General features: G+C 67.5%; 54 protein-coding genes and 1 riboswitch (2 of these 55 cut by a window edge). Of the genes, 21 read left to right on the plus strand and 33 right to left on the minus strand.

Translation table 11 applies throughout. The features are described from left to right. On the plus strand, positions 1–394 hold the final stretch of the coding sequence (locus ABIC90_RS04620) for a pirin family protein (RefSeq protein ID WP_354352869.1). Its footprint begins 674 nt before the window's first position; the window shows 394 of its 1,068 coding nt (coding positions 675–1,068); its start codon lies off the left edge, out of view; its stop codon occupies positions 392–394. A 115-nt stretch (positions 395–509) separates the two neighbouring features. On the opposite strand, the gene ABIC90_RS04625 is transcribed toward ABIC90_RS04620, so the two are convergent. The 3 genes from ABIC90_RS04625 to ABIC90_RS04635 form a co-directional block, all read right to left on the minus strand. Next, positions 510–800: a YciI family protein gene (locus ABIC90_RS04625; RefSeq protein ID WP_354352870.1), complete on the minus strand. Its 291-nt coding sequence runs from the start codon at positions 798–800 to the stop codon at positions 510–512. Between the two features lie 112 nt (positions 801–912). Beyond that, on the minus strand, positions 913–1,929 hold the full coding sequence (locus tag ABIC90_RS04630) for a Bug family tripartite tricarboxylate transporter substrate binding protein (RefSeq protein ID WP_354352871.1): 1,017 nt from the start codon (positions 1,927–1,929) through the stop codon (positions 913–915). 74 nt (positions 1,930–2,003) lie between these two features. Continuing rightward, on the minus strand, positions 2,004–3,095 hold the full coding sequence (locus ABIC90_RS04635) for a tartrate dehydrogenase (RefSeq protein WP_354352872.1): 1,092 nt from the start codon (positions 3,093–3,095) through the stop codon (positions 2,004–2,006). A gap of 113 nt (positions 3,096–3,208) precedes the next feature. On the opposite strand from ABIC90_RS04635, the gene ABIC90_RS04640 reads away from it, so the two are divergent. The 4 genes from ABIC90_RS04640 (at position 3,209) to ABIC90_RS04655 (ending at position 5,906) form a co-directional block, all read left to right on the plus strand. Then, positions 3,209–4,147 (plus strand): LysR family transcriptional regulator, encoded by a 939-nt coding sequence (locus ABIC90_RS04640; RefSeq protein WP_354352873.1) that lies wholly within the window; start codon positions 3,209–3,211, stop codon positions 4,145–4,147. A 144-nt stretch (positions 4,148–4,291) separates the two neighbouring features. Next, the gene (locus ABIC90_RS04645) at positions 4,292–4,600 is read left to right on the plus strand and encodes a putative quinol monooxygenase (protein WP_354352874.1); all 309 of its coding nucleotides are present in this window, start codon (positions 4,292–4,294) and stop codon (positions 4,598–4,600) included. 88 nt (positions 4,601–4,688) lie between these two features. Next, positions 4,689–5,294, plus strand: coding sequence for a hypothetical protein (locus ABIC90_RS04650; RefSeq protein ID WP_354352875.1), 606 nt, complete (start codon positions 4,689–4,691; stop codon positions 5,292–5,294). Between the two features lie 15 nt (positions 5,295–5,309). Then, entirely contained in the window at positions 5,310–5,906 is a 597-nt protein-coding gene (locus ABIC90_RS04655) for a hypothetical protein (protein WP_354352876.1), read from the plus strand. 65 nt (positions 5,907–5,971) lie between these two features. Here the strand turns inward: ABIC90_RS04655 and gap are convergent, their stop codons facing one another. Then, positions 5,972–6,973 carry a type I glyceraldehyde-3-phosphate dehydrogenase gene (gene gap, locus ABIC90_RS04660; protein WP_354352877.1) on the minus strand — a complete coding sequence of 334 codons (1,002 nt, stop codon included), beginning with the start codon at positions 6,971–6,973 and terminating at the stop codon, positions 5,972–5,974. 60 nt (positions 6,974–7,033) lie between these two features. Then, on the minus strand, positions 7,034–9,136 hold the full coding sequence (locus ABIC90_RS04665) for a transketolase family protein (protein ID WP_354352878.1): 2,103 nt from the start codon (positions 9,134–9,136) through the stop codon (positions 7,034–7,036). Between the two features lie 146 nt (positions 9,137–9,282). On the opposite strand from ABIC90_RS04665, the gene speD reads away from it, so the two are divergent. The 3 genes from speD to ABIC90_RS04680 all read left to right on the plus strand — a co-directional run bounded on the left by speD (position 9,283) and on the right by ABIC90_RS04680 (position 11,910). Continuing rightward, complete coding sequence (speD, locus tag ABIC90_RS04670; RefSeq protein ID WP_354352879.1) at positions 9,283–9,657, plus strand: adenosylmethionine decarboxylase; 375 nt, start codon at positions 9,283–9,285, stop codon at positions 9,655–9,657. 145 nt (positions 9,658–9,802) lie between these two features. Continuing rightward, positions 9,803–10,516: a nucleotidyltransferase family protein gene (locus tag ABIC90_RS04675; RefSeq protein WP_354353136.1), complete on the plus strand. Its 714-nt coding sequence runs from the start codon at positions 9,803–9,805 to the stop codon at positions 10,514–10,516. Further along, positions 10,513–11,910: an aminopeptidase P N-terminal domain-containing protein gene (locus tag ABIC90_RS04680; RefSeq protein ID WP_354352880.1), complete on the plus strand. Its 1,398-nt coding sequence runs from the start codon at positions 10,513–10,515 to the stop codon at positions 11,908–11,910. The genes ABIC90_RS04675 and ABIC90_RS04680 overlap by 4 nt, the downstream gene beginning before the upstream one ends. Before the next feature lie 52 nt (positions 11,911–11,962). On the opposite strand, the gene ABIC90_RS04685 is transcribed toward ABIC90_RS04680, so the two are convergent. From ABIC90_RS04685 to ABIC90_RS04735, 11 genes are all read right to left on the minus strand, one after another. After that, a complete protein-coding gene (locus ABIC90_RS04685) occupies positions 11,963–12,547 on the minus strand; it encodes a zeta toxin family protein (RefSeq protein WP_354352881.1) in 585 nt (194 codons plus the stop codon). Positions 12,548–12,561: 14 nt separating this feature from the next. Beyond that, positions 12,562–12,927: a TA system antitoxin ParD family protein gene (locus tag ABIC90_RS04690; RefSeq protein WP_354352882.1), complete on the minus strand. Its 366-nt coding sequence runs from the start codon at positions 12,925–12,927 to the stop codon at positions 12,562–12,564. A gap of 59 nt (positions 12,928–12,986) precedes the next feature. Then, the gene (locus tag ABIC90_RS04695) at positions 12,987–14,339 is read right to left on the minus strand and encodes an esterase-like activity of phytase family protein (protein WP_354352883.1); all 1,353 of its coding nucleotides are present in this window, start codon (positions 14,337–14,339) and stop codon (positions 12,987–12,989) included. Between the two features lie 203 nt (positions 14,340–14,542). Further along, the gene (locus tag ABIC90_RS04700) at positions 14,543–15,019 is read right to left on the minus strand and encodes a DUF2269 family protein (protein ID WP_354352884.1); all 477 of its coding nucleotides are present in this window, start codon (positions 15,017–15,019) and stop codon (positions 14,543–14,545) included. Then, entirely contained in the window at positions 15,016–15,393 is a 378-nt protein-coding gene (locus tag ABIC90_RS04705) for a DoxX-like family protein (RefSeq protein ID WP_354352885.1), read from the minus strand. Before ABIC90_RS04705 ends, ABIC90_RS04700 begins: the two co-directional genes overlap by 4 nt. Continuing rightward, positions 15,390–16,508: a saccharopine dehydrogenase family protein gene (locus ABIC90_RS04710; protein WP_354352886.1), complete on the minus strand. Its 1,119-nt coding sequence runs from the start codon at positions 16,506–16,508 to the stop codon at positions 15,390–15,392. The genes ABIC90_RS04705 and ABIC90_RS04710 overlap by 4 nt, the downstream gene beginning before the upstream one ends. Next, positions 16,505–18,151, minus strand: a complete 1,647-nt coding sequence (locus tag ABIC90_RS04715; RefSeq protein ID WP_354352887.1) for an FAD-dependent oxidoreductase — start codon at positions 18,149–18,151, stop codon at positions 16,505–16,507. Before ABIC90_RS04715 ends, ABIC90_RS04710 begins: the two co-directional genes overlap by 4 nt. Before the next feature lie 117 nt (positions 18,152–18,268). Continuing rightward, positions 18,269–19,810: a polyamine aminopropyltransferase gene (locus ABIC90_RS04720; protein ID WP_354352888.1), complete on the minus strand. Its 1,542-nt coding sequence runs from the start codon at positions 19,808–19,810 to the stop codon at positions 18,269–18,271. 14 nt (positions 19,811–19,824) lie between these two features. Beyond that, the gene (locus ABIC90_RS04725) at positions 19,825–20,043 is read right to left on the minus strand and encodes a DUF350 domain-containing protein (protein ID WP_354352889.1); all 219 of its coding nucleotides are present in this window, start codon (positions 20,041–20,043) and stop codon (positions 19,825–19,827) included. 45 nt (positions 20,044–20,088) lie between these two features. Beyond that, the gene (locus ABIC90_RS04730; RefSeq protein WP_354352890.1) at positions 20,089–21,576 is read right to left on the minus strand and encodes a DUF4178 domain-containing protein; all 1,488 of its coding nucleotides are present in this window, start codon (positions 21,574–21,576) and stop codon (positions 20,089–20,091) included. 133 nt (positions 21,577–21,709) lie between these two features. Beyond that, entirely contained in the window at positions 21,710–22,762 is a 1,053-nt protein-coding gene (locus ABIC90_RS04735; RefSeq protein ID WP_354352891.1) for an SPFH domain-containing protein, read from the minus strand. Between the two features lie 176 nt (positions 22,763–22,938). Here ABIC90_RS04735 and ABIC90_RS04740 point away from each other — a divergent pair, with 176 nt between their 5' ends. The 4 genes from ABIC90_RS04740 (at position 22,939) to ABIC90_RS04755 (ending at position 26,581) form a co-directional block, all read left to right on the plus strand. Continuing rightward, complete coding sequence (locus ABIC90_RS04740) at positions 22,939–25,287, plus strand: NADP-dependent malic enzyme (protein ID WP_354352892.1); 2,349 nt, start codon at positions 22,939–22,941, stop codon at positions 25,285–25,287. Positions 25,288–25,467: 180 nt separating this feature from the next. Continuing rightward, on the plus strand, positions 25,468–25,881 hold the full coding sequence (locus ABIC90_RS04745) for a ribonuclease domain-containing protein (RefSeq protein WP_354352893.1): 414 nt from the start codon (positions 25,468–25,470) through the stop codon (positions 25,879–25,881). Positions 25,882–25,931: 50 nt separating this feature from the next. Next, the gene (locus ABIC90_RS04750) at positions 25,932–26,357 is read left to right on the plus strand and encodes a barstar family protein (protein WP_086011111.1); all 426 of its coding nucleotides are present in this window, start codon (positions 25,932–25,934) and stop codon (positions 26,355–26,357) included. A 77-nt stretch (positions 26,358–26,434) separates the two neighbouring features. Continuing rightward, the gene (locus ABIC90_RS04755) at positions 26,435–26,581 is read left to right on the plus strand and encodes a hypothetical protein (protein WP_354352894.1); all 147 of its coding nucleotides are present in this window, start codon (positions 26,435–26,437) and stop codon (positions 26,579–26,581) included. A gap of 53 nt (positions 26,582–26,634) precedes the next feature. Here the strand turns inward: ABIC90_RS04755 and rsmA are convergent, their stop codons facing one another. From rsmA to ABIC90_RS04770, 3 genes are read right to left on the minus strand one after another with little or no spacing between them, the layout of a single operon-like run. Continuing rightward, positions 26,635–27,396, minus strand: a complete 762-nt coding sequence (gene rsmA / locus ABIC90_RS04760; protein ID WP_354352896.1) for a 16S rRNA (adenine(1518)-N(6)/adenine(1519)-N(6))-dimethyltransferase RsmA — start codon at positions 27,394–27,396, stop codon at positions 26,635–26,637. A 4-nt stretch (positions 27,397–27,400) separates the two neighbouring features. Further along, positions 27,401–28,813, minus strand: coding sequence for a peptidylprolyl isomerase (locus ABIC90_RS04765; protein WP_354352897.1), 1,413 nt, complete (start codon positions 28,811–28,813; stop codon positions 27,401–27,403). Positions 28,814–28,834: 21 nt separating this feature from the next. Continuing rightward, positions 28,835–31,414: an LPS-assembly protein LptD gene (locus ABIC90_RS04770; RefSeq protein WP_354352898.1), complete on the minus strand. Its 2,580-nt coding sequence runs from the start codon at positions 31,412–31,414 to the stop codon at positions 28,835–28,837. A gap of 240 nt (positions 31,415–31,654) precedes the next feature. On the opposite strand from ABIC90_RS04770, the gene ABIC90_RS04775 reads away from it, so the two are divergent. The 5 genes from ABIC90_RS04775 (at position 31,655) to ABIC90_RS04795 (ending at position 36,805) form a co-directional block, all read left to right on the plus strand. Next, complete coding sequence (locus ABIC90_RS04775; protein ID WP_354352899.1) at positions 31,655–32,752, plus strand: aminoglycoside phosphotransferase family protein; 1,098 nt, start codon at positions 31,655–31,657, stop codon at positions 32,750–32,752. 8 nt (positions 32,753–32,760) lie between these two features. After that, positions 32,761–33,507 (plus strand): 16S rRNA (uracil(1498)-N(3))-methyltransferase, encoded by a 747-nt coding sequence (locus tag ABIC90_RS04780; protein WP_354352900.1) that lies wholly within the window; start codon positions 32,761–32,763, stop codon positions 33,505–33,507. Between the two features lie 98 nt (positions 33,508–33,605). Next, on the plus strand, positions 33,606–34,961 hold the full coding sequence (locus tag ABIC90_RS04785; protein WP_354352902.1) for a M20/M25/M40 family metallo-hydrolase: 1,356 nt from the start codon (positions 33,606–33,608) through the stop codon (positions 34,959–34,961). 101 nt (positions 34,962–35,062) lie between these two features. Then, positions 35,063–35,524 carry a YidB family protein gene (locus tag ABIC90_RS04790; RefSeq protein WP_354352903.1) on the plus strand — a complete coding sequence of 154 codons (462 nt, stop codon included), beginning with the start codon at positions 35,063–35,065 and terminating at the stop codon, positions 35,522–35,524. 102 nt (positions 35,525–35,626) lie between these two features. Continuing rightward, positions 35,627–36,805, plus strand: a complete 1,179-nt coding sequence (locus ABIC90_RS04795) for an MFS transporter (protein WP_354352904.1) — start codon at positions 35,627–35,629, stop codon at positions 36,803–36,805. 13 nt (positions 36,806–36,818) lie between these two features. Here ABIC90_RS04795 and ABIC90_RS04800 read toward each other — a convergent pair whose 3' ends face one another. Both ABIC90_RS04800 and ABIC90_RS04805 read right to left on the minus strand, forming a co-directional pair. Continuing rightward, positions 36,819–37,673 carry an alpha/beta hydrolase gene (locus ABIC90_RS04800; RefSeq protein WP_354352905.1) on the minus strand — a complete coding sequence of 285 codons (855 nt, stop codon included), beginning with the start codon at positions 37,671–37,673 and terminating at the stop codon, positions 36,819–36,821. A gap of 99 nt (positions 37,674–37,772) precedes the next feature. After that, positions 37,773–39,284, minus strand: a complete 1,512-nt coding sequence (locus ABIC90_RS04805) for a M20 family metallopeptidase (protein WP_354352906.1) — start codon at positions 39,282–39,284, stop codon at positions 37,773–37,775. A 90-nt stretch (positions 39,285–39,374) separates the two neighbouring features. Here ABIC90_RS04805 and ABIC90_RS04810 point away from each other — a divergent pair, with 90 nt between their 5' ends. After that, positions 39,375–40,178 carry a DUF72 domain-containing protein gene (locus ABIC90_RS04810; protein WP_354352907.1) on the plus strand — a complete coding sequence of 268 codons (804 nt, stop codon included), beginning with the start codon at positions 39,375–39,377 and terminating at the stop codon, positions 40,176–40,178. On the opposite strand, the gene ABIC90_RS04815 is transcribed toward ABIC90_RS04810, so the two are convergent. Next, complete coding sequence (locus ABIC90_RS04815; protein ID WP_354352908.1) at positions 40,175–40,699, minus strand: bactofilin family protein; 525 nt, start codon at positions 40,697–40,699, stop codon at positions 40,175–40,177. The two genes, ABIC90_RS04810 and ABIC90_RS04815, sit on opposite strands and share 4 nt — an antisense overlap. A 135-nt stretch (positions 40,700–40,834) precedes the next feature. On the opposite strand from ABIC90_RS04815, the gene ABIC90_RS04820 reads away from it, so the two are divergent. Beyond that, positions 40,835–41,752, plus strand: a complete 918-nt coding sequence (locus ABIC90_RS04820; protein WP_354352909.1) for an ion transporter — start codon at positions 40,835–40,837, stop codon at positions 41,750–41,752. Here the strand turns inward: ABIC90_RS04820 and ABIC90_RS04825 are convergent. The 4 genes from ABIC90_RS04825 to ABIC90_RS04840 all read right to left on the minus strand — a co-directional run bounded on the left by ABIC90_RS04825 (position 41,697) and on the right by ABIC90_RS04840 (position 44,738). Further along, positions 41,697–42,284 carry an IMPACT family protein gene (locus ABIC90_RS04825; protein ID WP_354352910.1) on the minus strand — a complete coding sequence of 196 codons (588 nt, stop codon included), beginning with the start codon at positions 42,282–42,284 and terminating at the stop codon, positions 41,697–41,699. The genes ABIC90_RS04820 and ABIC90_RS04825 overlap by 56 nt on opposite strands. Positions 42,285–42,306: 22 nt before the next feature. Further along, a complete protein-coding gene (gene metW / locus ABIC90_RS04830; protein ID WP_354352911.1) occupies positions 42,307–42,894 on the minus strand; it encodes a methionine biosynthesis protein MetW in 588 nt (195 codons plus the stop codon). Continuing rightward, a complete protein-coding gene (metX, locus tag ABIC90_RS04835) occupies positions 42,891–44,048 on the minus strand; it encodes a homoserine O-succinyltransferase MetX (protein WP_354352912.1) in 1,158 nt (385 codons plus the stop codon). Before metX ends, metW begins: the two co-directional genes overlap by 4 nt. A gap of 126 nt (positions 44,049–44,174) precedes the next feature. Further along, complete coding sequence (locus ABIC90_RS04840) at positions 44,175–44,738, minus strand: TMEM165/GDT1 family protein (RefSeq protein WP_354352913.1); 564 nt, start codon at positions 44,736–44,738, stop codon at positions 44,175–44,177. Positions 44,739–44,747: 9 nt separating this feature from the next. Next, positions 44,748–44,934, minus strand: a riboswitch (yybP-ykoY riboswitch). A gap of 261 nt (positions 44,935–45,195) precedes the next feature. On the opposite strand from ABIC90_RS04840, the gene ABIC90_RS04845 reads away from it, so the two are divergent. After that, complete coding sequence (locus ABIC90_RS04845) at positions 45,196–45,813, plus strand: RNA recognition motif domain-containing protein (RefSeq protein WP_354352914.1); 618 nt, start codon at positions 45,196–45,198, stop codon at positions 45,811–45,813. A 75-nt stretch (positions 45,814–45,888) separates the two neighbouring features. On the opposite strand, the gene ABIC90_RS04850 is transcribed toward ABIC90_RS04845, so the two are convergent. The 4 genes from ABIC90_RS04850 to ABIC90_RS04865 are packed head-to-tail and all read right to left on the minus strand — an operon-like array spanning position 45,889 to position 48,900. Next, positions 45,889–46,677 carry an SDR family oxidoreductase gene (locus ABIC90_RS04850; protein WP_354352915.1) on the minus strand — a complete coding sequence of 263 codons (789 nt, stop codon included), beginning with the start codon at positions 46,675–46,677 and terminating at the stop codon, positions 45,889–45,891. A gap of 23 nt (positions 46,678–46,700) precedes the next feature. Continuing rightward, complete coding sequence (gene lptC, locus ABIC90_RS04855; RefSeq protein ID WP_354352916.1) at positions 46,701–47,354, minus strand: LPS export ABC transporter periplasmic protein LptC; 654 nt, start codon at positions 47,352–47,354, stop codon at positions 46,701–46,703. Further along, positions 47,351–47,899, minus strand: a complete 549-nt coding sequence (locus tag ABIC90_RS04860; protein WP_354352917.1) for a KdsC family phosphatase — start codon at positions 47,897–47,899, stop codon at positions 47,351–47,353. The genes lptC and ABIC90_RS04860 overlap by 4 nt, the downstream gene beginning before the upstream one ends. Beyond that, the gene (locus ABIC90_RS04865) at positions 47,899–48,900 is read right to left on the minus strand and encodes a KpsF/GutQ family sugar-phosphate isomerase (RefSeq protein WP_354352918.1); all 1,002 of its coding nucleotides are present in this window, start codon (positions 48,898–48,900) and stop codon (positions 47,899–47,901) included. The genes ABIC90_RS04860 and ABIC90_RS04865 overlap by 1 nt, the downstream gene beginning before the upstream one ends. Positions 48,901–49,056: 156 nt before the next feature. Between ABIC90_RS04865 and ABIC90_RS04870 the strand changes: the two genes are divergently transcribed. Further along, positions 49,057–51,048 (plus strand): monovalent cation:proton antiporter-2 (CPA2) family protein, encoded by a 1,992-nt coding sequence (locus tag ABIC90_RS04870; RefSeq protein WP_354352919.1) that lies wholly within the window; start codon positions 49,057–49,059, stop codon positions 51,046–51,048. A 31-nt stretch (positions 51,049–51,079) separates the two neighbouring features. Here ABIC90_RS04870 and ABIC90_RS04875 read toward each other — a convergent pair whose 3' ends face one another. The 3 genes from ABIC90_RS04875 to mnmE all read right to left on the minus strand — a co-directional run. Then, positions 51,080–52,015, minus strand: a complete 936-nt coding sequence (locus tag ABIC90_RS04875) for a zinc-ribbon domain-containing protein (RefSeq protein WP_354352920.1) — start codon at positions 52,013–52,015, stop codon at positions 51,080–51,082. A 92-nt stretch (positions 52,016–52,107) separates the two neighbouring features. Next, a complete protein-coding gene (locus tag ABIC90_RS04880) occupies positions 52,108–52,569 on the minus strand; it encodes a Crp/Fnr family transcriptional regulator (protein ID WP_354352921.1) in 462 nt (153 codons plus the stop codon). A gap of 101 nt (positions 52,570–52,670) precedes the next feature. After that, a protein-coding gene (gene mnmE, locus ABIC90_RS04885; RefSeq protein WP_354352922.1) for a tRNA uridine-5-carboxymethylaminomethyl(34) synthesis GTPase MnmE crosses the window boundary here: on the minus strand, positions 52,671–54,021 show its 3' portion. 59 nt of this gene lie beyond the right edge of the window; only the last 1,351 of its 1,410 coding nucleotides appear in the window; its start codon lies off the right edge, out of view; it ends in the stop codon at positions 52,671–52,673.

Raw genomic sequence — 54,021 nt, forward strand, 5'->3', positions numbered from 1 at the left:
GCCCGGCGCGCAATGGACGCTGCCCGCCGCCACGGGCGAAGGCACGCGGCGGATGCTGTACTTCTTCAAGGGTGCGGTGGCGCACATCGGCGGCGAGCGCATCGAAGGTCCGGTGGCGGTCGAGTTGCACGCGGACCTGGCCGTGGCGCTCGCCAACGGCGACGAAGAGAGCGAGTTCCTCGTGCTGCAGGGCCGCCCGATCGCCGAGCCGGTAGCGCAGTACGGCCCCTTCGTGATGAACACGCAGGCCGAGATCAGCCAGACGATGGCCGACTACCGCCGCACGCAGTTCGGCGGCTGGCCTTGGGACGATGCGGCGCCGGTGCATGACGCCCAGGCTGCGCGGTTTGCGCGCCATCCGGGTGGGCGCGAGGAAGCCCCGGCAGCGAAATAAGAGCGGGTCTTTTTCGCGAAACACCGAGGAACCGGCTTTGCCGGGCCTCCGGTGTTGCCCCCGGTAGGGGGTTGGAGAAGCGACACGAAGTGCGCGCAGCCTGGGGGCGAGCCGATCAGAACGTCTTCAGTACTTCGATGCTCGGGGCGGTCATGCTGGGCACGAACTCCGTCACGTCGACGCGCGCCACGCCGCCCTGCACGAACGGGTCGCGCGCCAGCACCGCCTCCAGCGCCTCGCGGTCGCCCGATCGCGCGAAGATCACGCCGCCCGTGCGCGGCACCTGCCGGCCCGAGGCCACGAACAGGCCGCTCTCGTAGTGCTTCTTGAGCCAGACCATGTGCGGGTCCATCAGCGCATCGACTTCTGCCAGGGGGCGGGTGTAGGTGAGGGTGACGATGAACATGGGCAGCGCGGCTGTAAGTGAATGCTGAGACCCCGATCCTATGGCCTCCACGGGGCAGTCACCGCACCAGTGTGTGCGCGCGCGTAACGGTGCCGCTCTCGCCCTGGTCGCCCTAGTCGACCGAGACGCCGCCTTCTTTCACCAACTTCGCGAACTTGTCCGTTTCCTCGCGGATCTGTCGCGCCATGTCTTCCTGCGAGCCGCCCAGCGGCTCGGCGCCGATGGCCTGCATGCGCTGCGCGAAGTCGGGCGACTTGATGATCTTGACCATCTCGGCGTTGAGCCGCGCCAGCACGTCCTTGGGCGTCGCGGCCGGCGCGAGCACACCGAACCAGGTACCGATGTCGAAACCCTTGAGCCCCGCCTCCTGCAGCGTGGGCACATCGGGCAGCACCGACGAGCGGCGCGCCGTGGTCACGGCCAGCGCGCGCAGCTTGCCGCTCTTGATGTGCTGCAGCACCGGCGTGATGGTGTCGAAGGACATCGCCACCTGGCCGCCGAGCAGGTCGGTGGTGAGCGGGCCGCTGCCCTTGTAGGGCACATGCAGCAGCGTGGTGCCGGTGCTGGCCTGGAACTGCGTGCCGATCAGGTGCTGCGCGGTGCCGTTGCCGTTGGAGCCGTAGGCCAGCTTCTCGGGCGCGGCCTTGGCGAGCGCGACCAGCTCGGCGACGTTTCTTGCGGGGGTGTTGCCGGCATTGACCACCAGCACGTTGGGCACCATGGCCACGACGGTGATGGGTGCCAGGTCTTTCTGGAAGTCGTAGGGCAGCTTCTTGTAGACGCTGGTGGCGATGGTGTGGTGCACCGCGCCCATCAGGAGCGTGTAGCCGTCGGGCTTGGCCTTGGTCACGTAGTCGGCGCCCAGCGTGGCGCCGGCGCCGGGCTTGCTCTCGACGATCACGGTCTGGCCGAGGGACTGCGAAAGCTTTTCGGCCAGCGCGCGCGCGAGCACGTCGGTGGTGCCGCCCGCGGGGAAGGGCACGACCAGGCTGATCGGGCGCGTGGGCCATGTGGCCGGTTGCGCGAAGGCGAGTCCCGCGGCAACAAGGCCCAGCACCAACGCGCTGGCCCGCAGCGCCGTGCGGCGGCGCGCGCCCCGGGTGACCTCGGTATGAGTGAAAGCTGTCATGGTCTTGTCTCCGGCTCGTTGTGGTGGTGATGCCCGCGCGCATCGAGGCGCGCTGTGACTGCCCTGCGAAAAAATCAGGCTGCGAGGCGCTGCCGCACGCCGGCGATGTGCTCGCACACGGCGCGCGTCACCTGTTCGGTGGTCGCACTACCGCCGAGGTCTCGGGTGTGCAGCGACGGGTTGGCGGTGACGTGTTCCACCGCCTCCATCACCCGGCGCGCGGCTTCGGCCTCGCCCAGGTGTTCGAGCAGCATCACCACCGACCAGAAGGTGCCGACCGGATTGGCCAGGCCCTTGCCCATGATGTCGAAGGCCGAGCCGTGGATGGGTTCGAACATGGAGGGATAGCGGCGCTCCGGATCGATGTTGCCGGTGGGCGCGATGCCCAGGCTGCCGGCCAGCGCGGCCGCGAGGTCGCTGAGGATGTCGGCATGCAGGTTGGTCGCGACGATGGTGTCCAGCGAGGCGGGCCGGTTGACCATGCGCGCGGTGCAGGCGTCGACCAGTTCCTTGTCCCAGGTCACGTCGGGAAACTCCTTGGAGATCTGCAGCGCGATCTCGTCCCACATCACCATCGCGTGCCGCTGCGCATTGCTCTTGGTGACCACGGTGAGCAGCTTGCGCGGCCGCGAGCGGGCCAGCTTGAAGGCGAACCGCATGATGCGTTCGACGCCCGCGCGGGTCATCATGCTCACGTCGGTCGCGGCCTCGATCGGATGGCCCTGGTGCACGCGGCCGCCGACGCCGGCGTACTCGCCTTCGGAGTTCTCGCGCACGATCACCCAGTCGAGCTGGCCCGGTGCGCAACGCTTGAGCGGACCGTCGATGCCCGGCAGGATGCGCGTGGGCCGCACGTTGGCGTACTGGTCGAAGCCCTGGCAGATCTTCAGGCGCAGGCCCCAGAGCGTGATGTGGTCGGGAATGTGCGGATCACCCGCGGAGCCGAAGAGGATGGCGTCTTTTCCGCGGAGGGCCTCCAGGCCGTCGGCCGGCATCATCTCGCCGTGCGCGCGGTACCAGTCGCCGCCCCAGCCGAAATCTTCGAACGCGAAGTGCAACGCGCCGCCGGAAGCCGCGGCCAGCGCCTCCATCACTTCACGCCCGGCCGGGATCACTTCCTTGCCGATGCCGTCGCCGGGAATGGTGGCAATGCTGTAGCTGCTCATCGTCGTCCTTCATGGATTGCTTCTGGGAGCTGCGACTGTAGGATTGGCGGCGCCTCACGATTCACGCCCGAAGTGAATCCATCCTTAACCTCAGCTCAACAATCGAATCACCCATGGTTTCCCCGATCCAGCCCGCCGACCTCGGCTTCTTCTCCACGCTCGCGGCCTGCGGCAGCCTGAGCGCGGCGGCGCGCGAGCTCGGCATCAGCACGCCCGCGGTGAGCAAGCGGCTCGCGCAGATGGAGGCGCGCATCGGCGTCACGCTGGTGAACCGCACCACGCGGCGCATGAGCCTCACGCCCGAGGGCGAGCTTTACGTGGAACATGCGCGCGGCATCCTCGGCGCGATCGACGACATGGCGCAGCTGCTGGGCGGCGCCAAGGGCGAGGCGCAGGGCCTGTTGCGCGTGAACGCCACGCTGGGCTTCGGGCGCAGCCACGTGGCGCCGCTGATCTCCAGGTTCGCGCGCAAGCACCCGCAGGTGGAAGTGCAGCTGCAGCTGTCGGTCAACCCGCCACCGCTGACGGACGATGCCTTCGACGTCTGCATCCGCTTCGGCGCGCCGCCCGAGTCGCGCGTGATCGCGCGGCGCATCGCGTCGAACCGGCGCCTGCTGTGCGCCTCGCCCGCGTACCTGGCGCGCGCCGGGCAGCCCAAGGTGCCCAACGACCTCACGCGCCACCGCTGCATCGGCATCCGCCAGGGCGACGAGGCCTACGGCATGTGGCGCCTGAGTTCGGGCCGCGGTGCCGCGCAGCGCACGGAGGCGATCAAGACACGCGGCGCGCTGAGCACCAACGACGGCGAGATCGCGGTCAACTGGGCGCTGGACGGCCACGGCATCCTGATGCGCGCCGAATGGGACATCGCGCGCTACCTGCGCAGCGGCCGGCTGGTGCAGGTGCTGGCGAACTACCGCACGCCCGATGCCGACATCTATGCGGTGTACCCGCAGCGCCACCAGCTGTCGGCGCGCGTGAGGGCTTTCGTCGACTTCATGGCGGCGGCGCTGGGCAAGGACGCCACCGAACCCGCGCTCAACCGCCGCTGAGCACCGAGCCGATCAGCCATACATTGGCCCCGCCGCGCGCGCGATGGCAGGGTGGCACGCCGGGTCTCGTGCGAGACCCGCGCCGGGGCGGCGGATCTTTTAGATTCGACGCTCGCCAATCCAACAACACACCGGAGCATTCCAATGATTCACGTAGTCGCTGTCATCACCGCCAAGCCAGGCCAACGCGCCAAACTGCTCGAAGCCTTCGCCGCCAACCGCGAGGCCGTGCTGGCCGAAGAGGGCTGCATCGAGTACGGCGCCACGGTCGATGCGCAGGGCGTTCCCACCTCCAAGGCGAGCTTCGGCCCCGACACTTTCGTGGTGATCGAGAAGTGGGAAACGCTGGCCCACCTGCAAGCCCACGCCGTGGCGCCGCACATGAAAGCCCATGGCGAGAAGACCAGGGAGCTGGTCGAGGCCAAGCTGATCCACGTGCTCGAACCGGTCTGAGGTTCTTCCCTTAGCGGCCTTCGCGCGCGGCGCGGGGCGTGCTACCTTCGCGCCGGGAGCAGACAACCCGAACGAGGGGAATCAAGACATGGCGATCTTCACCGGACCGCATGGTTTGCGCTTGCACGCTGCCGCCGCCAGGCTCGGCGCATTCGCCGTCGTGCTGCTCGCGGCAGGCTGCGCACAGCTGGGCGCACCGCCCTATGCCGCCGACTATGAAGCGCTCGACCGGCTCGAGGCGAACAACCCCGGCAAGGTGGCGGTTGCCAAGGTGCAGCCGACCGACCCCGCCGACAAGATCAACACCCTGAGCCTGCGCCGCGCGAAGCTGGTGTCGCCCAGCGGCACCTTTGCCCAGTACCTCGAAGACGCGCTGATGCGCGACCTGAGCGAGATCTCGGTCTACGACCCCAAGGCGCCGACCCGCATCGCAGCGCGGATCGTCGTCAATGAACTGGACCTGGGCGTGGTCAACGGCACCGGCCGCATGGATGTGGAAGTCACCGTCACGCGCAACGCGGTGCAGCGATTGCGCAAGACCTACCGCGGCGAGATCGCCTTCGATTCGAGCTACGCGAACATCGTGGCCGTGCCTGCGGGGCAGGCGGCGTATCCGCGGCTGGTGCGCGCACTGCTGCGGCAGGTGTATGCCGACCCGCAATTCGTCGCGGCCATTGCGTCGTCTGCGCCATAGCGCTGGAGAAGCACCATGCGGTTTCTTTCCTATTCGATCCTTCGCCTGGCTGCCGCTTCGGCACTGGCCGCCTTGCTGGCCGGCTGCTCCCACCCGATCACGATGATCACCGAGACGGCACCGCCGCGCGCCGTCGCCCACCTGATTCCGAAGAAGGTCGCATACGTGATGACCGATGCGCAGCGCGACTTGCAGGTAACCACCGCCGGCGGCAGCGGCGACCGGGTGAGCTACTACCCGTACCGCGACCTGGAAAAGTCGATTCGCGATGCGCTGCGCGGGGTGTACCGCAACGTGATCGTGGTGCGCACCGCCGGCGATGCGAAGGCGAATGAGGCAGCGGGCGTGTCGCTGGTGTTCACGCCGCAGATCAAGACGGACTCGAGTTCCTCGTCATGGATCACCTGGCCGCCCACCTCGTTCACGGCCGAGGTGCTGTGCGTGGTGAGCGACACCTCGGGCGCCGAAGTGACCCGCGTGCGCGCAACCGGCAATGGCACGGCGGAGTTCGGCGAGTTCAACGGCGACTACGGCCTGGCTGCGCGGCGCGCGGCCAGGCAGCTGACTTCGCAGCTCAGCAGCGAGATACGGAAGAACGAGAAGCTGCGCTGAACGGCCACCATTCGCCCATGAAAAAACGCGCCCTCAGGCGCGTTTCTCATTGAAGCCGCGAAGCCTTACTTCGACACGACCTTCACCATCTCCAGGCACTTGTTCGAGTAGCCCCATTCGTTGTCGTACCAGCTCACGAGCTTCACGAAGGTGCTGTCGAGGGCGATGCCGGCTTCGGCGTCGAAGATCGAGGTGCGCGGGTCGCCGCGGAAGTCGGTGGCCACCACCTTGTCTTCGGTGTAGCCCAGCACGCCCTTGAGCGCGCCTTCGCTCTGTGCCTTCATTTCGGCGCAGATTTCCTTGTACGAGGCTTCCTTCTCCAGCTCGACCACGAGGTCGACCACCGACACGTCGGAGGTCGGCACGCGGAAGCTCATGCCGGTGAGCTTCTTGTTGAGCTCGGGGATCACCACGCCCACGGCCTTGGCTGCGCCAGTGCTCGAAGGAATGATGTTTTCCAGGATGCCGCGGCCGCCGCGCCAGTCCTTGTTGCTCGGGCCGTCCACGGTCTTCTGCGTGGCGGTGGCGGCGTGCACGGTGGTCATCAGGCCGCGCTTGATGCCCCACTTGTCGTGCAGCACCTTGGCCAGCGGTGCCAGGCAGTTGGTGGTGCAGCTGGCGTTGCTGATGATGGCTTCGCCGGCGTACTTCTTGTCGTTCACGCCGAAGACGAACATGGGGGTGTCGTCCTTCGACGGTGCCGACAGGATCACCTTCTTGGCGCCCGCGTCGATGTGCTTCTGCGCCGTTTCCTTGGTCAGGAAAAGGCCGGTCGATTCGAGCACGATGTCGGCGCCGACTTCGTTCCACTTGAGCTGCGACGGGTCGCGCTCTTGCGTGAGGCGGATCTTCTTGCCGTTGACGATCAGCGTGTTGCCTTCGACCGTGACTTCGCCCTGGAAGCGGCCATGCACCGAGTCGTACTGGAGCATGTAGGCAAGGTAGTCGGGCTCGAGCAGGTCGTTGATGGCAACGATCTCGATGTCGTTCTTGAAGTTCTGCACCGCTGCGCGCAGCACGTTGCGACCGATGCGGCCGAAGCCGTTGATACCGAGTTTGATAGCCATCTGACTTGCTCCTGAAGGTTGAAAAATTTCTGATCGGGCGGAAAGAAGTCCGAAGGACGGTCAGTCCCGCAGTGCCGCTTCCACGGTGGCGGCGAGGTTTTCCGCCGTGAACCCGAAATGCTTGAACAGCTGCGGCGCCGGTGCCGACTCGCCGTACGTGTCGATGCCCACGACAGCCGCGCAGCCGTACTTCCACCAGCCGCCGGTGCAGCCCATCTCCACGGCGATGCGCGGAATCTTCTTGGGCAGCACGGCCTTCTTGTAGGCGATGTCCTGGCGGTCGAAGGTGGTGGTCGAGGGCATCGACACCACGCGCACGGCGATCTTCTTGTCGGCCAGCAGCTTCTGGGCGGCCAGCGCGAGCGGCACTTCGGAGCCGGTGGCGATGATGACCGCCGCGGTCTTCTTGCTCTTGAGGCCCACGGTTTCGGGCTCGGACAGCACGTAGGCACCGCGGCTGATGTCGCCGAGTTCGCTCTTCGGCGCGTAGGCGATGTTCTGGCGACTCAAGAGCAGCGCGGTCGGGCGCGACTGGTTCTGCAGGGCCACGGCCCAGGCCACGGCCGTTTCGGCGGTGTCGCCCGGACGCCAGACGTCCAGGTTCGGAATCAGGCGCAGCGAGGCGGCGTGCTCGATCGACTGGTGCGTCGGGCCGTCTTCGCCCAGGCCGATGGAGTCGTGCGTGAACACATGGATCACGCGGCGCTTCATCAGCGCGGCCATGCGGATGGCGTTGCGGCTGTAGTCGCTGAAGGTGAGGAAGGTGCCGCCGTAGGGGATGTAGCCGCCATGCAGCGCCACGCCGTTCATGATGGCCGCCATGCCGAATTCGCGCACGCCGTAGTTGATGTGGCGGCCGATGGTGCCGTGCGGCACTTCGGCGGGGGCTTCGGGCTTGGCTTCGTCTTCGGCGCCTTGCTTGGCCTCTACCGCCGGCACGTTCATGACCACAGCGCCGGTCTTCGCATCGAAGCGCAGGGCCGCGGTGCTCTTGGTGTTCGTGAGGTTGGAGCCGGTCAGGTCGGCGCTGCCGCCGAGCATTTCGGGCAGCGCGGCCGTGAAGGCTTCCAGCGCGAGCTGGCTGGCCTTGCGGCTGGCGACGGTCTCGCCCTTGGTGTGGGCGGCGACCACGGTGTCGAACGCGACCTGGTGGAAGTTCTTGGGCAGCTCGCCCTTCATGCGGCGGGTGAACTCGCCGGCCAGGTCGGGGAACGCGGCAGCATAGGCGGCGAACTTCTCGTTCCAGGCGGCTTCGGTCTTGGTGCCGGCGTCCTTGTGGTCCCAGTCGGCGTACACCTCGGCCGGGATTTCGAAGGGCGCGTAGTGCCAGTCGATCGCGTCGCGGGTGAGCTTGATTTCTTCGGCGCCCAGCGCCTCGCCGTGCGCCTTGGCGGTGCCGGCGCGGTTCGGGCTGCCCTTGCCGATGGTCGTCTTGCAGATGATCAGCGTGGGCTTGGATTCTTCCTTCTTCGCCTTGGCGATGGCCTTGGACACCTCCTTGGCGTCGTTGCCGTCGATCGGGCCGATCACGTTCCAGCCGTAGGCCTTGAAGCGTTCTTCGGTGTTGTCGATGAACCAGGGCTTGACCTGCCCGTCGATGCTGATGCCGTTGTCGTCATACAGCGCGATCAGCTTGTTCAGGTGCCAGGCACCGGCCAGAGCGCAGGCTTCGTGGCTGATGCCCTCCATCATGCAGCCGTCGCCCAGGAAGGCGTAGGTGTGGTGGTCGACGATGTCGTGGCTCTTGCGGTTGAACTCGGCGGCGAGCAGCTTTTCCGCCAGCGCAAAGCCCACGGCATTGGTGATGCCCTGGCCCAGCGGGCCGGTGGTGGTTTCCACGCCGGGGGTCACGTCGATCTCGGGGTGGCCGGCGGTCTTGCTGTGCAGCTGGCGGAAGTTCTTGAGCTCGCCCATCGGCAGGTCGTAGCCGGTGAGGTGCAGCACCGAATACAGCAGCATCGAGGCGTGGCCGTTGGAGAGCACGAAGCGGTCGCGGTCGAACCAGTGCGGGTTGGCCGGGTTGTAGCGCAGGTGCTCGCCCCAGAGTGCGACGGCCATGTCGGCCATGCCCATCGGCGCGCCCGGATGTCCGGAATTTGCTTGTTGGACAGCATCCATAGCCAGAGCGCGGATTGCGTTGGCCATCAGGGCGTGGTTTGCCATGTGCGGTGGACTTTCTGGGGGAAAAGAAAAGGGTTGGGGTCGGGGGAACCCGCGATTTTACCGGGCGAGCCCCGGACGGCCTCGATACGGCCCGAACACCCTTCCGATGTTCTTGTGCGGCGCACTCGCTGCTAGAGTCGCCATCCATGCAAGGGCTGCACCTCACCGCCGATCTTCACGACTGCCAATGCGGTCCCCAATGGCTCACCGACGGCCCCGCGCTGGGGGCGGTCTGCACCAAGGCGGTGTCGGCCGCGGGGCTGCAGGCGGTGGGCAAGCTGGTCCATTCCTTTCCGGCCACGCACCGGGGACCGGGCGGCGTGACGGCCACGGTGCTGCTGGCCGAATCGCACCTGTGCATCCACACCTGGCCCGAGCAGCGCGGCGTGACGCTGGACGTGTACGTCTGCAATTTCGGCGGCGACCATTCGGCCAAGGCGCATGCGCTGATGGAATGCCTGATCTCGCTCTTTCAGCCCACCCACAGCGAACGCAACGAGCTGCAGCGCGGCCGGAAATGAAGCTCGCCCCCAGGCTTCGCGCACTTCGTGTCGCTTCTCCTCCCCCCTACCGGGGGCAACACCGGAGGCCCGGCAAAGCCGGTTCCTCGGTGTTTCGCGGAAAGATCCACCCATGAGCGGATCGGCATCGGTTTTCGTGCGGGCGATGATCCTCGCCGCCGGCCGCGGCGAGCGCATGCGGCCGCTGACCGACGCCACGCCCAAGCCGCTGCTCGAAGTGCGGGGCAAGCCGCTGATGCAGTGGCCGATGGAGGCGCTGGCCGAGGGCGGCTTCACCGAACTGGTGATCAACACCGACTGGCTGGGCGCCCAGATTTCAGACCGCTTCGGCGCAAGCCCCTTGCTGGATGGGCAGCGGGCGCTGTCGATCGCCTATTCAAACGAGGGCCGCGACTTCGGCGGCGCGCTCGAAACGGCCGGCGGCATCGTGCGCGCACTGCCGCTGCTGGGCGAGGTGTTCTGGGTGGCGGCCGGCGACGTGTTCGCGCCGGATTTCCGCTTCACGCAAACATCGGTCGACCGCTTCCTGGCCGGCGGCAAGCTTGCGCACCTCTGGCTGGTGCCGAACCCGGCGCACAACCTCAAAGGCGACTTCGGCCTCTCCGCCGAAGGGCTCGCTCTGAATCAGGCCGCCGAGAAGCACACGTTCTCGACCATCGGCCTCTACCGGGCCGCCCTGTTCGCGCAGCCGTACTGCGCCATCCCCGCAGGCAACCCGGCCGGACTCAAAGCCCCGCTGGCCCCCATCCTGCGGGCCGCGATGGACAATGAACTCGTGAGCGCCGAGCTCTACACCGGCCCCTGGACCGATGTGGGAACCCCCGAACGGCTTGCCCAACTGAACACCACGCCAAGATGACCTCAGCAGACACCACCACGATCTACGCCGAGCGCCGCGCGCGCCTGGCCTCGCAACTGGGCAAGGACGGCATCGCGATCATCCCGACCGCCCCCGAACGCGCGCGCAACCGCGACACCGACTTCCTGTACCGGCACGACAGCTACTTCTATTACCTGACCGGCTTCACCGAGCCCAACGCCTGGCTGGTGCTGGCCGGCGACGGCCGCGCCACGCTGTTCTGCGCGCCCAAGGACCTGGAGCGCGAGATCTGGGACGGCTATCGCCTGGGCCCCGAGGCCGCGCCCTCGGCGCTGGGCGTCGACGAGGCCTTCTCGGCCGCCGACCTCGACGCCAAGCTCCCCAAGCTGCTGGAGAACCGCTCGACCGTGTGGTTTCCGTTCGCCATCCACAAGGGCCTGGAGACCCGCATCGACGGCGGGCTGCAGTCGGTGCGCGCCCGCGTGCGCTACGGCGCGCTGTGCCCTGAGGAGCAGCGCGACCTGTGCGGCCCGCTCGACGAAATGCGCCTGGTCAAGGACGCACACGAGCAGGACATCATGCGGCGCGCCGCGCAGATCAGCGCCCGCGCCCACGTGCGCGCGATGCAGCTGTCGGCCCGCATGCTGCGCGAGGGCAAGGACGTGCGCGAGTACCACCTCGATGCCGAGCTGCTGCACGAATTCCGCTTCGGCGGCTCGCAGTACCCGGCGTACTACTCCATCGTGGCGGCGGGTGCCAACGCCTGCGTGCTGCACTACCGCGCCGACGCGGCGCCGTTGCGCAAGGGCGAGCTGGTGCTGATCGATGCGGGCTGCGAGCTCGACAGCTACGCGAGCGACATCACCCGCACCTTTCCGGCCGACGGCAAGTTCACCGGCCCGCAGCGCGCGCTGTACGACCTGGTGCTGGCCAGCCAGGACGCATCGGCCGCCGCCACCAAGGCCGGCAACCGCTTCACCGACCCGCACGACGCCGCGGTGCGGGTGCTGGCGCAGGGCATGCTCGACTTCGGCCTGCTCGACGCCAACAAGGTCGGCAGCGTCGACGACGTGATCGACTCGCGCGCCTACTTCCAGTTTTATATGCACCGCACGGGCCACTGGCTGGGCATGGATGTGCACGACTGCGGCAGCTACGTGGAACCCACGCAGGTGGGCGAGGTGAGCGAGCGAAAAGATCCGCTCTCCAACGAGGTCATCAAGAACCGCCCGAGCCGCATCCTGCAGCCCGGCATGGTGCTGACGCTGGAACCCGGCATCTACGTGCGGCCCGCCGACGGCGTGCCGGAGCAGTTCCACAACATCGGCATCCGCATCGAGGACGACGCGATCGTCACGGCGACGGGTTGCGAGCTGATTTCTCGCGGCGTGCCGGTGAAGGTGGACGAGATCGAGGCGCTGATGCGCGGATGAGCAACGCCCGCAAGCGGCGTACCAGACCAGTGACGACCAGCTCAAGCGACCGCTAGGCGCCCAAGACCTTCAACACCCAGGCCGACTGCCGCGAAGCGTGCCTGTGCACCTGGCCACCGACGACCGATGCAACCAGTTGCGGGCCTCCCAATTCGACATCAGCGCCGTCGAACAACATCGCAAGCTGCACCTGCCGCACCGCCAGCCGCAAGTGCTCGACGGTGCGCGGGTAGCGCGCGAGGATCCTGTCCGCCGGAACGTTGTGGCCGCCTTCGCTCACGCGTTGCTGGACCCGCGTGAGCAGCCGACGCGGCTCGTCGACGCACACCACGTACAGCACCACCTCGAAGCCGCGCGCCTGCGCATCGGCAATGAGCTGCAGCTTGGAGGGATGCGAGAACACCGTCTCGCTCACGAACGAGCGCTGTTCCTGCAGGCAGGCCTCGCGCGCGCCGTCGGCCCAGGCACGGGCAGCCTCGGAGCGCTTGAGCGCGTGGCGGATGTGGCCGAGCTGCTCGCGCTCGTGGACGTCGGCATTGATGAACGGCAGCTGCGGGTAGCGCGGCTGGATCAGGTAGCGGTACAGCGTCGACTTGCCGGCCCCGTTGGGTCCGGCAATCAGATGAAACACCGGCATGCGAGATGTGTGGCTCAGGCCGCCTTGCGCGACCGGGTGGCCGGGGCGGCCTTGGCGCGGTTCTCGGCCACGGCGGCCTGGGCACGCTGGGCCAGCGCGCCTGACTGCGCCAGCGCGAGCACATGGTCGTGCAGCGCCCCGAGTTCTGGCGACAGGGCGGTGGGCGCCGCCGTGGTCATGTAGGGAGGCGATTCCTCGCGCGCAATCAGCGCCTGGCTGTCTTGCACGGTCAGGCCTGCGCGTTCGAGCGCGCGGCCCAGCGTTGCCCAGTATTCGATCTGGCTCGCGACCGAACGGCGCATGGGCTGGGCGGCATCGCGCGCCTTGTCCACCAGCGACGCCGGCAGCTTGACGGAAGCGAAGGGAGTGGATGTGGCCATGAAATTTCTCCTGATTGGCGCATTTTGCGCCAATCGGCGAAACCGGGCTGCCTGTGCGCTTACTTGGCCTGCAGCAGCGCGCCGGCTTCGAGCAGCACCAGTTCGTTGTCGTCCGCCTTGTTCGGCTCGCGGCTGCTGGAGAAGGGCAGGTTGTTGTCGTTGCCGACCACGATGTGCGTGGCATCCACCACGTCGACGTTCTCGATGGTGAAGAACGGAAACTTGAGCACGCCATCGTTCAACGACTTGCGCGCGAGCTTGTCGGGGTCGGCGATGTTCAGCAGGTCGATGTAGCCGATCTTGCGCACCGCGCCGCCCACGTTCGCATCGCTCAGCTCGACCTTGTAGACGCGCTTGAACTTCGCGATGTCGTGGAAGCAATCGGTGCGCTTCTGGCCTTCGGGGCAGGCCTTGTCCGAGGTGCCTTCGCCGTTGTCGCGCTCGATGATGAGGCCGGTGGTGCCGTCGATCATGTTGAAGTCGCCGATGGCGTTGCCGTTGGCTTCGAGCACGTATTTCCAGTGGCGCCCCGTCCATTTCTCGGTGGCCACGTCGAACTCCAGAACGCGCAGCGCTTCCTTGCCCTCGACCTTCTCGAAGTCCTTGGCCTCGGCGTTCCACACGGGGCCTTCGAGCAGCGCGTAGAGCTTGCTGCCGTCCTTGGAAGACGCCATGCCTTCGAAGCCCTTGGAGCGCTTGATCTGGAAATCGACCGCACCGCCCGGCGCGCCGGGCGTGGTGACGGCCGGATGATCGGGCGAGCGCACGGCCTTGCCGTCCACCTGCGTGTCGAACACCGCGAGCACGCGGCCCTTGAGGTCGGCCTTGATCAGGAAGGGGCCGAACTCCTCGCCGATCCACAGCGCGCCGCCGGCGAACTGGAAGCTCTCGGGGTCGAAGTCCGAGCCCGTCAGGTAGCGCTGCTTCGTGCCTTCGTGGACGATGCGAAACGGCACCTTCTTGTCGGGGTCGTGCAGGAAGATCGTGTTCAGGCGATTGAACTTGCCGCTCTTGAAGTCCACCTTGTAGTGGTTCAGGTAGAGCATGAAGTCGGGCGAGTTGGCCTTCGCGCCGGCGCCGTTGTCGGTGAGGATCCAGAACGAGCCGTCGTCCATCTTCTTGATGCCCGAGTGGCCTTGCAGCGGCTGGCCCTTGAAGGGTACCGACACGCCCGTGCCGCGGCCGGCCGAGAGGCCTTCGACAGTGCCCAGCGCCTCGACGCGCTTGCCGGAGGTGAACTTGCCGCTGACTTGCAGGTCGGCCGGCGCATCCTTGGGCGCAGCCACGAAGCTTTGTGCTGGCAGCACGGCGTGGCCGGCGAGCGTGGCGGGGAAGGCGGTCTGTGCGGCTGCGCTGCCGCAGGCGAGTGCGGCGGCCAGGGCGATGAAGGAAAGATTTGCGAGACGCGTCATGAGCAGAAAAGAAATGTCCGTCGAAGAGGAAGAAAGAACGCGCGACCTTGCAGGCCCCGCATGACGTCGCCATGACATCGACTCAGGGCGCGATGTCGACCGTCACCTCGCGCGGCTCCGCGCCCTTGATCGTCCACCGGGCACAGCGCATCGGGGATGCCCAGGAACCGCGGCGCGGCCCGATTCAGGAAATCAACACACGATCAGAACGAAAGCGGGGGCTTGTTCACCATCAGCCAGAACACGACAGCCATGGCCACGAAGGCCGGGTAGCCCAGCAGTTCCCAATAGCGTTGGTAGCGCGCATACAGCGGCGGCAACGGTGCGGCATCGCGATGCGCCTGTCCGGCCATCGCCGCCATGCGGATCTGCAACCACACCACCGGCAGCCAGCAAAGGCCCGCGCACACGAACAGCCCCAGCGACACCGCGAGCCACGGCGTCGAGAGCGGCCAGCCCGCCATGTGCGCCAGCGCAAAGCCGGTGAGCGGTTGAAGGATGACCGTGGGCGTGGTGAACCACCAGTCCGCCCGCACCACCAGCCGGCTCACCACCGCCTGTGCCGCCACGCTGCCACTGCGGTTGGCAAAGAACATGTAGAACGCCGAACCCAGCCCCGTGCCCACCATCAGCACGCTGGACACGATGTGCAGCCACTTGAGGACGAGGTAGGTGTTCATGACGTGGCGCGTCGGTATAGGTGCCAGAGCAACGCGGCGATGGGCAGGTTTTTCAGCAACGGCCCGAGCGGGTGCAGCCACAGCGTCGGCTGAAGGACGGTTGCAACTGCGGTCATTAGCAGCATCAGGCCGAGCGCTGCCAGGTAGCTGGCGCGGCCGGGCCGCAACCAGAGCGCCAGGCCGATGACGAGATCAGCCACCGCGCCGCCGAGGATCAGCAACTGCACCAGCCATGGCGGCGATGCGATGCCCGCGTCCGCCAGCACTTGGCGGCTCTGTCCGTTCAGCTCGACAACGCTGGCGAAGGCGGTGAACAACCAGACCGCGACGAGGCTCAGGCGCAGCAGGCGATCGTCGTTGGCCGGGCGGGTCATGGGGCGATGGATGCCTCGTCGATCACGTCAGTCACCATGCCCCAGCGCACGAACTCGGGCTCGAACTCCGGCAAGGTGAGCAGGCCCGCGCAGGCGTGCGCGCCGACAGGAAGCGCATCGCCGCGCGCGAGCCGGCGGGCCAGCAGGATCGCGGCCATGCAGGGGATCTCGGGGCCGTGGTTGTCGTCGGCGGCAATGTGCCAGGCGCGGCGCGCGGCGGCGCCTTGCGCATCGATGCCTTCGACCCGCACCACCATGCCGCCCAGCGCCGTGCCGAGCACATCGAACACACCGCCCGCCGAATGCAGCAGTGGTGCCAGCTTCTGCGGTGCGCGCAGCACACCCGCGCGGCGCATGAACGCCATGAAGGCGAAGGCCTGCTGCGCGATGCCGACTTCGAGCGCCGCTCGGAACATGACCGACTGCACACCGGCATAGCGCGCCGGAAAGAGTTCGAGGTCGGGAATGTCGCACAGCGCGCCGCGACGCGGCCGCATGCGGGCGAACTGCACCTTCACCGGATTCGCCCAGCCGGGTTGCTCTGTCCATCGGCCGTCCTGCCAGACGCGGATCGGCGCGCCGCAGTAGGCGAGCACGCCCGCGAGCGTGGCCTCGCCGCGCGGCGCGCCTTGCGCAGGCGCGATGCAGATGTCGATGCTGCGGATGCCTTGCCACCCGGCCGTGAGATGGTCGACCACCGCCGACGAGAGCGCAGGCACAGTGCTGGCGCCAGTCACTGCCGTGCGGCCCGCGCTGCGGAAGGCGGCGTCCATCTCGGTGGGAAAGTCGCAGACGAAGCGGCGCCCGTCGGCCAGGTCGATGTAGTGCGCACCGGCCGCTGCCACAGCCTGCGGCACGCGGTAGTCCTGGTTCTGGAACGGGCCCGCGGTGTGGACCACGAGATCGACGCCCAGGTAACCCAGCCCTTGCGCGAGATCGGGCGATTGCGCATCGACGCGAACGCCGCGCGCGTTGCCGCCCAGCGATTGCGCGAAGGCCGTCGCGCGTTCCAGGTCGCGCCCGCCGATCAGCAGCTCGATGCCGGCATCGGGCGCCAGCGCGCGGCAGATGCGCGCGCCGAAATTGCCGTAGCCGCCGAGCACCAGTGTCTTCATGCGAGGCTCGATCCCGCCACATGGCCCCGCGTGAACGCTTCCTCGAAGATCGAGTAGCCCGACCAATCGGCATGCGCGAACGACAGGCGCCCCGCGACGACGCTGTCGCGGGGCGCATCGTCCGGTGCGGTGCGTTGCGAGCCGATCTCCGCGAGCAGCCCGGGCCGAGGGATCGACATGGCATGGCCGTAGCGTGTGATCTCGATGCGCGTGGCGAGCGAGGCCAAGTCGGGATGCGGCACCGACAGCTCCGCGAAGAGGTCGTCGCGCCAGCCGGTCCAGGGGCGCTCCAGCAGCAGCTTGCGGCCGTCGACGGTGTCGTAGCTGCTCGGACCCAGCGGGCGGTACCAGCTCAGCACGGTGCCGCGGGGCGTGGGGTCCAGCGTCTGGTGGCGCGCATCGACGTACCCCAGGCCGCGCGTGCCGTAGACCACGTTGTCCCAGCTCGGTGCGGCGCCGATGCGGTCGGCCAGCGGGCCGCGCAGGTGCACATTGGCCACCAGCCAGGGCGCGTAGCGCACCTGCGCGGCGGCGTGCTTGAGCACCTCGGGCGGGTTCTCGACCACACGCGCCGCGATGAACACAGGCAGCGCGACGATGCAGCGCTCGGCCTGCCAGCGCACCAGTGATTTCGTGGCGGCATCCCACGCATCGACCTCGACACCGGTGCGCCGCTCGGCGATGCGCGTGACGACCTGGCCCGTGCGCAGTCGGTCGCCGAGTGGCATCGCCAGTTGCTTCGTGAGCCAGCCGTTGCCTTCGGGCCAGGTGAGCACGCCGCTGTTCTCAGGATTCGGCTCGGGGTTCAGGTCGTTGGCGCCGCCGCTCGGATCGCCGGGCGCGTGAAAGCCGTGCCGGCTCGCGAAGTAATGGATACCGGCCCAGGCCGAGACGTGCTCGATGCCGGCGCCGTAGTCGTCGCGGCAGCAGTAGTCCAGGTACCAGCGCAGCTGTGCGTCGCTGAAGCCCTCGCTGTCGAGCCAGCGCGAGAAGGCGATGGCGTCGAGCGCCAGCAGCTCGGGCGTGACAGCGACCTTGAGCGTGGGAATGGCGAAATGCGCCGCGTGCTGCAGCGCGTCGATGCGTTGCGCGAACTTGCGGTATTGCGCCAGCGTGGCATCGCTCACACCGTGCACGGGCAGCAGGCCGTCCTGCCACTCGCCCTGAAAGAACAGCCGCTCCTGCGGGCTGTGACAAAGGTTGCGCTCGTCGTACTCCCAGCGGCCCGCCACGCGCCGGCGCAGGCCCAGTTCTTCGAGCAGGTCCTGCACCTCACGCGCATCGTCGCCGGGCACCGGCAGGTAGTGCGCCCCCAGCGGGCAGGCAATGCCGTTGACCATGCCGCCGCGCGCATTGCCGCCGGCGGTGTCTTCGAGTTCGAGCAGGGTGAAGTCGTCCACGCCTGCGAGGCGCAACGCGCGCGCAGCCGCCAGGCCTGCGACGCCGCCGCCGGCGATCACCACGCGCGTGCGCTTCACCGTCGCGGGCGCCTGGCTCCTGAGCGCGCCGTCGCGCATCGCATGGCCCCGCGCCACATCAACGCCGGTGAAGCCGCCTTCGATGGGCGGCGGCGGGGCCTCGCACCCAGCCAGCGCCAAGGCGCCCGCCCCCGCAGCAGCCCCAAGAAAGCCTCGACGCCTCATGGCCCACGCTTCATTCGGGAAACACCGCGGAACCGGCTTCGCCGGGCCGCAGGTGTTGCCCCCGGCAGGGGGTAGGAGAAGCGACACGAAGTGCGCGCAGCCTGGGGGCGAGCCATATCAATGCCCCATGACCTTGCCCCACTCCTGCTCGTAAGTGGTGACCAGGGTCTGGTTCGACAGGCGATTCACCTCGGCCGGCACGCGGGCCATGTCGAGCGGAAAGTCGAACATCAGCGGCAGCGTCGAAGGCGAGAGAAAGCGCAGCCCCGACGGCAGCGCATCGGGCATCCGGTAGGGCCGGCGGCTCGCGATGATGTAGCCCCATTCGCCGAAGCTGGGCACATGCGCGTGGTACGGCGTGGCCCTGAGGCCCACCGATTCGATGGTGGTGGCCACGGTCCAGTAGCTCTTGCGCGCCACCAGCGGCGAGGTGGTCTGCACCACCGCGTAGCCGCTGGCCGACAGGCGCTTCTCGAGCAGCGAATAGAAGCTGTTGGTGTAGAGCTTGCCGATCGCGAAGTTGGTCGGGTCGGGAAAGTCGACCACGATCACGTCATACATGTCACCGGGTTGCTGCAGCCACTGGAAGGCGTCGGTGTTGACGATCTTCACCTTGGGCGATGACAGCGAATGGCCGTTGAGCGCGGCCAGTGTTTCGTGCGTGCCGAAAAGCTGGGTCATGTTCGGATCGAGCTCCACGAGCGTCACCGATTCGACCGAGGGGTACCTGAGCACCTCGCGCACCGCCATGCCGTCGCCGCCGCCGAGCACCGCGACCTTCTTGGGCGCGCCTTGCGCGGCCATCACCGGATGCACCAGGGCTTCGTGATAGCGGTACTCGTCGCGCTCGGCGAACTGCAGGTTGCCGTTCAGGTACAGGCGGTGGCCGAGCTCGCCGCGCGTGACCACGATGCGCTGGTACGGCGAGCTGGCGCTGAAGACGATGTGGTCCTGGTAGAACTTGTCCTCGGCAAGCGTGGTGATGTGGTCGGCCCAGACGAAAGCGGCAAGCAATGCGGCCAGCGACAGGAAGCAGGCCACCGCATGCGCGCCGAGGCGGCGCAGTTCATGGCGAAACAGCCAGAGCGCCCACACCGCCACCGCCGCGTTCATGAAGCCGAACAGCAGGCCGGTGCGGATCATGCCCAGCTGCGGCACCAGGATGAGCGGAAACGCCACCGACACCGCGAGGGCGCCCAGGTAGTCGAAGGTCAGCACCTGCGAGACCAGGTTCTTGAGCGCGATGTTGCGCCTCAGGATGCGCATGACCAACGGGATTTCGAGCCCCACCAGCGTGCCCACGATCATCACGAGGCCATAGAGCAGCAGCCGGAAGGCGCCCGGCACGTAGGCGTTGGCCAGGTACAGGATGGCCGGCAGCGCGCCACCGATGAGCGCCACCAGCAGTTCGATGCGAAGAAAGTGCGCCGGCAGCTGGCGGTCGAAGTAACGCGAGAGCCAGGAGCCCACGCCCATCGCGAACAGGTAGGTCCCGATGATGGTGCTGAACTGCAGCACCGAATCGCCGAGCAAGTAGGAGCTGAGCGCCGCCGCGCTCAGTTCGTAGACCAGCCCGCAGGCCGCGACCACGAACACGCTGGCGAGCAGGGCGATCTCGACGGGCTGCGGCCCGCGCGCGTCAGCCGGGCGCGCGGACACTGCCGCCTCTTCGTTCAATGGATTGCTGCGGCGACGATGACGCAGATGCCGAGGCTCATCGCGGCCACGACGAGGCCCAGCGCCACGTTCTGCTTCTCGACGATCTCGCCCCACAGGTCATAGGGCGTGATCTTGTCGATGATGAGGAAGCAGAGCCAGAAGATGAGCACGCCGATGAGCGCGTACACGAGCGATCCGAGGACCACGCCCGGTTTCAGCCATTCAAATCCCATGGGGACCTCCAGTCGTAGCAGTAAAAGACATCACGCGAATCTTGGTCATTTGTGGCCGCCGCCGCTCGAGTAGCCGCCGTACGAACCGCCCGAGCTGCGGTAGCCGCTCGACGAGCCGCCACGGCTGCTGCAGGTGCTCAGGATGATCAGCAGGACGATGATCACCACGATGATGAGGATGATGGTGCCGCAGCCCATGCCCGAGGCAGCGCTCACCGGCAGCGCGTCGCCGCGCTTGAACATGTCCTTCTTGGCGTCCAGCTTGAAGGCGGTGGCGACCACGCCGCTGTCGAGCTTGATGCCCGACGACCAGCTCAGTTCGTTGGCCGAGCGCTCCATCGACAGCAGCGCCGGGCCGTTGGCGAAGTCGCGGTTGAAGGTTTTCTGCCCGCGCTCGACCTGCCAGTAAAACTCGCCCGCCACGTAGGTGGTCTCGGCGTTGTAGGCGTACTGCTGCTGGTAGGACTTGCTCAGGTAGGTGGCGCTGCTGCCGTTCTCGGCCATCACCGGCGCGCCGGTGGTCGGCTTGACCATGCTCCAGCCGTCTTCGGCGTCCACCAGGAAGCTGAAACCGCGCTTCTTGTTGAAGAGCAGGTATTCGTCCCAGCCGAAGTGCTCGTCGTCGCCGGGCTCCACGCCCATGCGGTGCTGGAAGCCCACCACCTGCCACTGCGCACCCTGCAGCTGGCCCATGGCGCCCAAAGGAATGAGCGGGCGCACCGGCTCGCTTTGCTCGGCGTGCCGGAGCTCCCCGCCGATGCCCTGCGACAGGTCGATGATGCTGTTGCACGAGCGGCAGGTGATGCTCTTGCTGTCGGCCAGGTTGACGGTGACCGGCGAGCCGCAGTTCGGGCAGTTGAAGCTGCGTCCCTTTTCGTCCTTGGCCGATTCGTCGCGCAGGCCGCTGAGCTGCAGGTCTTCGAGCTGTACCGAGCGGCCGAGGTACGCGCTGGGCACGGCGGTGCCGTAGTCGATGCTGAGCACCAGCCCCTTGTCGTTGCGCAGCTCGACCATCGCGAACGGCCGGCCGAGCTCGGGCAGGTGCGGCAGCTCGCCCTGCGCGGAGGTGAGCGCGACCTGCTCGTTGGAGGTGACGGTGTAGCTCTGCCCGGCGAATGCGCTGGTGGCGCCCACGCGCAGGTCCACCGGCGGCGGCGCGACGCGCTGCAGGTCGAAAGGCAGCGCGAAGACATACGCACCGTTGTCCTCGCTGAGGATGCCGGTGCGGTCGCCATCGAGCGAGGCGATCCATTCGGTCCAGCGGCCGCCGGGGTAGGTGTACTGCAGCCGGCCGATCAGCGTGAAAGGCTTGTCCTGGATGCGGCCGGTGGCAAACAGCTGCAGCGGGCTGAAGTCGTCGAACAGCTCGGCCATCTTGCCGGTGCGCGCGAGCGTTTCGCCCTGGCGCACGACGGTGCTCTGGCAGTACGGGCAGACCGCGTGGGTCGATTGCGCCGAGCGGAATTCGACCGGTGCGCCGCAGCCGGGGCAGGGCGCGCGGTAGAAGCGTTGGTTGCCGGCTTGCTCAGCCATGGCAACCCATGGCAACGGCAACAGCAGCGGCTGCAGCTATGGGGAATGCCGTGGCACCGGCGCTGCCGGGCCACGGGCATTGCCCCCTGCAAGGGGGGAGGAAAAGCGACACGGAGTGCGCGAAGCCTGGGGGTTAGACCAGCTTCTTGAGCAGGTCGGCCTTCTTGGCGTCGAACTCTTCCTGCGTGAGGATGCCCTTGGTCTTGAGCTCGCCGAGCTTCTCGAGCGTGGCCATCACGTCGGCCGGACTCACCACGGCCACGGCGGGCTGGGAAGCTGCCGTGGTGGTGGCCGCGGCGGCTGCGTTCGGGCTCAGGCCCTGTGCGAGGTTCTGTGCCAGCACCTGGCCGAGCGCCACGCCGGCGCCCAGCCCCATGGCATCGCCCACGACACCGCCGCCGTTGGCCGCGCCTTCAGCGAACTTGGGGATCGCCTGCGCCGTCTGGTACTGCATGAACTTGCCCATGTCGTTGCCCACCATGCCCATGCCGATCTTCTGGTCGAGGATCTTCTGCAGCTCTTCGGGCAGCGAGACGTTCTGGACCGTGATGTTCTCGAGCTTGATGCCGATCTTCTCGAACTCGGGTACCAGCTGCGCCGCCAGGGCTTGCGCAAACTGGATCTGGTTGGCCGCAAGGTCCAGGAAGGGCACGCCGCTGGACGCGATGGCGTTGCTGATGTTCTGCAGCACCAGGCCGCGCAGCTGGCCGTCCAGGTCGGCCACGCTGTAGATGTCGCGCGTGCCGGAGATCTCGGTGTGGAACAGCTTGGCGTCGCCGATGCGGAAGCTGTAGTTGCCGAAGGCGCGCAGGCGCACGGCGCCGAAATCCTTGTCGCGGATGGTGATCGGCTGGGGCGTGCCCCATTTCTGGTCGACCTGCTGGCGGGTGCTGAAGAAGTAGACGTCGCTCTTGAAGGGGGACTCGAAGAGCTTGTCCCAGTTCTTCAGGTACGTGAGCACCGGCAGCGTCTGCGTCGTGAGCTTGTACATGCCGGGGCCGAACACGTCGGCCACCTTGCCTTCGTTGACGAAGACGGCCACCTGCGATTCGCGAACGGTGAGCGAGGCGCCGTTCTGGATTTCCATCTCCGCCATCGGAAACCGCCAGGCCAGCGTGCCATCGCCGGTCTCGGTCCACTGGATGATGTCGATGAACTGTTTCTTGATGAAATCCATCAGGGCCATGGTTGCTCCTCGTCGGTGTTGTCAGGCTTTTTTCCCAGCTGCGCATATTGCCACACGACCTTGACACAGGACCCGTGCTTTTGGTCATGGGCGCCACCGGCCATGCGGCGTATGGCTTTGCGACCGAGGTCTACAATCGGCGCCCCCAGAAGAAGCGCCACCAGGAGCTACGGCACATGTCAGATTCGACCCCCTCGACCTCATCGACTCCCACGCCCGAAGACAAGCGCGCAGAACTGCGCCGTGCCGCCCTCGAGTACCACGAGTTTCCCGTCCCCGGCAAGATCGCCATCGCGGCGACCAAGCAGATGGTCAACCAGCGCGACCTGTCGCTGGCCTACTCGCCCGGCGTGGCAGCCCCTTGCGAGGAAATCGTCAAGGACCCGCTGAACGCCTTCAAGTACACCTCGCGCGGCAACCTGGTGGGCGTCATTACCAACGGCACCGCGGTGCTGGGCCTGGGCGACATCGGCGCGCTGGCGTCCAAGCCGGTGATGGAAGGCAAGGGCGTTCTCTTCAAGAAGTTCGCCGGCGTCGATGTGTTCGACATCGAGATCGACGAGAAGGACCCGGCCAAGCTGGTGGAAATCATCGCTTCGCTGGAGCCCACCTTCGGCGCCATCAACCTCGAAGACATCAAGGCCCCGGACTGCTTCTACATCGAGCGCGAGCTGCGCAAGCGCATGAAGATCCCGGTGTTCCACGACGACCAGCACGGCACCGCCATCACGGTCGCGGCGGCCATGCTCAACGGCCTGAAGGTGGCCGGCAAGAACATCGCCGAGGTCAAGCTGGTCACCTCGGGCGCGGGCGCCGCGGCGCTGGCCTGCCTGAACCTGCTGCTCAAGGTGGGCCTCAAGCGCGAAAACGTGTTCGTCACCGACCTGGCCGGCGTGGTCTACGAAGGCCGCGAAGAGCTGATGGACGACGACAAGCGCCAGTACATGCAGAAGACCGACAAGCGCAAGCTCTCGGAAGTGATCGTGGGCGCCGACGTGTTCCTGGGCCTCTCGGCCGGCGGCGTGCTCAAGCCCGACATGGTGGCGAGCATGGCGGCCAAGCCGGTGATCTTCGCGCTCGCCAATCCCAACCCGGAGATCGCGCCCGAAGACGCGCACGCAGTGCGCCCCGACGTGATCATGGCCACCGGCCGCACCGACTACCCGAACCAGGTCAACAACGTCCTGTGCTTTCCGTACATCTTCCGTGGCGCGCTCGATTCGGGTGCCACCACGATCACCGACGAGATGGAAATCGCCGCGGTGCGGGCCATTGCCGAACTGGCGCAGGCCGAGCAGAGCGAGCGCGTCGCTGCCGCCTACGTCGGTGAAAAGCTGTCCTTCGGCCCCGAATACCTGATTCCGAAGCCCTTCGATCCGCGCCTGATGATGAAGATCGCGCCGGCGGTGGCCAAGGCCGCCGAGGAAAGCGGCGTGGCCATGCGTCCGATCAAGGACATGGACGCCTACCGCGACAAGCTGCAGAACTTCGTCTACGCCTCGGGCACGACGATGAAGCCGATCTTCGAAGCGGCCCGCCGCGCCTCCAAGAAGCGCGTGGCGTATTGCGAAGGCGAGGAAGAACGCGTGCTGCGCGCCGCGCAGATCGTGGTCGACGAAGGCATCGCCCGGCCCACGCTGATCGGCCGCCCGGCCATCATCGCGCAGCGCATCGAAAAATTCGGCCTGCGCCTGAAGGAAGAGCTGGACTACGACATCGTCAACGTCGAGCAGGACCACCGCTACCGCGACTTCTGGCAAACCTACCACCGCATGACCGAGCGCAAGGGCCAGACGGTGCAGACCGCCAAGATCGAGATGCGCCGCCGCCTCACGCTGATCGGCGCGATGCTGCTGCACAAGGACGAGGTGGACGGCATGATCTGCGGCACCTGGGGCACCACGCTGATCCATCTCCACTACATCGACCAGGTGATCGGCAAGCGCCCCGGCGGCTGCGAGAGCACCCCGCAGGACGTGCCGGTGTACGCCTGCATGAATGGCCTCCTCTTGCCAGACCGCCAGGTGTTCCTGGTCGACACGCACGTCAACTACGACCCCTCGCCCGAGGAACTGGCCGAGATCACCACGATGGCGGCCGAGGAAATGATGCGCTTCGGCCTGAAGCCCAAGGCGGCGTTGCTGTCGCATTCCAACTTCGGCACCAGCAACGAGCCCAGCGCCATCAAGATGCGCAAGACGCTCGACCTGCTGCGCGTGCAGGCGCCCTGGCTCGAAGTGGACGGCGAAATGCACGGCGACGTGGCGCTGGACAGCAAGCAGCGCGCGGTGGTCATGCCGCACAGCGCGCTGGCCGGCGATGCCAACCTGTTGGTTTTTCCAAACATCGACGCTGCCAATATTTCGTACAACCTGCTCAAAACTGCAGCAGGCGGCAACATCGCCATCGGCCCGGTGCTGCTCGGCGCGGCCAAACCTGTGCACATTCTCACGGCCAGCGCGACCGTTCGGCGCATCGTCAACATGACAGCCTTGACAGTGGCGGACGCAAACGCCGAGAGATAGGCGACTCAGCGAAAGTGGTCGCCAACTTAAAGCGCCACTTTCGCCCTTCCCGGCTGCTCAAACTTTGGGCAGTCGCTTGCTATTTTCGCCAGCGTGGTGCACACTCGCGGGCTTGAATTTGCGGGTTAACCCCGAGGTTGAGCGCAATTCGAACCCCCCGCTCTTTTCTTTTGGTGTCCCATGGCGGCTTACGCCTCGATCACGTCCTCTGTCTCAAAGTTTGCGCTCACCAGCCTGATGCTGCTGGCGTTGACGACCGGGGCCGAGGCTCGCGGATGGTTCGGCGCCGGAAAAACGTCCGCTGACGAATCCATTGCACTGACCGAGTTGCCGGTCCAGGGCCAGCGGACCTACGAGGCCATCCTCAACGGTGGCCCTTTCCGCTACGAAAAGGACGGCTCTGTATTTGGCAATCGCGAGCGTCTCCTGCCACCGGCACGACGCGGCCACTATCGCGAGTACACAGTGACCACGCCAGGCTCGCGCAACCGCGGTGCCCGGCGGATCGTCTGCGGTGGCGAGCAGCGCACGACGCCCGAGGCCTGCTGGTACACGGCAGACCACTATGCAAGTTTCAGACGGATTGCGCCATGAGCGATGACAACGACCTGGGTGGCGCCCCGAAGCGCCCCGAAGAAATGATGATGACTATGGAAAGACCAGCGGAGATGACCTTATCCCTTCGTGCCGTACGCCCGAACATCGTGCAATCGATCCGCGCGTTCCGCGTGAACGACCTGCAGGACGCTGCCAACGCAGCCGGCCAGCACTTCCTGTACGCCAACCTGGGCAACGCCCAGACCAAGCAGGACGTGCTCGACCTGATCGCGCAGCAGTTCACGTTCCCGGCCCACTTCGGGAAGAACTTCGACGCGCTGTACGACTGCATGACCGACCCGTTGCATAAATCGGGCCCGCAGCCCGGTTTCGTCATCGTGCTCGAGCAGATTCCGGCCAACGCCAAGTTCGACAAGGAAGCGCGCGAGCAGCTGCTCGACATCTTCCGGGACGCCTCGGATTACTGGGGCGACCGCAAGGTGCCCTTCCGGTGCTTCTATTCTTTTCTGTAGCCCGTTCTGCATCTACCAGCCAAGCAGAACGGGCGAACGAGGCTCAGCCCAACGCTGAAACCCTCGATGGCATCGAAGTGAACTCCAACGCCGCCGCAACGGCCGCCGCCAGCACCGAGCCGGCCGGCGAAAAAATGCCGACCGACAAACTGGTCGACGTGTCGCCCCTGGCGCTGCGCATGAGCAGCCCCTTCAACGCGGGGTACTGGCTGGCCGCCGCGTAACTGCAGCGATTCGCTAGCCTCCAAAAAAAATGCCCGTCGACGACGGGCATTTTTCATGGGGGAACGGCCTGGGCCAGTGCGACGTATTCGGCCACCGGCACCTCTTCGGCGCGCCGCTGGGGATCGAACGCCCCCTCGAATCCGTGTTCGTCCAGCCATTTGCCCAGCGTGTGCCGCAGGATCTTGCGGCGCTGGCTGAAGGCCACCTGCACGATCTCGCCCAGGCGCCTGGCGTCGACCACCGGCGGCTGCGCCAGCGGCACCATCCGCACCACGGCGCTGTCCACGCGCGGCGGCGGATCGAAGCTCTCGGGCGGCACGAACAGCACGTTCTGCATCTCGTAGCGCCACTGCAGCATCACGCTCAGGCGGCTGTAGTCCGAGGTGGCGGGTTTCGCCACCATGCGGTCGATCACTTCCTTTTGCAGCATGAAGTGCTGGTCCGCGATCAGGTGGGCAAAGTCCAGCAGGTGAAACAGGATCGGCGTCGAGATGTTGTAGGGCAGGTTGCCGACCACGCGCAGCGGCGTCGGCGCCCTGGCGGCGAGCTCGGCAAAGTCCACCTTCAGCACATCGGACTCGATCACGTCCAGCTGCGGATGGTCGCGCAGGCGCTTGGCCAGGTCGCGATCGAGTTCGATGACGGTCAGGCGGCCCAGCCGCTCGACCAGCGGCTGCGTCAGCGCCGCGAGGCCCGGCCCGATCTCGACCATCGCATCGCCGGGCTGCGGCGCGATCTCGTGCACGATCGCATCGATGATTCCGCCGTCGGACAGGAAGTGCTGTCCGAACCGCTTCCTGGCGATGTGTGCCATCGGATCAGGACTGCGGCGGGTCGCGGTACTCGACGTAGGCGCGCGCGCGCACTTCCTGCGCCCAGGTGGTGAAGGCTTCCTCGACGCGCTGCTCACGAAGCACGTTGCGCGCCGCCTCGCGCTGCTCCGACTGGCTCAGCTTGGCATCGCGACGGCCCACCACCTGGATCAGGTGCACGCCGAAACGCGAGACGACGGGATCCGAGATCTGGCCCGGCGCGAGCCGGTCCATGGCTTCCTCGAATTCGGGAACGAACTGGCCTGGGCGCGACCAGCCGAGGTCGCCGCCTTCCTTGGCGCTGGCGTCCTGCGAGTTGTCGCGGGCGAGGCCGGCGAAGTCGGCCGTGCCGGCTTGCACGCGGCGCTTGAATTCGGCCAGCTGCGCCACCGCCTGCGCCGTGGTGCGCTTGGGATCGTTGAGCAGCAGGATGTGGCGAACCTGGGTCTGGGTGACGGTCGCGTCCATCGAGCCGAGCTGGGACTTGGCCAGCACCTTGAGCACATGGAAACCGGCACCCGAGCGGATCGGCCCGGCAATGCCGTTCACCGCCGTCGACTGCACGGCGTCGACGAACAGCGGCGGATAGCGGTCGGCCGTGCGCATGCCGACCGCACCGCCGTTGGCGCGGTCCGGCGAATCGGAGTTCTCCCGCACGAGCTTGGCGAAATCTTCACCGCCGCGGGCGCGCTCGAAGAGGCCCTGGGCCTTTTTCTGCGCGGCGGCAATCTGCGCCTCGGTGGCGTTCTCGGGCACGGCCACCAGGATCTGCGCGAGGTTCAGGTTCTCCAGCGCCGCATTCTTGACGGTGGTGTTGCGCTGGTCGCGCAGGTACTCGTCGGCCTCGGTGTCGGTGATCTTGACCTTCGACTCGACCTCGCGGTCCCGCAGGCGGGTCAGCAGCAACTGGTCGCGCAGGTCGTTGCGGAACTCCTGCTGCGCGATGCCCTCGGCGGCCACGCGGCGGCGCAGCTCGACCAGGCTGATCTCGTTCTGGCGGGCCACGGTCTGCTCGGCCTGGTCGATCGCCACTTCATCGACCTTGATGCCGTTTTCCTTGGCCAGCTGAAGCTGGGCGCGTTCGGAGATCAGCCGCTCCAGCACCAGCCGCGTGAGCTCGGGGCGCGGCACGCGCTCGGCGTCGGGGTTTTCCTTGAGCAGCCGCGTCACGCGCGACTGCACTTCGGTGTTGGTGATCGGCTCGGAATTGACCAGCGCGACGATGTATTCCGCCGCCCGCTGCACGGGTGCCGCGGGCGCCGCAGCCGGGGCGCGCTGCTGCACGGGCGGGGGCCCCAGGCGCGGACCGGCGCGCATGATGTCCGTGATGCCGCTGCCAGAGCGAAAGCCCTGCGCACCCGACGTTGCAGCCATTGCCGCGAGGCAGCCCAGGGTGATGATGGAACGGATGTGTTTCATGGCGTTGCTCTGTCAGTCGTCTCAGTCGTAGTTGGTGAAGCGGCTCGGTGCTTCGCCCGGTTGGCGCAAGGGTTCGTAGCGCTGGATGTTCTGCCGCAACGTCTGCATGGGGCTGGACCCGATGCTGGAGAAGCCGACAAATTCGAGCTGGAACATGATGCGGGTGTTGGCCGTCACCTGGCCGGTGGTGATGCGCTGCAGCACCACGCGGCCGATCCAGCAGCAGCCGTCGTACTCGAAGCCGAGTACGCCGTCCGTGAGTTTCTTGTCCTGCAGGTCGTAGTTGAGGCGGCCGACCGCATACCAGCGCCCGCCGCCCTGGCCCTTGCCGGGACCCAGGTTCTTGCCCTTGTCGCCCCACAGGTCGTTGAGCGGCCATTGCCAGCCCACGTCGATCGACTTGTTGCCGTCGGTGGCCGTCGGCGTGCTCGGTGCCTGGTAGCGGAATGCGGCGCTGAGGTTGTGGTACGGCTCAGGGTTGTAGCGGGCGCTCAGGGCCGAGCGGGTCGACTTGCGCGTGTCGGGGTTGTACTGGACGACGGCGTCCGTGCTCCACTTGGGCGTCCAGTTGATCTGGCCGCCGACGAGGAAGTCGCTCGCGCGGTCGGTCACCGGCACACCGCCGGGCAGCGTGACCTTCTGGTCGGCAAAGCGCAGCCGCTGCGCGATGCCGATGCGCGCCGCTTCGATGCCGGTGGCGGGGTCGATCAGGCGGGAACTCACGCCGAAGGTGAGCGCGTTGGTGTCCGAGATGCGGTCGTTGCCCGAGAAGGCGTTCTCGGTGTAGATGGTCGCAAAGCTGAAATCGTTGGCGGCCGAGTCATAGTTCGGCAGCATGCTCTGGTCGCGGTACGGCGTGTAGACGTAGTAGGCCCGCGGCTCCAGCGTCTGGCGGAAGGCGCGGCCGAAATAGCTGGCGTCGCGCTCGAAGATCAGGCCGCTGTCCAGGCTGAAGGTCGGCACCGTCCGGTTGGACGAGGTCCCGAAGAAGTACAGCGAACTCTGGTTGTAGGGCACGCCGTTGACGTACTCGATCCCGTTGATCGTGAGCTTCGGAATGTTCGACTGCGGCAGGTAGTAGTTGTAGGCCGCCGTGTTCACCTGCAGCTTCGGAATGACGAAGGAACTCGGCGTGATGAACGGCCGGCTGATCGCGGCATTGGCGAACACGCGATCGCCGTCGGGCTGCGACTGCTGGACGGCGTCGAAACCCGGCTGGCCGCTCAGGATCGTGTTGACCCGAAAGCGCGTGTAGTCCAGGTTGAGCGAAACGTCGAAGCCGTGCCAGTCGTACTTGTTGTAGTTGGCGGTGATCTGCGGCATGCGGTCGTACGACGGCACGATCGGCGACAGGTTGTACTGCAGCGTCTGGTAGCGCAGCGTGCGGATGCCGCCGCTCCAGTCGCCCTTGGTCCAGTTGAGCGAGGCTTCGTTCGGCAGCTGGCGCTGCGCCAGCGTCGGCGTGCGCGTGAAGTCGCGCCAGTAATCGTTGTCGCTGACGCGATTGATGTTGAAGGCAGCGGTCAGCGAATCCAGGCCGAGCGCCTTGGCGTCGAATTCCTGGGTGTGGCTTGCCCAGATGCCCCAGCGCTTGCTGCTGCCCGGTGGCGCGGTCAGGTCCTTGGCCTGGATTTCTCCATTGGCCAGCTGCTGGAGCTGCGATGTGCGCAGCTCGTTGTAGCGCTGGCCCACCAGGCGGTCGCTGCCCATCAGGTCGAGCCGCACGCTGCCGCTGTAGCCTTTTTCCAGATACCGGAATTCGCTGCCCAGGTTCAGGCCGCGCTTGCTCATGATCGTGGGAGTGATCGTGGCGTCGCGGTTGGGGGCGATGTTCCAGTAGTACGGCTGGGAGATCTCCATGCCGTTGGTGTTGTCCAGGCCGACCGTGGGCGGCAGCAGGCCGCTCTTGCGCGCGTTGGACAGCGGAAAGCTCACGCTGGGAATCGGCGGCGTGCTGATGCCCATGAAACTCAGGCGCGCGTTGGTGGCCACGCCCTCGTTTTCCTCGGTGTCGGTGGTGATCGTGGCCGCGGACAGCATCCACGCCGGCATCCAGCCCGGGAAGTCTTCGCGGCGGCAGGTGGTGTAGGTGGCGCGCCGCGCGACCGACACGTTGGAGTCGACGAAATCGATGCGCTCGGCATCGCCGTGCCCGCCGTTCGCCAGGAAGCGATAGCGCACGTTGTTGAAGAAGCCTTCGAAGGTCTCGAGCTTGAGTTGCAGCTCGGGGCCTTCGTACACGTTGCCGGACTGGTTGACCCGCACGTTGCCCGTGGCCTTCATCCGATCGTCGGGCTGGTAGTACTCGAGCCGGTCGGCGGTGATGGCAACCGGCCCGCGGCGCAGCGTGGCGTTGCCTTCGACCACGGTTTCCAGATCGGGGCGGCCGGACATGCGGTCGCCGGTGATCAGGCTGGGCAGCTGGCCGCGGTCGGTGGGCGGCACGATTTCGGTGAGCAGCGGCGTGCGCTTGAGCGTCAGGGGGCCGTCCAGGCCGCCGGCCGGCTGCGCGGAAGCGCCGTGCGCATGAAGCAGCGCCAGCGACAGCATGGCCAGCGGCAGCGGCGGGCGGGTGCGCCGCAGGGCAACACGTCGGCTCATCAGGCCTCCCGCCAGGCCGTTCCGAGGAAAGCCCGCGGCTCCCCCGAGGAGAGCAGCGAGCGCACAAGGTGCCAAGCGTGAGGGCTTTGGGTCGTAGGCATCGGTTCGGAACGAAAGATCGTCGGGGAGACGGCGCGGCAGGCCGGCGGGTTGCAGGGGCCGGCGGCAACTTCCCTCGGTTCGGTCTGTGGCCGGCCGGAGGGGTTGCCGCGCCAGGCGGATTTGTAGAATCGATTATCCATGACAGCACCCCCGACCCCGGCCTCATCGGCCCCAAGCCCCGCCGAGGCCATCCTCTGGACTGATCCGCAACGCGCCGAAGGGTTCCGGGCCTGGCTGCAAGGCATCGCCGCCGCCCACCATCTGCTGCCCGATACGGTGCGGCTCGCCTCGGCCGATGCGAGCTTCAGACGCTACTTCCGCGTCGACACCACCATTCCCGCCGCCCCCACGCGCATCGTGATGGACGCCCCGCCGGACAAGGAAAACAGCGAGCCCTTCGTGCAGGTGGCCAGGCTCATGGCCGAAGCCGGCGTGACCGCCCCGCAGGTGCTCGAATGGGACCGCCCGAACGGCTTCCTGCTGCTGGACGACCTGGGCCGCCAGACCATGCTCGACGTGATCGACCCGGCCAGGCCCGATGCCAGCCGCCCGCTCTACGACCAGGCCATCGACGCGCTCATCCGCTGGCAACTGGCCTCCAGACCCGGCGTGCTGCCGCCCTACGACCGGGCGCTGCTGGAGCGCGAACTCGCGCTCTTTCCCGAGTGGTACATCGGCCGCCACCGCGGCGTGGCCATCGAGGGCAAGCTCAAGGAGCGGCTGGAGCGCAGCTTCAAGCTGATCGTCGAGAGCAACCTGGCCTCGCCCAGCGTCTACGTGCACCGCGACTTCATGCCCCGAAATCTCATGGTCGGCGGCGGCGCGTCGCTCGGCGTGCTCGATTTCCAGGACGCGGTCTACGGCCCCATCACCTACGACATCGCCAGCCTGATGCGCGACGCCTTCCTCAGCTGGGACGAGGAGTTCGTGCTCGACGTCACCGTGCGCTACTGGCAGGCGGCGCGCAAGGCCGGGCTGCCGGTCGACGAGGATTTCGGCGCCTTCTACCGCGCGGTCGAATGGATGGGCCTGCAGCGCCACCTGAAGGTCGCCGGCATCTTCGCGCGCCTCACGCTGCGCGACGGCAAGCCCCGCTACCTGGCCGACACGCCGCGCTTCATCGCCTACATCCGCAGCACCGCCAGCCGCTACATGGAGCTGACGCCGCTGGTGCGCGTGATCGACGAGGTCGAGGGCAGCACGGCGGTCACCGGCTTCGCCTACGGCCGGGTCTGAAGCACCGCATGCCCCGCTTCCACTGTTCCGTGCCGCTGAGCGCCGGCGCCGGCCTGTCGCTGCCGCCGGGCGCCGCGCGCCATGTGCAGGTGCTGCGCATGCAACCGGGCGACGCACTCACGCTGTTCGACGGTTCCGGCGGCGAGTACGCGGCCACGGTCGAGCGCATGGGCCGCAGCGATGTCTCGGTGATCGTCGGCGAGCACCAGCCGGTCGAGCGCGAGGCGACGCGCGCGGTGCACCTGGCCGTCGGCATGCCGGCCAACGAGCGCATGGACTGGCTGGTCGAGAAGGCCACCGAACTGGGCGTGGCGAGCATCCAGCCGCTGGCCACGGCGCACGGAGTGCTGCGGCTGGCGGGCGAGCGCGCCGAAAAGAAACGCGCGCACTGGGAAGCCATCGCCATCGCGGCCTGCGAGCAGTGCGGGCGCAACCGCGTGCCGGTGATTCATCCGGTCCGATCGCTTTCGGGCAACGCGGGGTGGCTCGACGCACAAGGCGCCGACGACGCGGACGCGATGGCGCGCTTCGTCCTGAGCCTGGCTGAGGGCACCCGCGACATCGCCGCCGCCGTCCAGGCGCACGCCACGGGCCACCGGGCCGTGCGCGTGCTGAGCGGCCCCGAAGGCGGCCTGAGCAGCACCGAAGAGCAGGAAGCCATCGCGCGCGGCTTTGCGCCGGTCACCCTCGGGCTGCGCGTGCTGCGGGCCGAAACCGCGGCACTGGCCGCACTGGTGTCGCTGGGCAGCCCTTAGCCCCGGTGGGTGTTTTCCGCGAGGCGCGCGCGCAGGGGCTGCGGAACAATGGCTGCTTCATCCGTTGTTCGTCACGCTCCTTGAAGGACCTCCCGCCCATGCCTCGTTCGCCACGCGCGCTCCGCCTCGCCCCCCTTGTTCTTGCCGCGCTGTGCGTCGTGCATGTCGCCCACGCCCAGAGCCCGGCCGTCGCGCCCACGCCCGCGCAGGTGAGCCCCGACGTCGACAAGGCCTACACCCAGCTGCTGGCCGCGCCCGCCATCCAGAAGCTGATGGACGCCGTCAAGGCCGACCATGAGCGCTCGATCGAAGACCTGAAGATGCTGACCGAGATCGAAGCGCCGCCCTTCAAGGAACAGAAGCGCGCCGAGGCCTTCCTCGCGCGCATGAAGGCCCTGGGCCTTGCGGACGCGAAGATCGACGCCGAAGGCAACGTGGTCGGCCTGCGCAAGGGCACGGGCAACGGCCCCAAGCTCCTGATCTCCGCCCACCTGGACACCGTGTTCCCCGCCGGCACCGACGTGAAGGTGAAGGAGCGCGACGGCAAGCTGCACGCACCCGGCATCGGCGACGACACGCGCGGCCTCTCGGTGCTGCTGTCGTGGCTCAAGGTGCTCAACGACAACAAGGTACAGACGGTGGGCGACCTCCTGATCGTCGGCAATGTGGGCGAGGAAGAGCTGGGCAACCTGCGCGGTATGAAGGCGATCTTTCGCGACCATCTGGACATCGACGGCATGGTGGGCCTGGAGCCCTCGCCCGACGGCAACGTGCTGGTGCTGGGCACCGCGAGCCACCGCTACGAGGTCACTTTCAAGGGGCCGGGCGGCCACAGCTTCGGTGCCTTCGGCCAGGTGCCCAGCGCGATCCACGGCATGGGCCGGGCGATCGCCAAGATCGCGGAGGTCCGCACGCCCAGCTTCCCCAAGACCACCTTCACCGTCGGCACCGTGGGCGGCGGCACCTCGGTCAACACCATCGCGCCCGACGCGCGCATGGCGGTGGACATCCGCTCGGACGACATGGCCTCGCTGCTGGAAACCGAGAAAAAGATCCTCGCGGCCATCGATGAAGCGGTGGCCGAGGAAAACAAGCGCTGGAACGTCACCACGCTGAGCGTGAGCAACAAACTCATCGGCGACCGGCCGGGCGGACGCACGCCGCCCGACTCGGTGATCGTCGAGGCCGCCATTCGCGCCAACAGCGCCTTCGGCCACAAGACGCTGCTGCGCGGCGGCAGCACCGACGCCAACGTGCCGATGTCCTACGGCATCCCGGCGATCATCATCGGCGGCGGCGGCAAGGCCACGGGCTTTCATGCGCTGAGCGAGGCGATCGACGTGACAGATGCATGGAAGGGCGCGCAGAATTCGCTGGTGACGGTGCTTGGACTCGTCGGTGTGCAGGGGGTAAGCCCCGCGTTGCTGCCCAAACGCCCGGCACGCACCAAGTAATTTGTCACGTTGCAAGTTCGAAAGTCGGCCTGCCGCTTTCGCCTTGCGGTCCGCCCTGCCGGAAAATGCGGGCGGTTCTGTCACACACCAAGGAAACGGCCATGGGATTGCTCGACTCTGTACTCGGTCAGGTTTTGGGAGGCGCTGCGCAACAGCAGCAACCGCAAGGCGGAGGCATGGGGGGATTGGGAGATCTGGGCGGCCTGGCCGGCGCACTGGGCGGCCTGCTTGCCAACAACGGCGCCCAGGGCGGCCTCGGCGGCCTGGTCTCCAAGTTCGAACAAGCCGGCATGGGCGACGTGATCGGCTCGTGGATCGGCAAGGGAGACAACCAGCCGGTCTCGGGCGATCAACTGCAAAACGCACTGGGCAGCGACACCATCGCCAGCATTGCAGCCAAGCTCGGCATCAATGCGCAGATGCTGCTGCCGATGCTGGCCACCATGCTGCCGGCGCTCATCGACCAGCTCACGCCGCAAGGCAAGGTGCCCGAGCAGGGGCTGGGCAACCAGGAAGACCTGCTGGGTTCGCTCAGCGGCCTGCTGCAAGGCAAGCAGTCCTGACCCGCCGAACTGCTGCATCCATCATTCCAGCGCCCGCGAGGGCGCTTTTTTTTGGCCGGCTTCAGGTGGCGCCTGGTCGGCAAATCCCGTAGAAGCCTTGTCATGAACCGCAACCTTTGGCTGCTCGCCATCTGTCAGGGCCTGTTCCTGACCAACAACGTCACCTTCATCGCCATCAACGGACTCGTGGGCCTCGGCCTCGCGCCGCATGGCTGGATGGCGACGCTCCCGGTCATGGGCTATGTGGTGGGCGGCGCGCTCACCACCGGGCTGGTGGCGCGCACGCAGCAGCGCTTCGGCCGCCGCGGGTCGTTCCAGATCGGGCTGGCGGTGGCGCTGGGGGCGGCGCTGTTGTGCGCGTTCGCGGCGATCTCCAGGAACTTCTGGCTGCTGTGCTTCGCGACGGTGGTGGCCGGCTACTACAACGCTAACGCGGGGCTCTACCGTTTCGCGGCGGCCGAGCTCGCGGCGCCGGCATGGCGGGAGAAGGCGGTCTCGCTGGTGATGGCGGGCGGACTCATCGGCGCGGTGGCGGGGCCCAACCTCGCCTCCGCCACGCGCGAGCTCTTTGCCGTGCCATTCGCGGGCGCCTACATCGCGCTGGCGGCGGTGGCGCTGCTGTCGATGGCGGTGATGCGCTTCATCGAATTCCCGGCCACGCTGACGCGGCAGCAGGCGCTGGGCGGGCGGCCCCTGGCCGAGATCATGCGGCAGCCGGTGTTCATCGTCGCCGCGGCCGCCGGCGCGCTGGGCTACGGCGTGATGAACCTGCTGATGGCCGCCACGCCCATCGCGATGCAGATCTGCAGCCTGCCTTTTTCCGACGCCGCGCTGGTGCTCGAATGGCATGTGATCGGCATGTTCGCGCCGGGCTTCTTCACCGGCCACCTGATCCGCCGCTTCGGCGCGCTGCCGGTGATGGGCGTCGGGCTGGCGCTCAACTTCGGCTGCATTTTGGTCGCGCTGTCGGGGGTGGAACTGCAGCACTTCCTCGTGGCGCTGTGCCTCCTGGGCGTGGGCTGGAATTTCCTGTTCACCGGGAGCACGACGCTCTCGCTCGCGGCCTACACCGCGCAAGAGCGCGACCGCGCACAGGGCGCGCTCAACTTCTGCGTGTTCGCGACGCTGGCACTGACCTCGTTCGCCTCGGGTGTGCTGGTGACGACGCAGGGCTGGCAGCTGCTGAACTACGGCTCGCTGGTGCCGGTGGCGCTCACGGGCGGCGCGCTGCTGTGGCTCGCACGAACGCGGCGGCACAAGGCGGTCGCCGCCGAAAGCTGAACCCGTTCTTCGATCAGTTCTTCGGAAATCGCTTGTCGAGCCACTGCCCGAGCGTGGCAAACACCGGCTCGGCATCGAGCTCGTTGAAGATCTCGTGGTACAGCGATTCGAAGCAATGCGCCTCGACCATGCCGCCCGGTGCAGACGCCGCCGCAAACGCGCGGCTCGCAGCCGGCCGCACGAGACGGTCGTCGCCCGCGTAGATCAGCAACGTGGGAACCGGCCAGCGCGCCGCCGCCTGTTGAACCGAAGCCCCTTCGAACGCCAGGAAGCGCGCTAGCCGGCTGCCGATGCGGTCGTGGGTGAGCGGGTCGTCGCGGTAGGCCTGCACGACCGCGGGGTCGTGCGAAAGGTAGTTGTCGTCCAGCCCGTTGCCCACGCGCAGGTTCGGCGCAACGCGCGGCAGCACTGCGAGCAGCAGCTTCTGAAAGCCGCTCAGGCCCGGATCGAGCCCCGGCGACGAGAGCACCAGCCCGTCGACCGGCCGCACACCGCGCGCCACGAGGCTCGCCGCGACCAGCCCGCCCAGGCTGTGGCCCAGCAGCACCAGCGGCAGGCCGGGGTTCTCGCGGCGCGCATCGTCGATCACCAGCGCCAGGTCGTCGACCAGCCGCAGCTCGCTCGGCAGGCCGCCGCGCGCACCGGTCGACTGGCCGTGGCCGTGGTGGTCGTGCGCCCACACCGCGAAGCCCCATGCATGCAGGCGCTCGGCCAGCGCGTGATAGCGCCCGGCATGCTCGCCCAGCCCGTGCACCACGACCACCACGGCGCGGGCCGTGTCGGCGGCGGGCAGGCGGCGCAGGACCAGTGTCTGGCCGTCCGGCGTGGCGAGCGGCACGCGCTGCGGTAACGGCAGCGCGTCAGTCATTGCTGCACCCTTGGCGCGGCGCTCATTGGTGCACCCTTGGCGCTGCGCGCCTTCCCGCCAGGCGGGAGCGAGCTTGCTTGGGGCGGCCCGGCGCGGCGCTCAAGCCGCCACAGGCTCCGCAGCAGCCGCGCGGTGCGCGACCGGCAGGGCGGCGATCACCTCGGCCACGGCAGCGGTGAGCTTCTTGGCGTAGGGCACATGCAGGAACTCGTTGGGGCCGTGCGCGTTGCTCTTGGGGCCGAGCACGCCGCAGACCATCATCTGGGCCTTGGGGAAGCCGGCGCTGAGCATGTTCATGAGCGGGATCGTGCCGCCCTGGCCGATGTAGCCGCAGGACGCGCCGAAGTGCGCCTGAGAGGCCTTGTTGAGCGCGTCCTCGAACCACGGCGTGATCGTGGGCGCGTTCCAGCCGGTGGCGCCGCCGCCGCTTTCGAAGGTGACACGCGCCTGGTAGGGCGCGTTGTCCTCCAGCAGCGCCTTGAGCTTCTGCACCGACTCCGCCGCATCGACCAGCGGCGGCAGGCGCAGCGAAAGCTTGAAGGCCGTGTAGGGACGCAGCACGTTGCCCGCGTCCTTCAACGCCGGAAAGCCTTCGGCGCCGGTGACCGACAGCGTGGGCTTCCAGGTGCGGTTGAGCAGCGCCTCCACCGGGTCGGTGGTGGTGGGCAGCGCGAACATGGTCGAGCCGCCGCAGTCGTAGTGCGCCCACGGAAAGCGCTTGTAGACCTCATCGCCGAGGATGGCCGCCGTGGCCTTGGCCTGCGCGAGCCGGTCGGCCGGCACTTCGCAATGGAAGCTCGCGGGCAGCAGGCGGCCGGTGGCGCTGTCTTCGAGGCGGTCGAGCACCTGCCGCATGATGCGGAAGCTCGAGGGCACGAGGCCGGAGGCGTCGCCCGAGTGGATGCCTTCGGTCAGCACCTCGACCTTGAGCGTGCCGCTGGCCATGCCGCGCAGCGAGGTGGTGAGCCACAGCTGGTCGTAATTGCCGGCGCCGGAATCCAGGCAGATCACCAGCTCGACATTGCCCAGGCGCGGACGCAGCGCGTCCACATACGGCAGCAGGTCGTAGGAGCCGCTTTCCTCGCAGGTCTCGATGAGGCCCACGATGCGCGGATGCGCCACGCCCTGGGCCTTGAGCGCCTGCAGCGCGGCGACGCTCGCATACACCGCATAGCCGTCGTCGGCGCCGCCGCGGCCGTAAAGCAGGCCGTTCTCGTACTTGGGCGTCCAGGGGCCGAGGTCGTTGCGCCAGCCGGTGAATTCGGGTTGCTTGTCCAGGTGGCCGTACATCAGCACGGTCTCGCCCATGTCGGTGCCGGTGGCCGGCACTTCGAAGAAGAGCACCGGTGTGCGGCCTTCGAGGCGAACGATCTCCAGCTTCAGGCCTTCGACCTTCTGTGCCTCGACCCAGGCGGCGGCGTTGCGCAGCACGGTTTCCAGGTAGCCGTTGGCCGACCAGTCCTTGTCGAAGCCGGGCGACTTGGCGGGGATGCCGATGTAGTCGGTGAGTTGCTTGACGATGTCGCCGTCCCATTGGGCGGTGACATCGGAGAGGGCGCGCGCGGCGTCGAGCGTGCCGGCGGGCATTTCGCGGTGCAGGGGGGCATTCATGTGGGGGTTCTCCGCGGGGACGAAAAAACGCATTTTGCGCCTCGCGGCGACCGCGCGTAGAGTGCGGGCGATCTCAACCGGGAGCGCAATGTGAGCAAGGCAGCATCGACTCGGACGCAGGCGCACATCAAGGCAGGCATAGGCGGCTGGACCTACGAGCCCTGGCGCGACAACTTCTATCCCAAGGGGCTCGCGCAGGCGAAGGAGCTGAACTACGCGAGCCGCCATGTGAGCACCATCGAGATCAACGGCACCTACTACAGCACGTTCAAGCCCGAGAACTTCAGGAAGTGGCATGACGAGACGCCGGACGACTTCATCTTCTCGCTCAAGGCCTCGCGCTTCACCACCAACCGCAAGGTGCTGGCGACCGCGGAAGATTCGATCAAGCGCTTCGTCGAGAGCGGCCTCACCGAACTGGGCAACAAGCTCGGGCCGATCGTGTGGCAGTTCATGCCGACCAAACAGTTCGATGCGGAAGACTTTGAGGCCTTCCTGGCGTTGCTGCCGAAGAAGGAAGGCAGCCGCGTCCTGCGCCACGTGATGGACGTGCGGCACGAGAGCTTCATCACGCCCGACTACAAGGCGCTCGCAAAGAAGTACAGGGTGTCGACGGTGTTCACCGACGCGGACAAGTTTCCGTCGTTCGAGGAGCCCGAAGGCGACTTCGCCTATGCACGGCTCATGATGGCCGACGCGAAGCTCAAGACGGGGTATGGACCGAAGGCGCTCGATACCTGGGCCGAGCGCGCGCGCGGCTGGGCCGAATCGCCCGGGAAGAAGGGGACACGCGACGTGTTCGTCTACTTCATCAACGGCGCCAAGGAAAAGGCACCGGCCGCGGCCGGTGCCTTGCTGGAGCGCCTGGGGTGGAAGCCCCCGGTGGAGGCTTAGGCTGCCGCTTGCAGCGACGGCTTGGCGCCGAAGCTGATTTCGCCGGACAGCTGGCCGCCTTCTTCGATCACGATCTTGCCGTAGCGGATCTTGCCGGTGACCTTGCCGGTCGAGTGGATCACGAGCTTCTCGCGCACCGTGAGGTTGCCGTCGAAGACGCCGCGGATTTCCGCGATGTCTATTTCGGCCGAGCCCTTGAACTCGCCCTGCTCGGCGATCTGCATCAGGCGCGAGTCCATGGTCGCTTCGACCAGGCCCTCGACCACCAGCGTGTCGCAATCGGTGATCTCCACGCCCTTCAGTTTGATGTTCGGGCCGACGGTGAGTTTGCTGCCGCCTTCCTTCGCGGCGGGTGCCGTGCCCGCTGCGGCACCCAGGCCGCCTTGCTGCGCGGTCAACGAAGCAGGATTGACGGGTGTGCCCGACAGATTGGTGCCCGAGGCGACCAGCGGCGCGGGGCGGGATGTCAACGAGTCGGTGTCACGATCGCGCTTGCCGAAGAAGGGGGACTGTGTAGCCAATGGGGAGCTCCTCATGAAAGGGGACTATCGTAAGAACGCACTTACGGCATGCCGCACTTCATTGCGCAAGAGGCGTAACCGAATAAGACCGCACACCTGGACAATGGAACGTCAGTAGACCTCAAACTACGGAAGATGACGACCCCTTTGCACAGCACCCCGACAACGCCCACCGATTACCTGGTCGATGACTCGCGCTTCGGCAAGCCCGAACACGGCTGGCGGCGCACGCTGTTCTCGGTGATCTTCGAATCCGAATCGCGGCTGGGACGGTTGTTCGACCTGATCCTCATCGCGGCGATCATGACCAGCGTGGCGGTGGTGATCCTGGACAGCGTGCAGGCGATCCACCAGCAATGGGGGCATGTGTTCAGCGTGCTCGAATGGGTCTTCACCGGGCTCTTCACGCTGGAGTACATCGGGCGCCTGGCCTGCGTGAAGCGGCCGCTGCGCTATGCCCTCAGTTTCTACGGTGTGATCGACCTGCTTGCGCTGCTGCCGACCTTCATGGTGGCGCTGGCACCCGAGTTCGCCTACCTGATCGACGTGCGCATCCTGCGCCTCTTGCGCGTGTTCCGCATCTTCAAGCTGTCGCGCTACTCGGAGGAATACCGCTCGCTCGTCTCGGCGGTGGCGGCGAGCCGTCGCAAGATCACGGTGTTCGTGGGCTTCGTGATGCTGGTGGTGCTGGTGATGGGCACGCTGATGTATGTGGTCGAGGGGCCGGTGCACGGCTTCACGAGCATTCCGGTCGCGATCTACTGGGCCATCTCGACCATGGCCACGGTGGGCTTCGGCGACCTCGTGCCCAAGACCGACCTGGGCCGCGCGATCGCCTCGGTGATGATGCTGCTGGGCTGGGGCGTGCTGGCCGTGCCCACGGGCATCGTGACCGCCGAGATGGCGCGGCGCGGACCCGACGACGAGCTGTTGCCGGTGGCCGGGCGCGGCATCCTCGCGATGGCGCCGCCGCAGCCTGCAGTGCCGCCGCGTCGGCTTACGCCGGCTGCCAGACGACGCGCCCTTGCGCAGCATCGTCGAGGCGGGCGATGAAGGCTTTCGCGTCGGGCTCGGGCAGCGTGAAGGCAAAGAGCACGTCGTCGCCGTGCTGCACCGCATCGAGCACCGCGCCCGCCGCGGCCAGCTCGCGCCGCACCAGCCCTTCGAGCGCATAGGGCACGGCGCATTGCAGGGTGCGCTGCCGCACCAGCGGCACGAGCGTGGCGCCGAGCAAGGCCTGCGCGATGGCGTCGGTGTAGGCGCGCACCAGGCCGCCGGCGCCCAGCTTCACGCCACCGAAGTAGCGCACCACCGTCGCGAGCGATCCTTCGATCTCCTGATGGCGAAGCACTTCCAGCATGGGCCGGCCGGCCGTGCCGCCCGGTTCGCCGTCGTCGTTGGCAGCCGACTGTCCGCCGGCCATCAGCGCCCAGCACACATGTGCGGCTGCGGGGTGTTCGGCGCGCAGCGACGCGACGACGGCCAATGCGGCCGCGCGATCGGCCACCGGCTGCACGCAGCCGATGAAGCGGCTCTTCTTGATGACCAGCTCGCTGTGAACCGGCTGCGCGAGCGTGAAGCTCATGGCGTGCAGTCCCGCTGCGCGCTCAGCCGCCCCGCTCGAACTTGAAAACCGCCGTGCTGGCGCGCGCATTCGGCAGCCAGCGCACGTCGCGCCCGTCCTGCAGCCCGAACGAATCGAGCACGCGCAGGTTGTTCTTGCCGGCCAGCACCTCGAAGTCCTTGAAGGTGCCCACGCGGATGTTGGGCGTGTCGTACCACTGGTAGGGCAGGCGGCGGGTCACCGGCATGCGGCCGCGCGCGATGCTCAGGCGGTTGGGCCAGTGCGCGAAGTTGGGAAAGGCCACGATGCCCAGGCGGCCCACGCGCGCGGTTTCGCGCAGCATGATTTCGGCATTGCGCAGGTGCTGCAGCGTGTCGATCTGCAGCACCACATCGAAGGAGGCGTCGTCGAACATCGCGAGGCCTTCGTCCAGGTTCAGCTGGATCACGTCGACGCCGCGGCGGATGCACTGCAGCACGTTGCCGTCGGCGATCTCCACGCCGTAGCCGGTGCAGCCGCGCTCGCGCTGCAACAGGTCGAGCAGGGCGCCGTCGCCACAGCCGAGGTCGAGCACGCGGGCGCCTTCGGGCACGAGGGCGGCGATGAGTCGTTGGGTGTCGAGATCGCTCATTGCAGCTCCTTCGCCACGCGTTCGAAATAGGAGCGCACCACGCCGATGTAGCGCACGTCGTCCAGCAGGAAGGCGTCGTGGCCGTGCGGCGCGTCGATCTCGGCGTAGCTCACGTTGCGGCGGTTGTCGAGCAGCGCCTTCACCAGCTCGCGGCTGCGCGCGGGGGAGAAGCGCCAGTCGGTCTTGAAGCTCACGAGCAGGAACTTGGCGGTGGCCTGCGCGAGCGCGGTGCTGAGCTGGCCCCCGTGGCTGCGTGCGGGGTCGAAGTAGTCGAGCGCGCGCGTGATCAAGAGGTAGGTATTGGCATCGAAGTATTCGCTGAACTTGTCGCCCTGGTAGCGCAGGTAGCTTTCGATCTGGAACTCGACGTCCTGCGTGGAGTAGCGGTAGTCCAGGCCCCCGGCCTCGCCTTCGACGGCGCTGCGCAGGATGCGACCGAACTTCTCGTTCATGACGTCGTCGCTGAGATACGTGATGTGGCCGATCATTCGCGCGATGCGCAGGCCCCTTTTGGGGATCACTCCGTGTTCGTAGAAGTGGCCGCCGTGGAAGTCGGGGTCGGTGACGATGGCGCGGCGCGCCACTTCGTTGAAGGCGATGTTCTCGGCGGTGAGGTTGGGGGCGCTGGCCACCACCACGGCATGGCGCACGCGGTCGGGGTACTGCAGCGTCCATGACAGCGCCTGCATGCCGCCCAGGCTGCCGCCCATCACCGCCGCGAGCGTGCGGATGCCGAGCGCGTCGAGCAGCACTGCTTGCGCATCGACCCAGTCTTCGACGGTGACCACCGGAAAGTCGGCGCCGTAGACGCGGCCGGTGGCGGGGTTGACGTGCATCGGGCCGGTCGAGCCGAAACAGGAGCCCAGGTTGTTGACGCCGATCACGAAGAAGCGGTCGGTGTCCACGGGCTTGCCGGGGCCGACCATGTTGTCCCACCAGCCCTCGGAACGGGCCTGGCCTTCGTAGACCCCCGCGACGTGGTGCGAGGCATTGAGCGCATGGCAGACCAGCACCGCGTTGCTGCGGTCGGCATTGAGCGTGCCGTAGGTTTCGTAGGCGAGCGTGTAGTCGCTGATCGACGCGCCGCTGCGCAGGGCCAGCGGGCCTGCGAACTGCATCGACTGCGGAGTGACGACCAAGGAAGGTGACGGCATGAATGAAAAAACCCGGCCTCGCCAAAAACGAGCCGGGTTCGGCAGCCGTCTTTAGCAGAATTTATAAAGCGCCCGCAAGCTGAAGCAAATCGGCGCCGGGGGGCAGTATATCGCCCCGTCGGACGGCTACCAGCCGATGATCATCACGATGCCCAGCACCAGGAAGATCGCCGCCGAGATGCCGTGCACGAGCTTGATCGGCACGCGGCGCACGATCTTGTCGCCCAGCCACACCACCGGCGCATTGGCCAGCATCATGCCCAACGTGGTGCCGGCGACGACCCAGGCGTAGTCCTGGATGAAGCGGGCGGCGAGCATGACGGTGGCGATCTGGGTCTTGTCGCCCATCTCCGCCAGGAAGAACGCGATCACGGTGGTGCCGAAGACGCCGAAGTGCGTGGCGCCGGGGGCGTCCTCATCGTCGAGCTTGTCGGGAATGAGCATCCAGGCCGCCATGGCGATGAAGGAGCCGCCCAGGATCCAGCGCAGCATTTCGGGGCCCAGCCAGCGCGTGATGTAGTTGCCGACGGCGCCCGCCAGCGCGTGGTTGACGATGGTGGCGGCGAAGATGCCCAGGACGATCGGCCAGGGTTTCCTGAAGCGGGCAGCGAGAAGAAGCGCCAGGAGCTGGGTCTTGTCGCCCATTTCTGCGAGCGCAACGACGCCCGTGGATACGAGAAAAGCTTCCATGATGAACGTGGGGTTCCTTGGGCCGAAGGACGCAATTGACCGTGCAACACCTTCGGCCATATTCCCGAAGTTGCACGGTCAAAGGTCTCGCCAGGTGTGTTCACTGCACGCGCCATGTCCCGTGTGGGGCAGGACAAGTCTGTTGACGCGGGCCCTTCTCGAAGACGGAAGGCGGCTACTCCCCAATGACCGGCGGATTGTACTTGTAGCGACAAGTGATTCACGTCGAGCGGTAAGCGTGCGCTAGCTTCTCGAAATTCTTGACATGTGCTACCTCAAGACGCAATTTCTCGCTTGCTTTTCAGCTATTTCACCCATAATGCACGAGCCTCCCTCTTGATTTTTGGCTGGTAGGCAGCTCGGTGATCGGTCAGTTTCGCGCGACTCGACGGCTCTCGTTTGAGTGATGCTTTCGGGACTCCATCGCTTTTCTTGATGTGTTTATAGGAGTCCCTCGATGGGCAACAAACTGTACGTCGGCAACCTGCCTTACTCGGTGCGCGACGGTGATCTCGAACAGGCATTCGGCCAATTCGGCGCCGTCACCAGCGCCAAGGTCATGATGGAACGCGACACGGGCCGCTCGAAGGGCTTCGGCTTTGTCGAGATGGGCAGCGACGCGGAAGCGCAGGCAGCCATTGCCGGCATGAACGGCCAGCCCCTGGGCGGCCGCAGCGTCGTCGTCAACGAAGCACGTCCCATGGAAGCTCGCCCCCCGCGCAGCGGCGGCGGTGGTGGTTATGGCGGCGGTGGCGGCGGCTACGGCGGCGGCGGTGGTGGTTATGGCGGCGGTGGTGGCGGGGGCTACGGCGGCGGTGGTGGTGGCGATCGCAGCGGCGGTGGCGGCTACGGAGGCGGTGGCGGTGATCGCAGCGGTGGCGGCGGTGGCCGTTCCGGCGGTGGTGGCGGCTACGGCGGCTACGGCGGCGGCGGTGGTCGCAGCGGTGGCGGCGGCGGTGGTGGCGACGGCGGTTTCCGCAGCCCCTATGGCGCTGGCCCTCGTGGCGGCGGCGGTGGTGGTCGCTCCGGCGGCGGTGGCGGCGGCTACGGTGGTGGCGGCAACAGCGGCTACTGAGCCCTCAAAGCGCCGGCGCAAAGACAAAAGGCTCCTCGGGAGCCTTTTTTCATTGAGGGAGCGGTTCTGGAGAACTCAGCTTTCGCCACTGCGCTTCTTGCGCTTGCGCCCTTGAACCGCGCGGTCGAGCAGCGCATTGGGCAGCATGCGCATGATCTTGGCGATCACGCCCATCTGCCAGGGAATCACGCGGTAGCTGGTACCGGCCTCGATGGCGCGCAGCGCCTGGTCCGCGAAGTCCTCGGCCTTCATCAGAAAGGGCATGCCGTAGCGGTTGCCCTGCGTGAGCGGCGTGTCGATGTAGCCCGGACACAGCGTGACCACCTTCACGCCGCTGTTGTGCAGTTCGCCGCGCACGCTCTCGCAGTAGGCGACCACGCCGGCCTTGCTCGCGCAATAGGCGCCGTGCCCCGGCAGGCCGCGAATGGCCGCGACGCTCGCAATGCCCACCAGGCGGCCGCTGCCGCGCTTTCGCATCGCCCCGATGAAGGGATGAAAGGTCGCCATCAGGCCGACGTTGTTGGTCGCGAAGGTACGGGCCATCACGTCGATGTCTTCGCGCTCCGCCGTGTCGATGCCGACGCTGATGCCGGCGTTGGCGATCACCACGTCGGGCAGGCCCTGCCGCTCGATGCAGGCGGTGCCGGCGGCGACGATGCTGTCCGTCTGCGCCACGTCGGCGCTGTAGATCTGGTAGCGGCTCGCGTCCAGTTGGCGGCCCACCGCCCACGATTCGATTTCCGCCGTGCGCCGTGCGACCAGCGCCAGCCTGTAGCCCGCGTCGTAGAAGCTCGCCGCCAGCGCCTGTCCGATGCCGCTGGATGCGCCGGTGATGAAAACCAGCGGGGACGACGCGTTGATCATGCGTGGATGTTCTTTTTTCTTCTTCAGCGCGGCTTGCCGCCCGGCGTGGCTCCCGACGGCACCAGGACGCCCTTGACCCGGCCGTTCAGGTTGGCAACGCCGCTCAGGTTGTCGTAGTCGAGGTTGTCGGCCGTGAACTGGTCGGTGCCGCGGATCAGCGTGACCGGCTTGTTGGAGGTCACGCGCTCGGTGTCCAGAAAGGCGTGCAGGAAGTCGCCGCGGAACTCCAGGCGCGGCGTCGGCTTTCCGTTGGCGCCCACCGAAGGATCGCGAATGACGACCGCGTTGCCGAACAGCTGGATTTCGCTGCCGTCCGAATTCGAGAGTCCGCGGTCGGCCGTGGAGCGGGTCGTGTAGCCCTGCGGCGAGACGGACCGCATGTTCACCTGGTCCACCTCGATGGTGTCGGTGTCCGGATAGTGCCGGCCTTCCTTGCCGTGCAGCTCGCTGCGCAGGTCGCCGTTGGGCAGGAAATTCTTGATGACGAAATCCCGCATGAAGTAGTCGGGCTCGTGCGTGGGCGCGGTCTTGGCAGTGGGCTCCAGCAGCTTGGGCGCATTGCGCACCAGCCAGTAGGTGCCCAGCGCCACGGCCGCCGTCAGGATGATCGGCAGGTAGATGGTTGCGCGGTCCAGCACGTTGCGCACCAGGCCCCAAGCGCTTTTCAGGTCGTTCATTGCCTTGGGCCTCGTGCGGCGTCGAGCAGGCGCCGGTACTGGCCGCAGGCGGTGAGCAGAAGGTCGCAGAACTCGCGCGCCGCGCCTTCGCCGCCGCGGGCCTGGGTGACGTAGCGCGCGATGTCGCGCACTTCGACGTGCGCATTGGCCGGCGCCGCCGCAAAGCCGACACGCGCGAGCACCGGCAGGTCGGGCCAGTCGTCGCCGATGGCCGCGGCCTGCGCCCATGTGAAGCCCAGCTGCTCGAGCATGGCTTCGGCCGCGGGCAACTTGTCTTCGGTGCCATAGCGCACGTGCTCGATGCCCAGCGCTTCGAGCCGCACGCGCAGCGGCTTGGAGTCGCGTCCGGTGATCACGGCCGGCACGATGCCGGCCAGTCGCAGCAGCTTCAGGCCGTAGCCGTCCAGGATGCTGAAGCGCTTGAGGGTTTCGCCGTGCTCGGTGAAGTAGACGCCGCCGTCGGTCAGCACGCCGTCGATGTCGAAGAAGACGATGCGCACATCCTGCGCGGCGAGCAATGTTTCGGCCTGGAACGCGAGTGGCATCAGATGACCTTCGCGCGCATCAGGTCGTTGATGCTCAAAGCGCCGATCAGGAGGCCCGCCGCATCGACGACCAGCACGCTGGTGATGCGGTGGTCTTCCATCAGCTCGGCCGCCTCGACGGCCAGCGCATCGGCGCGCAGCGTGCGGGGGCCGGGGTGCATGACCTCGGCGGCGGTCAGGGCGCGCAGGTCGGCGCCGGTCTCGACCTTCCGGCGCAGGTCGCCGTCGGTGAAGATGCCGATCGCGCGGCCCTCGGCATCGACCACGGCGGTGGCGCCCAGGCCCTTGGAACTCATCTCGCGCATCAGCTCGCTCAGCGTGGCGCCGGGGCCGACGCGCGGCACTTCGTCGCCCGAGCGCATCACGTCGCTCACGTGCGTCAAGAGCTTGCGGCCCAGCGCGCCGCCGGGGTGCGAGCGCGCGAAGTCTTCGGAACCGAAACCGCGCGCATCGAGCAGCGCCACGGCCAGCGCGTCGCCCATCGCCATCTGGGCGGTGGTGCTGGCGGTGGGCGCGAGGTTGAGGGGGCAGGCTTCCTTGGCGACGCCGGCGTCCAGCACGATGTCGGCATGGCGCCCGAGCGTGGAGTCGGCGCGCCCGGTGATGGCGATGAGCGGTACGCCCTGCCGCTTGACCACCGGAAGGATCACGGTGAGTTCCTGGACTTCGCCGCTGTTGGAGATGGCCAGCACCAGGTCGACCGGCTTGATCATGCCCAGGTCGCCGTGGCTGGCCTCGGCCGGGTGCACGAACATCGCGGGCGTGCCGGTGGAGGCGAGGGTGGCGGCGATCTTGCGGCCGACGTGGCCGCTCTTGCCCATGCCCATCACGACCACGCGGCCGCGCACTTCGAGGATCTTGCGCACGGCATCGACGAAGCCGGGACCGACGCGGTCCTTGAGGCCGAGGACGGCTTCGGCTTCGATGTCGAAGGTGGCGCGTGCCCGAGCGAGGATGGCTTCGGGGTCGACCACGGGGGCCGGGGCGGGGCGGGAACTCATCGGCCGATTTTACGGGGCAGAGTGTTGCCCCCACGCTGGGCACTGCGTGTACTCGCTGCACCCGGGCGGCCGCTCGCGGCTTGGGGAGGCCCGGCGGCGCTTGGATCGTTTCCTTCAGGCCGCGCGCGCACAACTCTTGCTCTAGCATCCGCACCCATGTCTTCGTTCGATCTCACGCTGTTGTATTTGCTGGCCGCGGTGATCGGCGTGGTGGTCTGCCGGTCGCTCAAGCTGCCGCCGATGCTGGGCTATCTCTCGGCCGGCGTGCTGATCGGCCCGCATGCGTTGGCACTGACGGGAAGCACCGAGACCGAGGGCATCCGCCACCTGGGCGAGTTCGGCGTGGTGTTCCTGATGTTCGTCATCGGGCTCGAATTCAGCCTCCCCAAGCTGCGGGCGATGCGCAAGCACGTGTTCGGCCTGGGCCTCTTGCAGGTGCTGCTGACGATGGCCATCGCCACCGCCGGCGCCCTGATCATCGCCACGCAGCTGCCGCCGGCCTGGCGCCTGGGCTGGCAGACGGCGCTGGCGCTGGCGGGCGCACTCACCATGAGCAGCACCGCCATCGTGGTCAAGCTGATGTCCGAGCGCCTCGAAATGGAGAGCGAACACGGCAAGCGCGTGATGGGCGTGTTGCTGTTCCAGGATCTGGCCGTGGTGCCGCTGCTTGTTCTGATCCCGGCGCTCGGCGCGCCGCCCGAGGCCCTTGCCAAGGCGCTCGGCCTCGCGCTGGTGAAGGCGACCGTGCTGATCGGCCTGCTGCTCTTCGGCGGGCCGCGCGTGATGCGCTGGTGGCTCACCATCGTCGCGCGGCGGCGCAGCGAAGAGCTCTTCATCCTGAACGTGCTGCTGATCACGCTGGGGCTCGCATGGCTGACCGAGCTGGCCGGCCTGAGCCTCGCGCTGGGCGCTTTCATCGCCGGCATGCTGGTGTCGGAGACCGAATACAAGCACCAGGTCGAGACCGACATCCGCCCGTTCCACGACGTGCTGCTGGGGTTGTTCTTCATCACGGTGGGCATGTCGCTGGACTGGCACATCGTGGTCGATCGCTGGCTGCTGGTGGCCGTGCTGCTGCTGGTGCCGCTGCTCTTCAAGCTGGCGCTGGTGACAGTGCTCGCGCGGATGCTGGGCGCAACCTCGGGCGTGTCGCTGCGCACCGGCCTTTATCTGGCGCAGGCCGGCGAGTTCGGCTTCGTGCTGCTGACGCTCGCGCAAGACCGCAGCCTGCTGCCGCCCTGGCTCGCGAACCCGGTGCTGGCCTCGATGGTGCTGTCGATGCTCGCCACGCCGTTCATCATCATGTACACCAACGCCATCGTGCGAAAGCTGGTGGCCAGCGACTGGATGCAGCAGTCGCTGCAAATGACCAGCATCGCGCGCAAGACCATCAACACCGCCAAGCACGTGATCATCTGCGGCTACGGGCGATGCGGCCAGAACCTGGCGCGCATCCTGGAGCGCGAAGGCATTCCGTACATGGCGCTCGACCTCGACCCCGACCGCGTGCGCCAGGCCGCCGCCGCCGGCGACTCGGTGGTGTTCGGCGACGCGGCCCGGCTGCAGGCGCTGATGGCCGCGGGCCTGGCGCGCGCCAGCGCGGTGGTCGTGACCTACCTGGACGTGCCGGGCGCCATGAAGGTGCTGGCCAACACCCGCGCCCATGCCGCGCATGTGCCGGTGATCGTGCGCACCCAGGACGACCACGACCTGGAAAAGCTGCAGGCAGCCGGCGCAACCGAGGTGGTGCCCGAAGCCATCGAGGGCTCGCTGATGCTCGCCAGCCATGCACTGGCGCTGGTCGGCGTGCCGATGCGGCGGGTGATCCGCGTGGTGCAGGACCAGCGCGACGCGCGCTACAACCTGCTGCGCGGCTACTTCCACGGCGCCGACGACGACAACGCGGACGAGATCGACCACGAGCGGCTCAACAGCTTCACGCTCACCCCAGGCTCGCGGGCCATCGGCCAGACCCTGGAGCATCTGGCGCTGGAGATGCTGGGCGTGCGCGTCGCCACCATCCGCCGCCAGGACGGCCAGGCCCGCGTGCCCGCCAACGACACGGTGCTGACGGACGGCGACACGCTGGTGCTGTCCGGCAAGCCCACCGCGCTGGCGATCGCGATCGAGCGCCTTCAAAAGGGCTGAACGGCTCAGCCAGCCGCGCCGGCCCGGATTTCTAGTTCAGCAGCGTCGGATTGCGTTTTTCTTCGTCAATGCGCTGCTGACGCCGCACGGCCTCGCATTGCGCATGCGACCTGAACTCGGGCTTGAGGCACTGGGAGGCCATGCACTGCGCCTTGGCGATGAAATTGCGGTCGCCGCACAGGGCCTGCGGTTCGGCGGGAGCCGCCGGGGCCGGTGGCGGCGGAGCCACCGGGGCGGCCGGTGCCGGGGGCTCGACTGCGGCAGCCGCGGGCGCGGCGACCACCGGCTTGCGGGGCTTAGCGACCGGAGCAGCCTTGGGAGCAGCGACGGGCGCCACCGTTGCCGCTTCTTCCGCGGCAGGCTCGGCGCCAAGCGCTTGCGGTTCTTCAGGCGCGGCTGGCGCGGCGGGTGGCGCCTCGGGCACCAGCGGTGGGGCGGGAGGCGCAGGCGCGACGACGGGCGCCGCCGCTTCGGCCGGACCGGCGGCCTTGCGGGTTCCAAAGCCGTACCAGCCCGCCACGACCATCACCACCGCGACCGCCAGCAGAACGAGCCACAGCATGAGGCCGCGCTTGCGCAGCGGCGGATCGGCAGGCTCGACGGGGCGCGGAACCCTGGACTTCTTGCGCTCGGACCGCTCGCGGCGCGATGACGACGACGGCGGCGCGGGGGGCAGCGGCGGCTGGCCGGGCATCACGATCACCGTCTGCTGGTCCGCCGCGGCAGGCGCCTTGCCGAAGAAGCCGCGCGAGGGCGGCGGCGCTTCGCCGATGTCGAAAAGCGGTGCCGGAATCGTCGGCGCGCGCAACTGGGCGGGTGCGGTGGTGGCCCACTCGCGGCCGGCCTGGCCGGGGCCGGGGGGAGATGGAATTCGGGGAGACGCGCTGGACAGCGTGCTGCCGCAGTTCTTGCAGAAATTCGCGCCCTCGCGGTTTTCCACGCTGCAGACCGGACAGATCAAGGCCATGGCTTACTTACTGACTACTCTCGGATTCCAAAAACAAAAACTTGCTGCCGGCTTGGCCTGCATCCAGGGCCTGATCGCGTTGCCGCAAGGCCTCAGGTCACGGCGACGCGCTTGGAGCGGTGCGCCATGCGCTTGGCGATCACGGCGCCCAGCGCCATCGCGATCTCCAGCGCCATGTTGGGCTGACGGTTCGACATTTCCGCAAAGCGGATCGCGGTGAGGCGCCACACGCGCCCCGCGCCGGTGACCACCACGTTGGCAGCGTGCGGCTGCCGCGAGAAGAAGGCGCCTTCGCCCACCACCGAGCCGGGGGAAAGCACGGCAAGCCGCATCTGTTCCTTGCTGCTCACGCGATGCACGCTGATGGCGCCGCTCTCGATGAAGAACACCGAACGATCGGGCGTGTTCTGCTCGATCAGCACGTCCCCGACACCGGTTTCGATGGGCTGCAGGTAGCCCGCCAGCGTTTCCCATTGCTGGACGTTGAACGTCAACGCAAAAGCGTCGCTGCTCGTGTTTTCCGCGATGGCGCGGCTCAGGTTCAGGATGGACATTTTTTCTTCGGCCCCCGCATGTGCCTCGAAGTATCCGCGAAGCCCGCAAGTTTCGGCTACAAATGTTTACGCGTTGTTTCCTGGAGCGCCGCCATGTGTCGCTATTTGCCGATACAGAAGCGCGAAAAGATGACGCCCAGCAGGTCGTCGGCGCCGAACTCCCCGGTGATCTCGTTGAGCGCGTTCTGCGCGAGGCGCAGCTCTTCGGCCAGCAGGTCGAGCAACTGGGCCTGTGCCGCCAGATGGCCCGCTGCCAGCGCCAGGTGCGTTTCGACCCGGCCCAGCGCCTGCACGTGGCGCGCCCGCGCGAGGTAGACGCCTTCGGGCACCGACCGCCAGCCGGCCATTGCCAGCAGTTGCTCCCGCAGCGGCTCGATGCCCAGGCCCGTCTTCGCGGACAGCGCGATGCCTTGCGCGGGCCTGGCAGCCGGCGCGGCGTCCTGTTTGTTCCAGACATCGAGCACCGGCACGCTCGCAGGCAGCTTGCCCCGCAGCGTGCGCAGGATCTCGGCGTCGGCGGCCATGTAGTCGGGCAGGTCGGCGCGCGTCAGGTCGTGCAGGAACAGCACGGCATCGGCGCTCTCGATCTGGCCCCAGGCGCGCGCCACGCCGATTTGCTCGACCTCGTCGCTGCTCTCGCGCAGGCCCGCGGTATCGGCCACATGCAGCGGCACGCCGTGGATCTGGATGGTCTGCGAGACCACGTCGCGGGTGGTGCCCGCCACCGCGCTCACGATGGCCAGCTCGGCGCCGGCCAGCGCGTTGAGCAGCGAGCTCTTGCCCGCGTTGGGCTGGCCCGCGATGACGACCTTGATGCCTTCGCGCAGCAACGCGCCTTGTTTGGCGCGCTGCTGCACCGCCGCCAGCTGCGACTGCAGCCGCACCAGCTGGCCGGCTGCGTCCGCCTTCTGCAGGAAATCGATTTCCTCTTCCGGGAAGTCCAGCGTTGCCTCGACCAGCATCCGCAGGTGGATCAGCGCATCGCGCAGCGTGTGGATCTCGCGCGAGAACGCGCCCGAGAGCGAACGCCCGGCGCTGCGCGCGGCGGCCTCTGTGCTGGCGTCGATCAGGTCGGCGATCGCCTCGGCCTGCGCGAGATCGATCTTGCCGTTGAGAAAGGCGCGCTGGCTGAACTCACCCGGCTCCGCCACGCGCAGCCCGGGCAGGCGCGGACGTCCGGTGACCGGGTCGGCCTCGGCGGCGGCTTCGAGGCAGCGCGCCAGCAGCAGCTGCAGCACGACCGTGCCGCCGTGCGCCTGCAGTTCGAGCACGTCCTCGCCGGTGAAGGAGTTCGGCGAAGGAAAGTGGATTGCCAGGCCGTGGTCGACCGGTTCGCCCCCGGCGTCCCGGAACGGCAGGTAGGTCGCCTCACGCGGCTTGAGCGCGCGCCCGCAGAGCGCATCGATCAGGGGCGCCAGCCGGGCGCCGGACACCCGCACGATGCCCACCGCC

It is taken from the genome of Variovorax boronicumulans (genome assembly GCF_040544675.1).
GTDB classification, from domain to species: domain Bacteria; phylum Pseudomonadota; class Gammaproteobacteria; order Burkholderiales; family Burkholderiaceae_C; genus Variovorax; species Variovorax boronicumulans_D.

Excerpts from the sequence above, each read along its gene's own strand:
- ABIC90_RS04775 (WP_354352899.1), top strand. The coding sequence starts at position 31,655 with ATGACAGCACCCCCGACCCCGGCCTCATCGGCCCCAAGCCCCGCCGAG.
- gap (WP_354352877.1), bottom strand. The coding sequence starts at position 6,973 with ATGGCTATCAAACTCGGTATCAACGGCTTCGGCCGCATCGGTCGCAAC.
- ABIC90_RS04840 (WP_354352913.1), bottom strand. The coding sequence starts at position 44,738 with ATGGAAGCTTTTCTCGTATCCACGGGCGTCGTTGCGCTCGCAGAAATG.
- ABIC90_RS04695 (WP_354352883.1), bottom strand. The coding sequence starts at position 14,339 with ATGACGCGTCTCGCAAATCTTTCCTTCATCGCCCTGGCCGCCGCACTC.
- ABIC90_RS04655 (WP_354352876.1), top strand. The coding sequence starts at position 5,310 with ATGCGGTTTCTTTCCTATTCGATCCTTCGCCTGGCTGCCGCTTCGGCA.
- speD (WP_354352879.1), top strand. The coding sequence starts at position 9,283 with ATGCAAGGGCTGCACCTCACCGCCGATCTTCACGACTGCCAATGCGGT.
- ABIC90_RS04705 (WP_354352885.1), bottom strand. The coding sequence starts at position 15,393 with ATGACCCGCCCGGCCAACGACGATCGCCTGCTGCGCCTGAGCCTCGTC.
- ABIC90_RS04780 (WP_354352900.1), top strand. The coding sequence starts at position 32,761 with ATGCCCCGCTTCCACTGTTCCGTGCCGCTGAGCGCCGGCGCCGGCCTG.
- ABIC90_RS04845 (WP_354352914.1), top strand. The coding sequence starts at position 45,196 with ATGGGCAACAAACTGTACGTCGGCAACCTGCCTTACTCGGTGCGCGAC.
- ABIC90_RS04625 (WP_354352870.1), bottom strand. The coding sequence starts at position 800 with ATGTTCATCGTCACCCTCACCTACACCCGCCCCCTGGCAGAAGTCGAT.
- ABIC90_RS04770 (WP_354352898.1), bottom strand. The coding sequence starts at position 31,414 with ATGAGCCGACGTGTTGCCCTGCGGCGCACCCGCCCGCCGCTGCCGCTG.
- ABIC90_RS04630 (WP_354352871.1), bottom strand. The coding sequence starts at position 1,929 with ATGACAGCTTTCACTCATACCGAGGTCACCCGGGGCGCGCGCCGCCGC.
- ABIC90_RS04735 (WP_354352891.1), bottom strand. The coding sequence starts at position 22,762 with ATGGCCCTGATGGATTTCATCAAGAAACAGTTCATCGACATCATCCAG.
- lptC (WP_354352916.1), bottom strand. The coding sequence starts at position 47,354 with ATGAACGACCTGAAAAGCGCTTGGGGCCTGGTGCGCAACGTGCTGGAC.
- ABIC90_RS04865 (WP_354352918.1), bottom strand. The coding sequence starts at position 48,900 with ATGAGTTCCCGCCCCGCCCCGGCCCCCGTGGTCGACCCCGAAGCCATC.
- ABIC90_RS04640 (WP_354352873.1), top strand. The coding sequence starts at position 3,209 with ATGGTTTCCCCGATCCAGCCCGCCGACCTCGGCTTCTTCTCCACGCTC.
- ABIC90_RS04710 (WP_354352886.1), bottom strand. The coding sequence starts at position 16,508 with ATGAAGACACTGGTGCTCGGCGGCTACGGCAATTTCGGCGCGCGCATC.
- ABIC90_RS04715 (WP_354352887.1), bottom strand. The coding sequence starts at position 18,151 with ATGAGGCGTCGAGGCTTTCTTGGGGCTGCTGCGGGGGCGGGCGCCTTG.
- ABIC90_RS04785 (WP_354352902.1), top strand. The coding sequence starts at position 33,606 with ATGCCTCGTTCGCCACGCGCGCTCCGCCTCGCCCCCCTTGTTCTTGCC.
- ABIC90_RS04870 (WP_354352919.1), top strand. The coding sequence starts at position 49,057 with ATGTCTTCGTTCGATCTCACGCTGTTGTATTTGCTGGCCGCGGTGATC.
- ABIC90_RS04820 (WP_354352909.1), top strand. The coding sequence starts at position 40,835 with ATGACGACCCCTTTGCACAGCACCCCGACAACGCCCACCGATTACCTG.
- metX (WP_354352912.1), bottom strand. The coding sequence starts at position 44,048 with ATGCCGTCACCTTCCTTGGTCGTCACTCCGCAGTCGATGCAGTTCGCA.
- ABIC90_RS04740 (WP_354352892.1), top strand. The coding sequence starts at position 22,939 with ATGTCAGATTCGACCCCCTCGACCTCATCGACTCCCACGCCCGAAGAC.
- ABIC90_RS04765 (WP_354352897.1), bottom strand. The coding sequence starts at position 28,813 with ATGAAACACATCCGTTCCATCATCACCCTGGGCTGCCTCGCGGCAATG.
- ABIC90_RS04675 (WP_354353136.1), top strand. The coding sequence starts at position 9,803 with ATGATCCTCGCCGCCGGCCGCGGCGAGCGCATGCGGCCGCTGACCGAC.
- ABIC90_RS04745 (WP_354352893.1), top strand. The coding sequence starts at position 25,468 with ATGGCGGCTTACGCCTCGATCACGTCCTCTGTCTCAAAGTTTGCGCTC.
- ABIC90_RS04860 (WP_354352917.1), bottom strand. The coding sequence starts at position 47,899 with ATGCCACTCGCGTTCCAGGCCGAAACATTGCTCGCCGCGCAGGATGTG.
- ABIC90_RS04700 (WP_354352884.1), bottom strand. The coding sequence starts at position 15,019 with ATGAACACCTACCTCGTCCTCAAGTGGCTGCACATCGTGTCCAGCGTG.
- rsmA (WP_354352896.1), bottom strand. The coding sequence starts at position 27,396 with ATGGCACACATCGCCAGGAAGCGGTTCGGACAGCACTTCCTGTCCGAC.
- ABIC90_RS04690 (WP_354352882.1), bottom strand. The coding sequence starts at position 12,927 with ATGGCCACATCCACTCCCTTCGCTTCCGTCAAGCTGCCGGCGTCGCTG.
- ABIC90_RS04750 (WP_086011111.1), top strand. The coding sequence starts at position 25,932 with ATGACTATGGAAAGACCAGCGGAGATGACCTTATCCCTTCGTGCCGTA.
- ABIC90_RS04805 (WP_354352906.1), bottom strand. The coding sequence starts at position 39,284 with ATGAATGCCCCCCTGCACCGCGAAATGCCCGCCGGCACGCTCGACGCC.
- ABIC90_RS04665 (WP_354352878.1), bottom strand. The coding sequence starts at position 9,136 with ATGGCAAACCACGCCCTGATGGCCAACGCAATCCGCGCTCTGGCTATG.
- ABIC90_RS04685 (WP_354352881.1), bottom strand. The coding sequence starts at position 12,547 with ATGCCGGTGTTTCATCTGATTGCCGGACCCAACGGGGCCGGCAAGTCG.
- ABIC90_RS04680 (WP_354352880.1), top strand. The coding sequence starts at position 10,513 with ATGACCTCAGCAGACACCACCACGATCTACGCCGAGCGCCGCGCGCGC.
- metW (WP_354352911.1), bottom strand. The coding sequence starts at position 42,894 with ATGAGCGATCTCGACACCCAACGACTCATCGCCGCCCTCGTGCCCGAA.
- ABIC90_RS04795 (WP_354352904.1), top strand. The coding sequence starts at position 35,627 with ATGAACCGCAACCTTTGGCTGCTCGCCATCTGTCAGGGCCTGTTCCTG.
- ABIC90_RS04725 (WP_354352889.1), bottom strand. The coding sequence starts at position 20,043 with ATGGGATTTGAATGGCTGAAACCGGGCGTGGTCCTCGGATCGCTCGTG.
- ABIC90_RS04875 (WP_354352920.1), bottom strand. The coding sequence starts at position 52,015 with ATGGCCTTGATCTGTCCGGTCTGCAGCGTGGAAAACCGCGAGGGCGCG.
- ABIC90_RS04850 (WP_354352915.1), bottom strand. The coding sequence starts at position 46,677 with ATGATCAACGCGTCGTCCCCGCTGGTTTTCATCACCGGCGCATCCAGC.
- ABIC90_RS04790 (WP_354352903.1), top strand. The coding sequence starts at position 35,063 with ATGGGATTGCTCGACTCTGTACTCGGTCAGGTTTTGGGAGGCGCTGCG.
- ABIC90_RS04650 (WP_354352875.1), top strand. The coding sequence starts at position 4,689 with ATGGCGATCTTCACCGGACCGCATGGTTTGCGCTTGCACGCTGCCGCC.
- ABIC90_RS04635 (WP_354352872.1), bottom strand. The coding sequence starts at position 3,095 with ATGAGCAGCTACAGCATTGCCACCATTCCCGGCGACGGCATCGGCAAG.
- ABIC90_RS04645 (WP_354352874.1), top strand. The coding sequence starts at position 4,292 with ATGATTCACGTAGTCGCTGTCATCACCGCCAAGCCAGGCCAACGCGCC.
- ABIC90_RS04880 (WP_354352921.1), bottom strand. The coding sequence starts at position 52,569 with ATGTCCATCCTGAACCTGAGCCGCGCCATCGCGGAAAACACGAGCAGC.
- ABIC90_RS04730 (WP_354352890.1), bottom strand. The coding sequence starts at position 21,576 with ATGGCTGAGCAAGCCGGCAACCAACGCTTCTACCGCGCGCCCTGCCCC.
- ABIC90_RS04800 (WP_354352905.1), bottom strand. The coding sequence starts at position 37,673 with ATGACTGACGCGCTGCCGTTACCGCAGCGCGTGCCGCTCGCCACGCCG.
- ABIC90_RS04825 (WP_354352910.1), bottom strand. The coding sequence starts at position 42,284 with ATGAGCTTCACGCTCGCGCAGCCGGTTCACAGCGAGCTGGTCATCAAG.